General features: G+C 59.8%; 52 protein-coding genes (2 of these 52 cut by a window edge). 28 read left to right on the top strand and 24 right to left on the bottom strand.

Features of this window, described 5'->3' with window-relative positions:
• The 5 genes from HF257_RS01605 to puuE all read right to left on the bottom strand — a co-directional run.
• Positions 1-122, bottom strand: partial view of a urate hydroxylase PuuD gene (locus HF257_RS01605; RefSeq protein WP_185703759.1) — the beginning only. It extends 1,171 nt beyond the left edge of the window; 122 of the gene's 1,293 nt are visible here — the first part of the coding sequence; it begins with the start codon at positions 120-122; the stop codon falls past the left edge of the window.
• Positions 123-173: 51 nt separating this feature from the next.
• The gene (locus HF257_RS01600; RefSeq protein ID WP_185703761.1) at positions 174-677 is read right to left on the bottom strand and encodes an ureidoglycolate lyase; all 504 of its coding nucleotides are present in this window, start codon (positions 675-677) and stop codon (positions 174-176) included.
• A gap of 119 nt (positions 678-796) precedes the next feature.
• On the bottom strand, positions 797-1,792 hold the full coding sequence (alc, locus tag HF257_RS01595; RefSeq protein ID WP_185703763.1) for an allantoicase: 996 nt from the start codon (positions 1,790-1,792) through the stop codon (positions 797-799).
• Positions 1,793-1,872: 80 nt separating this feature from the next.
• A complete protein-coding gene (uraD, locus tag HF257_RS01590; protein ID WP_185703765.1) occupies positions 1,873-2,388 on the bottom strand; it encodes a 2-oxo-4-hydroxy-4-carboxy-5-ureidoimidazoline decarboxylase in 516 nt (171 codons plus the stop codon).
• On the bottom strand, positions 2,385-3,311 hold the full coding sequence (puuE, locus tag HF257_RS01585; RefSeq protein ID WP_185703767.1) for an allantoinase PuuE: 927 nt from the start codon (positions 3,309-3,311) through the stop codon (positions 2,385-2,387). The genes uraD and puuE overlap by 4 nt, the downstream gene beginning before the upstream one ends.
• A 386-nt stretch (positions 3,312-3,697) precedes the next feature.
• Between puuE and uraH the strand changes: the two genes are divergently transcribed.
• Both uraH and HF257_RS01575 read left to right on the top strand, forming a co-directional pair.
• Positions 3,698-4,051, top strand: coding sequence for a hydroxyisourate hydrolase (uraH, locus tag HF257_RS01580; protein WP_185703769.1), 354 nt, complete (start codon positions 3,698-3,700; stop codon positions 4,049-4,051).
• Positions 4,052-4,196: 145 nt separating this feature from the next.
• Positions 4,197-9,440, top strand: a complete 5,244-nt coding sequence (locus tag HF257_RS01575) for a dermonecrotic toxin domain-containing protein (protein WP_185703771.1) — start codon at positions 4,197-4,199, stop codon at positions 9,438-9,440.
• Here the strand turns inward: HF257_RS01575 and HF257_RS01570 are convergent.
• The 3 genes from HF257_RS01570 to HF257_RS01560 form a co-directional block, all read right to left on the bottom strand.
• Entirely contained in the window at positions 9,418-10,056 is a 639-nt protein-coding gene (locus tag HF257_RS01570; RefSeq protein ID WP_185703773.1) for a LysE family translocator, read from the bottom strand. The genes HF257_RS01575 and HF257_RS01570 overlap by 23 nt on opposite strands.
• 11 nt (positions 10,057-10,067) lie before the next feature.
• Positions 10,068-11,414, bottom strand: a complete 1,347-nt coding sequence (locus tag HF257_RS01565) for an NCS2 family permease (RefSeq protein ID WP_185703775.1) — start codon at positions 11,412-11,414, stop codon at positions 10,068-10,070.
• Positions 11,415-11,591: 177 nt separating this feature from the next.
• Entirely contained in the window at positions 11,592-12,026 is a 435-nt protein-coding gene (locus tag HF257_RS01560) for a MarR family winged helix-turn-helix transcriptional regulator (RefSeq protein ID WP_185703777.1), read from the bottom strand.
• Positions 12,027-12,107: 81 nt separating this feature from the next.
• Here HF257_RS01560 and HF257_RS01555 point away from each other — a divergent pair, with 81 nt between their 5' ends.
• Together HF257_RS01555 and HF257_RS01550 are read left to right on the top strand one after the other, a co-directional pair.
• Positions 12,108-13,274: an aminotransferase-like domain-containing protein gene (locus tag HF257_RS01555; RefSeq protein ID WP_185704362.1), complete on the top strand. Its 1,167-nt coding sequence runs from the start codon at positions 12,108-12,110 to the stop codon at positions 13,272-13,274.
• Between the two features lie 10 nt (positions 13,275-13,284).
• Positions 13,285-13,887 (top strand): glutathione S-transferase family protein, encoded by a 603-nt coding sequence (locus HF257_RS01550; RefSeq protein WP_185703779.1) that lies wholly within the window; start codon positions 13,285-13,287, stop codon positions 13,885-13,887.
• 125 nt (positions 13,888-14,012) lie between these two features.
• On the opposite strand, the gene HF257_RS01545 is transcribed toward HF257_RS01550, so the two are convergent.
• Entirely contained in the window at positions 14,013-14,903 is an 891-nt protein-coding gene (locus HF257_RS01545) for a LysR family transcriptional regulator (RefSeq protein ID WP_185703781.1), read from the bottom strand.
• Between the two features lie 111 nt (positions 14,904-15,014).
• Here HF257_RS01545 and HF257_RS01540 point away from each other — a divergent pair, with 111 nt between their 5' ends.
• Genes HF257_RS01540 through HF257_RS01530 form a run of 3 tightly spaced genes read left to right on the top strand, consistent with a single transcriptional unit; the run spans position 15,015 to position 17,951 of the window.
• A complete protein-coding gene (locus HF257_RS01540; protein WP_185703783.1) occupies positions 15,015-16,307 on the top strand; it encodes a CitMHS family transporter in 1,293 nt (430 codons plus the stop codon).
• 1 nt (position 16,308) lies between these two features.
• The gene (locus tag HF257_RS01535; RefSeq protein WP_185703785.1) at positions 16,309-17,634 is read left to right on the top strand and encodes an acyclic terpene utilization AtuA family protein; all 1,326 of its coding nucleotides are present in this window, start codon (positions 16,309-16,311) and stop codon (positions 17,632-17,634) included.
• Positions 17,631-17,951, top strand: a complete 321-nt coding sequence (locus HF257_RS01530; protein ID WP_185703787.1) for an AtuA-related protein — start codon at positions 17,631-17,633, stop codon at positions 17,949-17,951. The genes HF257_RS01535 and HF257_RS01530 overlap by 4 nt, the downstream gene beginning before the upstream one ends.
• 110 nt (positions 17,952-18,061) lie before the next feature.
• On the opposite strand, the gene HF257_RS01525 is transcribed toward HF257_RS01530, so the two are convergent.
• The 5 genes from HF257_RS01525 to HF257_RS01505 all read right to left on the bottom strand — a co-directional run bounded on the left by HF257_RS01525 (position 18,062) and on the right by HF257_RS01505 (position 20,845).
• The gene (locus tag HF257_RS01525) at positions 18,062-18,433 is read right to left on the bottom strand and encodes a glutathione S-transferase N-terminal domain-containing protein (RefSeq protein WP_185703789.1); all 372 of its coding nucleotides are present in this window, start codon (positions 18,431-18,433) and stop codon (positions 18,062-18,064) included.
• A 101-nt stretch (positions 18,434-18,534) separates the two neighbouring features.
• Entirely contained in the window at positions 18,535-19,080 is a 546-nt protein-coding gene (gene folE, locus HF257_RS01520; protein WP_003442011.1) for a GTP cyclohydrolase I FolE, read from the bottom strand.
• Between the two features lie 78 nt (positions 19,081-19,158).
• Complete coding sequence (locus HF257_RS01515) at positions 19,159-19,716, bottom strand: Smr/MutS family protein (protein WP_032888029.1); 558 nt, start codon at positions 19,714-19,716, stop codon at positions 19,159-19,161.
• Between the two features lie 75 nt (positions 19,717-19,791).
• Positions 19,792-20,112 (bottom strand): hypothetical protein, encoded by a 321-nt coding sequence (locus HF257_RS01510; protein WP_185703791.1) that lies wholly within the window; start codon positions 20,110-20,112, stop codon positions 19,792-19,794.
• 142 nt (positions 20,113-20,254) lie between these two features.
• Positions 20,255-20,845, bottom strand: coding sequence for a cysteine hydrolase family protein (locus HF257_RS01505; protein WP_185703793.1), 591 nt, complete (start codon positions 20,843-20,845; stop codon positions 20,255-20,257).
• Positions 20,846-21,084: 239 nt separating this feature from the next.
• On the opposite strand from HF257_RS01505, the gene prmB reads away from it, so the two are divergent.
• Positions 21,085-21,993: a 50S ribosomal protein L3 N(5)-glutamine methyltransferase gene (gene prmB, locus HF257_RS01500; protein WP_185703795.1), complete on the top strand. Its 909-nt coding sequence runs from the start codon at positions 21,085-21,087 to the stop codon at positions 21,991-21,993.
• Between the two features lie 137 nt (positions 21,994-22,130).
• Here prmB and HF257_RS01495 read toward each other — a convergent pair whose 3' ends face one another.
• Both HF257_RS01495 and HF257_RS01490 read right to left on the bottom strand, forming a co-directional pair.
• Complete coding sequence (locus tag HF257_RS01495; protein ID WP_185703797.1) at positions 22,131-22,937, bottom strand: hypothetical protein; 807 nt, start codon at positions 22,935-22,937, stop codon at positions 22,131-22,133.
• Between the two features lie 99 nt (positions 22,938-23,036).
• Entirely contained in the window at positions 23,037-23,999 is a 963-nt protein-coding gene (locus HF257_RS01490; protein ID WP_185703799.1) for an alpha/beta hydrolase, read from the bottom strand.
• A gap of 142 nt (positions 24,000-24,141) precedes the next feature.
• Here HF257_RS01490 and aroC point away from each other — a divergent pair, with 142 nt between their 5' ends.
• The 4 genes from aroC to HF257_RS01470 all read left to right on the top strand — a co-directional run bounded on the left by aroC (position 24,142) and on the right by HF257_RS01470 (position 27,460).
• Complete coding sequence (aroC, locus tag HF257_RS01485) at positions 24,142-25,233, top strand: chorismate synthase (protein WP_185703801.1); 1,092 nt, start codon at positions 24,142-24,144, stop codon at positions 25,231-25,233.
• A gap of 55 nt (positions 25,234-25,288) precedes the next feature.
• Positions 25,289-26,452 carry an MFS transporter gene (locus HF257_RS01480; RefSeq protein ID WP_185703803.1) on the top strand — a complete coding sequence of 388 codons (1,164 nt, stop codon included), beginning with the start codon at positions 25,289-25,291 and terminating at the stop codon, positions 26,450-26,452.
• On the top strand, positions 26,449-26,979 hold the full coding sequence (locus tag HF257_RS01475; protein WP_185703805.1) for a 1,2-dihydroxy-3-keto-5-methylthiopentene dioxygenase: 531 nt from the start codon (positions 26,449-26,451) through the stop codon (positions 26,977-26,979). The genes HF257_RS01480 and HF257_RS01475 overlap by 4 nt, the downstream gene beginning before the upstream one ends.
• A gap of 211 nt (positions 26,980-27,190) precedes the next feature.
• Positions 27,191-27,460, top strand: a complete 270-nt coding sequence (locus HF257_RS01470; protein WP_185703807.1) for a response regulator transcription factor — start codon at positions 27,191-27,193, stop codon at positions 27,458-27,460.
• A 57-nt stretch (positions 27,461-27,517) separates the two neighbouring features.
• Here HF257_RS01470 and HF257_RS01465 read toward each other — a convergent pair whose 3' ends face one another.
• A complete protein-coding gene (locus HF257_RS01465) occupies positions 27,518-27,796 on the bottom strand; it encodes a DUF3509 domain-containing protein (protein ID WP_003172952.1) in 279 nt (92 codons plus the stop codon).
• Positions 27,797-28,149: 353 nt separating this feature from the next.
• Between HF257_RS01465 and HF257_RS01460 the strand changes: the two genes are divergently transcribed.
• The 5 genes from HF257_RS01460 (at position 28,150) to HF257_RS01440 (ending at position 33,939) form a co-directional block, all read left to right on the top strand.
• The gene (locus HF257_RS01460; protein ID WP_185703809.1) at positions 28,150-29,976 is read left to right on the top strand and encodes a long-chain-acyl-CoA synthetase; all 1,827 of its coding nucleotides are present in this window, start codon (positions 28,150-28,152) and stop codon (positions 29,974-29,976) included.
• Positions 29,977-30,088: 112 nt separating this feature from the next.
• Complete coding sequence (locus HF257_RS01455) at positions 30,089-30,604, top strand: ankyrin repeat domain-containing protein (protein ID WP_185703811.1); 516 nt, start codon at positions 30,089-30,091, stop codon at positions 30,602-30,604.
• Positions 30,605-30,645: 41 nt separating this feature from the next.
• On the top strand, positions 30,646-31,176 hold the full coding sequence (locus tag HF257_RS01450) for a hypothetical protein (RefSeq protein ID WP_185703813.1): 531 nt from the start codon (positions 30,646-30,648) through the stop codon (positions 31,174-31,176).
• A gap of 68 nt (positions 31,177-31,244) precedes the next feature.
• On the top strand, positions 31,245-31,436 hold the full coding sequence (locus tag HF257_RS01445; RefSeq protein ID WP_003172956.1) for a PLDc N-terminal domain-containing protein: 192 nt from the start codon (positions 31,245-31,247) through the stop codon (positions 31,434-31,436).
• Between the two features lie 415 nt (positions 31,437-31,851).
• Positions 31,852-33,939, top strand: coding sequence for an LTA synthase family protein (locus tag HF257_RS01440; RefSeq protein WP_185703816.1), 2,088 nt, complete (start codon positions 31,852-31,854; stop codon positions 33,937-33,939).
• 54 nt (positions 33,940-33,993) lie between these two features.
• On the opposite strand, the gene HF257_RS01435 is transcribed toward HF257_RS01440, so the two are convergent.
• Positions 33,994-34,146, bottom strand: a complete 153-nt coding sequence (locus HF257_RS01435) for a DUF3309 family protein (protein ID WP_015885095.1) — start codon at positions 34,144-34,146, stop codon at positions 33,994-33,996.
• A 327-nt stretch (positions 34,147-34,473) separates the two neighbouring features.
• Here HF257_RS01435 and HF257_RS01430 point away from each other — a divergent pair, with 327 nt between their 5' ends.
• A complete protein-coding gene (locus tag HF257_RS01430) occupies positions 34,474-35,289 on the top strand; it encodes an SDR family oxidoreductase (RefSeq protein WP_185703818.1) in 816 nt (271 codons plus the stop codon).
• Between the two features lie 250 nt (positions 35,290-35,539).
• The gene (gene csrA / locus HF257_RS01425) at positions 35,540-35,743 is read left to right on the top strand and encodes a carbon storage regulator CsrA (protein WP_185703820.1); all 204 of its coding nucleotides are present in this window, start codon (positions 35,540-35,542) and stop codon (positions 35,741-35,743) included.
• Positions 35,744-35,746: 3 nt separating this feature from the next.
• Here csrA and HF257_RS01420 read toward each other — a convergent pair whose 3' ends face one another.
• From HF257_RS01420 to HF257_RS01405, 4 genes are all read right to left on the bottom strand, one after another.
• Complete coding sequence (locus tag HF257_RS01420; protein WP_185703822.1) at positions 35,747-35,974, bottom strand: YheU family protein; 228 nt, start codon at positions 35,972-35,974, stop codon at positions 35,747-35,749.
• Between the two features lie 69 nt (positions 35,975-36,043).
• On the bottom strand, positions 36,044-37,228 hold the full coding sequence (locus HF257_RS01415; protein WP_185703824.1) for an osmoprotectant NAGGN system M42 family peptidase: 1,185 nt from the start codon (positions 37,226-37,228) through the stop codon (positions 36,044-36,046).
• A 148-nt stretch (positions 37,229-37,376) separates the two neighbouring features.
• A complete protein-coding gene (ngg, locus tag HF257_RS01410; protein WP_185703826.1) occupies positions 37,377-39,110 on the bottom strand; it encodes an N-acetylglutaminylglutamine synthetase in 1,734 nt (577 codons plus the stop codon).
• A gap of 3 nt (positions 39,111-39,113) precedes the next feature.
• Entirely contained in the window at positions 39,114-40,886 is a 1,773-nt protein-coding gene (locus HF257_RS01405; RefSeq protein ID WP_185703828.1) for an N-acetylglutaminylglutamine amidotransferase, read from the bottom strand.
• 298 nt (positions 40,887-41,184) lie between these two features.
• Between HF257_RS01405 and HF257_RS01400 the strand changes: the two genes are divergently transcribed.
• Positions 41,185-46,005 (top strand): NEL-type E3 ubiquitin ligase domain-containing protein, encoded by a 4,821-nt coding sequence (locus HF257_RS01400; protein WP_185703830.1) that lies wholly within the window; start codon positions 41,185-41,187, stop codon positions 46,003-46,005.
• 15 nt (positions 46,006-46,020) lie between these two features.
• Here the strand turns inward: HF257_RS01400 and mnmC are convergent, their stop codons facing one another.
• Positions 46,021-48,009 (bottom strand): bifunctional tRNA (5-methylaminomethyl-2-thiouridine)(34)-methyltransferase MnmD/FAD-dependent 5-carboxymethylaminomethyl-2-thiouridine(34) oxidoreductase MnmC, encoded by a 1,989-nt coding sequence (gene mnmC / locus HF257_RS01395; protein WP_185703832.1) that lies wholly within the window; start codon positions 48,007-48,009, stop codon positions 46,021-46,023.
• Positions 48,010-48,163: 154 nt separating this feature from the next.
• Here mnmC and pap point away from each other — a divergent pair, with 154 nt between their 5' ends.
• The 3 genes from pap (at position 48,164) to HF257_RS01380 (ending at position 52,110) form a co-directional block, all read left to right on the top strand.
• Positions 48,164-49,681 (top strand): polyphosphate:AMP phosphotransferase, encoded by a 1,518-nt coding sequence (pap, locus tag HF257_RS01390; protein ID WP_185703834.1) that lies wholly within the window; start codon positions 48,164-48,166, stop codon positions 49,679-49,681.
• A 91-nt stretch (positions 49,682-49,772) separates the two neighbouring features.
• On the top strand, positions 49,773-50,957 hold the full coding sequence (locus tag HF257_RS01385) for a thiolase family protein (protein WP_185703836.1): 1,185 nt from the start codon (positions 49,773-49,775) through the stop codon (positions 50,955-50,957).
• A gap of 196 nt (positions 50,958-51,153) precedes the next feature.
• Positions 51,154-52,110, top strand: coding sequence for a DMT family transporter (locus HF257_RS01380; protein ID WP_185703838.1), 957 nt, complete (start codon positions 51,154-51,156; stop codon positions 52,108-52,110).
• On the opposite strand, the gene HF257_RS01375 is transcribed toward HF257_RS01380, so the two are convergent.
• The gene (locus HF257_RS01375) at positions 52,107-53,489 is read right to left on the bottom strand and encodes a class II fumarate hydratase (RefSeq protein ID WP_185703840.1); all 1,383 of its coding nucleotides are present in this window, start codon (positions 53,487-53,489) and stop codon (positions 52,107-52,109) included. The two genes, HF257_RS01380 and HF257_RS01375, sit on opposite strands and share 4 nt — an antisense overlap.
• A 181-nt stretch (positions 53,490-53,670) precedes the next feature.
• Between HF257_RS01375 and HF257_RS01370 the strand changes: the two genes are divergently transcribed.
• The 5 genes from HF257_RS01370 to HF257_RS01350 all read left to right on the top strand — a co-directional run.
• Positions 53,671-54,189, top strand: coding sequence for a DUF2059 domain-containing protein (locus tag HF257_RS01370; protein ID WP_185703842.1), 519 nt, complete (start codon positions 53,671-53,673; stop codon positions 54,187-54,189).
• A 6-nt stretch (positions 54,190-54,195) separates the two neighbouring features.
• Positions 54,196-54,492, top strand: a complete 297-nt coding sequence (locus HF257_RS01365) for a BolA family protein (RefSeq protein ID WP_185703844.1) — start codon at positions 54,196-54,198, stop codon at positions 54,490-54,492.
• Positions 54,493-54,610: 118 nt separating this feature from the next.
• A complete protein-coding gene (gene trhO, locus HF257_RS01360; protein WP_185703846.1) occupies positions 54,611-55,552 on the top strand; it encodes an oxygen-dependent tRNA uridine(34) hydroxylase TrhO in 942 nt (313 codons plus the stop codon).
• Positions 55,553-55,588: 36 nt separating this feature from the next.
• Complete coding sequence (locus tag HF257_RS01355; protein WP_185704364.1) at positions 55,589-56,191, top strand: DsbA family protein; 603 nt, start codon at positions 55,589-55,591, stop codon at positions 56,189-56,191.
• Positions 56,184-56,909, top strand: partial view of an ABC transporter ATP-binding protein gene (locus HF257_RS01350; RefSeq protein WP_185703848.1) — the 5' portion only. 1,077 nt of this gene lie beyond the right edge of the window; the window shows 726 of its 1,803 coding nt (coding positions 1-726); the start codon lies at positions 56,184-56,186; its stop codon lies off the right edge, out of view. Before HF257_RS01355 ends, HF257_RS01350 begins: the two co-directional genes overlap by 8 nt.

The raw sequence follows: 56,909 nt of genomic DNA, 5'->3' as shown, positions 1-56,909 counted from the left end.
ACGCGATTCAGGTTGTTTTCCAGCCAGACGAAGTAGAAAGAAGCGCCGATCCACGCGACGCCCGTGATCATGTGAACCCAGCGCACGCTAAGGTTCAGCCATTCCATCAAATGTGCTTCCACAGTCTTTACCTCTCGCCTGTCACCCTTGTTGTCGGGTGATCAGACCTTCTCTTATTGGTGGGGGGCGAGGATCAACCGCTCATCCTCTTTGAAAAAATGCTCATCGCAGTTATTGCCTGTGCCACTGCGATCAACCACCAGGAAGTCATCCCGCTTTTCGATCGTCAGCACCGGATGGTGCCAAACGCCGCGATGGTAATTAATGCCCTGCCTGCCGTTGGTAACGAAGGCGCGGACCAAGCCCGATACAGGTTCATCGCCAACTGGCGCGACCACGATCAGAAAGGGGTTGCCGAGCAGCGGTATGAACGCCTGGCTGCCCAGCGGGTGTCGTTCCAGCATGCACACGGTCAGCGGCATGTCCTGCGCGTCGGCGCGGAAGATGCTGATGATGGCGTGGTCTTCCGGCTTAGCGGTTTCGACCGTGGCCAGTTTGTGAAAGCGCATGGTCGACCCGTTGTTGATCATGAAGTGATCGCTGCCGTCGGTTTCGATAACGTCTCCGAAAGGGGCGAAGGCTTCTTTGGTCAGGGGTTCGATCACTAGTGTGCGCATGGCTGTCTCTTATCCGAATGTTGTGTTGTTAGTTCTGACGCCTTCGCGAGCAAGCCCGCTCCCACATTTGGAATGCATTCCCCTGTGGGAGCGGGCTTGCTCGCGAATAGGTTCACCGCTTATTTAGCGACTTTGCCCAGAACACGCAGGCGGCTCACACCACCATCCGGGAATACATTCAGACGGATGTGGGTAATCGGGCCCAGCGCCTTGATCTGTTCGGCGAAGGTGTGCTCAGCGTGCATTTCCAGCTTCTGCGCCGGCAGCAGTTCGCGCCAGAACAGCGATTGGGTTTCGATCTGGCTGTCGGTGCCGCCCTTCACGAACGCGCCCTGGATCGAGCAAGTGTCCGGGTAGTTGCCCTTGAAGTGCAGGGTGTCGACGATGACTTTCTCGATCTCGCCCGGGTGGCCCAGTGCGACGATCACCCAGTCATTGCCCGGTGTACGACGACGCGCGGTTTCCCAGCCGTCGCCCATGTTGATGCCTCGGCCTGGGTTGAGGATGTTGCTCATGCGGCCAAAGTGCTCGTCAGAGCAAGCCAGCGCACGACCGCCGTTCAGGGCAGCAGCCAGGTCTACCTGTTCGTTGTCGCCCACCGAGGACCAGTCGCGGAACGGTACGCCGTATACGCGCAGACGCGCCACGCCGCCATCCGGGTAGATGTTGAAACGCAGGTGGCTGAACGCCTTGTCGTTGTTGATCTCGTGGTAGTGGTGGCTGTTGCCTTGCAGCTCGACGGCCGACAGCACTTCCACCCACTGGGTGTTTTCATCAGGGTCACCCGAGGCCAGGAAGCAGGCCTCCAGGGAGGCCGACGGCGGGAAGTTGCCGGTGAAGAATGAAGTGTCGATGTCCACGCCTTTGATCGAGCCAGGCACGCCCAGGCGGATCACTGCGCTGTCGTAGCCTTCGAAGCGTTTGCGGCGCGACTCCCAGCCGTCCATCCACTTGCCGTTGTCATCGAAAACGCCCTCCTTCCACACGGCCGGGGTCGGCTGGAACAGGCGGTTGGCGTCAGCGAACCAGTCATCGGTCACCGAAAGGATCTTGGTGCCCAGACGGGCGTCGGCCAGGTTGACGAACTTCTCGAAAGGTACGGCGTAAGCTTTCATTCTTCTTGTCTGCCTTGAATTGAGTGGCTTGGGATGCTCGCCAGGCCCTGGGCGTCATGAGCGCTCGGGTCAGGGTTGCTTTAAAGGGTCAGTAAACGGAACAACGCGATCTTGTTGATCTCGGCCAGTGCGCATTTGAACTCGGCCTCAACCGAGTTGTGAATGCGCGTTTCGAACGCGGCCAGGATCTGATGCCGGTTGCTGCCTTTTACCGCCATGATGAAGGGAAACTTGAACTTGGCCTTGTAGGCATCGTTCAGCTCGGTGAAGCGAGAAAACTCTTCGGCCGTGCATTGGTGAATCCCCGCGCCAGCTTGCTCATCGGTGCTGGCTTGGGTGAGTTGGCCCTGGACGGCAGCTTTGCCGGCCAGGTCCGGGTGAGCGTTGATCAGGGCCAACTGGCTGGCATGATCGGCGCTCAACAGGATGTCGCTCATGCGCTGGTGCAGGGTTTCGATCTCATCGATCGAAGCGTCCTGGCCCAGGTCGAAGGCCTTTTCGGCCACCCATGGCGAATGTTCGTAGATGTCGGCGAAGGCCTGGACGAATGCGTCGCGGCTCAATGTCGAAGGTTTCAGGGTTTGGAACGCAGTCATTTCGCCGCTCCCTTGAAGGGGTGGGTTTCGTGCCAGTGACGGGCAATGTCGACACGGCGAGTGAACCACACGTGATCGTGACCTTTGACGTACTCGATGAACCGCTTCAAGGAGGCCAGGCGTGCCGGGCGGCCGATCAGGCGGCAATGCAGGCCGATGGAAAGCATTTTCGGCGCCTCGGCGCCTTCGGCGTAGAGCACGTCGAACGCGTCTTTGAGGTATTCGAAGAAGTCATCGCCCTTGTTGAAGCCCTGCACCTGGGTGAAGCGCATGTCGTTGGTGTCCAGGGTGTAGGGGATCACCAAGTGCGGCTTGCCGGTGGGGTTGTTGGGCTCCCAGTAGGGCAGGTCGTCGTCGTAGGTGTCGCAGTCGTAGAGAAAGCCGCCTTCCTCCATCACCAGCCGCCGTGTATTGGGGCCGGTGCGCCCGGTGTACCAGCCCAGTGGGCGTTCGCCGGTCAGTTCGGTGAGGATGCGGATCGCTTCGAGCATATGCTCGCGTTCCTGGGCCTCGTCCATGTATTGGTAGTCGATCCAGCGATAGCCGTGGCTGCAGATCTCGTGGCCGGCCTCGACCATGGCGCGGATCACATCCGGGTGACGCTGGGCAGCCATGGCCACGGCAAAGATAGTCAGCGGAATATCGAATTCTTTAAACAGCTTGAGGATGCGCCACACGCCGGCACGGCTGCCGTATTCGTACAGCGACTCCATGCTCATGTTGCGCGCGCCCTGCAGCGGCTGGGCCGAGACCATTTCCGAGAGGAAGGCTTCGGACTCTTTGTCGCCGTGCAAAATATTGCGCTCACCGCCTTCTTCGTAGTTGAGTACGAAAGACAGCGCAATGCGCGCCTTGCCCCGCCAGTGGGGGTGAGGAGGGTTACTGCCGTAACCGATCAGGTCGCGTGGGTAGTCAGCGCTCACTGCAGTCTTCCTTCTTGTTCGTGATCATTCATGTGGCGGCCGGGCAGTGAAATGACTGGGTGGCGTCACAGCGATGAGTGATTGTATACAACTTATCGTCGACTTTGTAAGCCTACATTTCCGCATTTTTTCTGCAGGGCTCCCTGTGAAGGGTGTAGCAAGAAACTTGCCTGGTTGGTCAGTAAATGGATAAAAGGTCGTTTAAAAGCAAGGATTACTCGCCAATTACTTGTTGAAGCAATGAGGACGGGGTGATGCAAAGGTTTGTGATTTTTATTGTGTACAATTTTTTTAAAAAGTGTCTTAATCAGTCATCGCCGGCTTTTTCATTGCCCTGAAAAGGTGCGGATCTCTTTTCTACTGACTTCGGGAGGCGCGTAGACGCCATGGGACGTTTGACCACACACGTTTTGGACGCCGCGCACGGCTGTCCAGGCAGCGCGATCAAAGTTGAGCTGTACCGCGTCGAGGGCGCGCAGCTTGAGCTGGTCGCCACGGCTATCACCAACAGCGATGGCCGCTGCGATACACCGCTTCTGCAAGGCGACGACTACCGCAGCGGCGTGTACCAACTGCAGTTCAGCGCCGGGGACTACTACCGCGCTCGTGGTGTGCAACTGCCGGAGCCCGCGTTCCTTGACGTGGTCGTGCTGCGCTTCGGCATCAGTGCCGAGCAGGATCACTACCATGTCCCGCTACTGATTTCGCCTTACAGCTACTCCACCTATCGCGGTAGCTAGCGTCACCTCGCTTCACACCCCCAAAGCTCTTCGTTGGTTTTTCGCCCGCCCACACTGCGGGCTTTTTTTCGTTTGCGTCAACTATCTAACAACCCTTGAACATCTGCGTTACCTAGGCTGGTTTTTTCAACGAGAAGAAAAAACCATGACCTCGACCATCGAAACGCCCTTCGTTTCTCTCGCGTCCGACACCGACGATGTTGACGACTTCAACGACGCTGAAGTGGCCGCCGAAGCCAGGTCACGGGCGATTCGTGAGCAGTTGAAGTGGCGGATCAACTCCTGCACTCATCCCAGTCGCCTGATCAATCAGGTTTGCCTTGCCGACATGCGCTGCCGCGAATCGGCGCAGACGCTGACAAAGCTGATAGGGCGCTCGCCCAAAGTCTTGAAGGTGATCCGCGCTGAGCTGTACAAGGCGTTCAATGAGGAGCCGGACAATGTGCTGTTTACCGTACCCGCGCAGGACGGTGAGCCCGAGAAAGTCGATAGCCTGACAGATCGGGCATTTTTGCTGCTCTTCCAGCACCGGGTTGATGCCAGTGTTAGCGCGTCAACCACTCTGAGCATCAAAGGAAAACCAGGCTATCGATTGATGGTCACACCGCTGGAAGCACTGCAACGGGTGAGTGCGCTGAACCTCCTTGAGCGATTGGCCCACGCGGCTAATCAATATTGGGACAGCCTGGCATACGGCTCCTGGCTGACGCGTCGAGAGTCCTGGGTAGGCTTGCACAAGGAACTGTTCGCCGACCGCGCCTTGATCGCACGGCAGTTGGATGAATTGTCGCGTACCGGAATGGAGTTGGTTCAGGCCGTGATCGATGCCCCGAGCGCTGAGGCGCGCCGGTGCGCAGGGGGTGATTGGGCGCATGTTCGAGTGGGCAGCATACTGTGGCCAGGTACGCCTTCGATTGCGATTCCAGGCGCTTTGCATCTCTATCGTCAGGGTGATCCCAGCGGTCTGCCCCATATCATTTACCTGCCTGGTGTGGCCCGTAATTTCCATGAATACCCTTCCTTCGTCGCCCTTCAGTGCGGTGTGTTGGAACTGAGCAAGACACGCTTTGACGAGCTGTGGCAATGCTTGCCTTTGAATCGTCGCCAGGGGTTATGCCGCCCTGCGGACTTGTCCGCCGCGTCGAGCGTTCTACGTGGCTTGGAGATTCAGGGCGACGCGTTGGCGCTGGAGGCGCATGAGCTGTTGAGGCAGCAATGGGATAACGAATTGGCGTGTGCTGTGACGATTTATCACAAGCAGGTATTTGCCCAGGAACGCACGCATCCCGTTGATGCGGGCTCTTTTCTCAAGTTCGTGGAGGGCAACAGGAAGCAATTGGTCGGTGGCGGGCGGCTTGGTGAAGTGTGTGACGAGTTGCTCAAATGGGACCACCAGCGTCGCCACGCAGAAATTATCTTTGCCAGTTCCGCGTCCGGCTTGGCCCTGCGCACGGTAGAACAGCAACTCGAGCGTTACGAAAAAGGCATGGCCGCGTTGCTGGATCCGGATGATCCAGGCGCTGAGACACCTGCGTATCAGGCGTTCGTCGCATGGGTGAACCAACTCAAGGTTCATGCCCAAACCTTGAGTACATTTTCGCAGGGTGCCCGGCAACGGTTGCTCGACGTTGATTTTTGGTCCGAACGCCACGGTGGGGTGGGCACACCCAGGCGGGTTGTGTCGTTTATGCGCGCGCAAACCGAGGCCTTGCGTTGCGAGGTGCAGGTGCAACACAGGCTTAAGCTTCTGAGTACGGCGCATCGGGACCTGATGATCGAAGTGCTGGAGCAGCCTTTGCCCGCACGGCGCCCAAACAGTCAAACCCAGGTGCTGTCTATCGCCATCGGCAGCGAGTCGGATGGTTTTTACCCACTTCATAATATCTGGGTGGTGACGACCGCAGCGGCGGTGCGGGTCCCGCAGCGGCAACTGCCGGTGGTGCTGTACGTTTTCGGGGCGCAGGGTGGGTTGATCGCGTTGGCCGGTTTGGACGCGCTCACCCGAAGCGTCAAGGCCAGTCTCGCCAGCCGCGACGACTCCGTGTTGTGGGGCAATGTCGCGCGTGATAAGCGCAACGGCTTACGCGCACAGGCGGCGCATCAAACCTTGGCGGTGCGCTATGTGCCCATCGCTGGCAAGCCTGCCTTGGTCTCCATCAAGAAACTCCTTGGGTCTTATGATCGGTTGTACAAAAGCAACGATGACATCACGCGCATTTTCAGTGAGGTGAAGGACGCCGAGTTGAGCCGTGCGCTGCTGCTGACTGAGCTGGAAAAACAACTGCAGGTTCCTGGAAATAGTGCGCTTAGCCGCGCCCAGACGAATATCGAGCTACTGCGCAAGGCTGCGCTTGACGCGAAAAAACTGCCCGCGTGGTTAACAGGCTCAACGCATGCGCAGCGTAAACACTTCAGGCGCTTGCAAAAGCGTTACGCGAGCAGCGTCTGGGCCTTTATAGCCCGGGAAGAACAACATCTGCCGGACTTGAATACCTATGCGCGCCAGGCATTGACCGCTCGTTTGTGTCAGGAAGGTATCTCTCTGGGGATAGAAATAGACGAACCCTTTATGGCGATGTCAGGTGATATCCACGGCACGTACTGTGATCATGAAGAGGCTTGCCTCCTGAAAGACCCACAGAAAATATTGCCCCCGTCCTCTTCGTGCCGGGCCTTCAGTCTGTTGGAGTTGGCGCTGCAAAATCTGGATCCGTTGGCACCTTGGACGCAATACAAACTAGACCGTGCCTGCCCTTTGCGCTGGACCTGGCCAGGCAGCCTTTCGACTGGCCACTTGCGGCAAATGATGTCGTCGCTGGATATCGGTGGCCAATACGATGCGTTGATAAAAAAAACGTTTTATCCACCGGCCAATCCCGACCACTCGCTCAGCGAAGGACGTATTCCCGAGTTACTGAATCGCGTGTTGCGCGCGGGCGCTGAGTATCATCTTTTTTCAGCGGTTCAACAGGGGTTGTCGGTGAACGCGCAGAGCGTGTTCAGCACTGCAATGGCCGCAAGAGCGCCGCAGGACTTGTTGAAAAACAGCCATGAGTTACAGCTGCACGTAGTTCATTTGGTGGGGCATACGATGCTGCATGATCGCTATGTCACAGGAATAGTGGTGATGCACGACAAGCGCTCGCAGCTTTGTGTGGTCTATTGGCCCCAGGCTCCCTACGCGTTGGTGCTCACTGAGTACAGCGGCCTTGAAAACGCGAGGGTTGCGTTGAACCGTCTAGGCGCATTGCCAGATAACGCCAAGATGCTGGCACGACAGATCGCACCTGGCTGGGCCTTCCAGGCACCGCTCTCTGCTGTGCTTGACCCCAATACGATCAACATTTTTGACGTGGCCCCTAATACCGCCTTGGTGAAAGGGATTTGGCAGCTGTCGCGCGCGTTCCGCGTAAAGCATCTGGAACCTTCACTGTCGCTTGATGAGACAGAAGAGCTGGTGTTCGAGCAGATTGCCAGTGATCCTCAGGATTGGCTGGCGATCGTCGCCAGTTCCAACTGCAATGCCCAGGCCTTGCTGTACAGAGGCCATGTGCATAAGTTGCAGCGCCAGACACAGGCGGCCAGTTACTCCAATAAGGCGCTGGAAGACTATCGAATCCGCCGTCTTCGCGACGAAAGCGTGGTCAAAACACGGATGGTATTAAGTGCCTTTATTCCGATAATCGGGATCTTCAGTGACATCTATGAGGTGTACGTTGCGGCGCGACGTTATCAACGCTCTGGCGATTCCCGAGATAAAGACGTGCTGGCCAATACGATCAAATTTTTGTTGGTGGGTCTGGTCATGACCTTCATTCCTGGCCCCAAGAGAGCTGGGGCCGCTGTACGTTCGGCTTTTCCGCCGGCTTTGCGGCGGTTGCGTCGCTGGCGTCTAGAGCCAAGCAGTGCTCCCCGGCCGACACCCTCCGTGAGGCTGCTTCCGGTACTGGAGCGCTATAAAGTCAAATCGGTGCCAGAGGGGGCTGTGCCGTTGAAGGGGCCGGGGCGGGAAGGTGTCTACGTCAAAAATGGCGAGTTATTTGTTACGGATGACACCCACCACTATCCGGTGTACCGACGCGCGGACGAGTCGTTGTTTCGCTTGAAAAACCAACAGGTGCCGGGGCAGGACGAACTGATCCTAAATATCAACGAGTCCAGGGAGTGGTTACTCGGCGCGGACGCGCCTCAACCGGTGGCGGGAACGAGTTCAAGCATGCTTAACCCGTGGACCGCCCCGGTCTCTCCGGCACCGGACTGGTGGCCACCCGTCGTGCGCAGTGCTACGGAGAACAGGATCCTTCAGTCCACCACGCCCGCCCTCCATTGGCTCGATTGGCGTATGCAAATTCCGATCAGCTCGCAATTGAGTTCCCCCGCGCCTGGGGTCTTTCATGTCCCTTTGGACGCTCAAGGATTTTCCTACAATGCCCTGCGGGTAGCCCCCGTGTATGCGAGCTTGACGGACCCCTCAAGCGGTTTTTATAGGTTGCTGCCGCAGGGCAATCAAGCACCTTTGAACCGTATTGTGTTTATTACAAAGAATGCCCCCCCAGTCTCATTGGCACGCGTTGATATCGAGCGTTGGGCAAGCACTGATCTCCTTGAACAACCCCTCGCGGCGTCCCGCACGCAATCGCATGGATGGCAACTTCATGCACCGTTGTTCGACAAACCGCTGACAGGTTACGTGGCAGACGCGTTTCCTGGCATGACGGGGAAAAGTCGCGAATTTACAGTCGCAAGAATGGTTGAGTTGGCAGATCCGAACAGGGTTGCGACGGCTACTCATATGCTCAACGTCCGCGCGGCGCTGGACGACTGGTTACCGCCAGCACCCGCAAAATCGGGGCAGACGGACGATTTGTTGAGGATGCTACGACCCATTGAAAGAGGGCGGTCGAGTACATTCATCGGTTACGAAGGCGCAACTCCGGGCTTCACTCGTGTTGACTTCGTGCCGCCGTTCTTATTGGAAAGACGGCTCCAGCACGAAGGTAAAAGGTTCGCGGCGCAACGCGATATCGTGCAGCGCAAAGCCGTCAAGAGAGTGCTGGAGGCGCAAGGATTCACCGTTCGGGAGTTCGACGTAGTACGCGGCCGTAAAATAAGCCATGAAGCCATCGCGACACATGCCAATTCCCCCAGCCAGCTCTACTACGTGTCTTACCACTGGTTTGAAAAGGGTCATGTCACATTAGGCGCCAGATTCACGAACAATTGGTTCGTTGCACGATCCACCCGTTATATGAATATGGCATTGTCGGACGAGATCCACCTCGCGCTGCGTGAGCAACGCGTGGTGCGGATTTTGGCCGGCATCCAATGGCCGAGCCAGGGGCGCGTTTCGGCAAGCGTTTACTTCGTTAAATTGACACCCGCGCCTTGAGCAGCGAGACGATGCCCGCACCACTGAACAGTGCGGCACTGATGCGGTTGAACCAACTCTGCCCCTTGCCGCTGCGCAAATAGCGCGCAGCGCCGTGGGCACCCAAGCCGTAGGTCAGCTTGCACAGCAAATCGAGAGCCGTCCAAGTAGCAATCATCACCAGCAGCTGCGGCAGAAACGCCTGCTGGCTGTTGAGGAATTGCGGCAGGAAGGCGGCAAAAAACAGGATGTCCTTGGGGTTGCTGGCACCCAGTACAAACGCGCGGCCAAACAAGGCGCGAAAGCGAGGCGTGGCTGCCACTTGCGGGACTTCGGCGCCATTGGCCGGTTGCCGCGATTGCTGCCAGCTTTGCCACGCGAGATAGAACAGGTACGCCGCGCCAACCACTTTCAAGGCGCTGAATAGCTGCTCGGAAGCCAGCAGCAGGGCGCCCAAGCCGAGGGCCGAAGCGCTGAGCAGGCAGATCGAGGCAAATACCCCACCCAGAAACGCTGGATACGATCGGCGCAAGCCATAATTCAGGCTGTTGCTGATCATCAACAATGACAGCGGCCCGGGGATCAGAATCACCACCAATGCCGCGCCGCTGAACAGTAGCCAGGTTTCCAGGTTCATCCTTTGCTCCTTTATAGAAATATGAATTTGGCGATAAAAATCGCGCACAGCACCCACAGGCTGACGGAAATCTCGCGGTACTTACCGGTACCGGCCTTGAGCGCCACGTAAGTGATAAAGCCCAGGGCGATCCCGTCAGCGACCGAGAAGGTCAACGGCATCATGATCGCGGTGACAATCGCCGGAATGCTGTCGGTGGCTTCATCCCAGTTGATGTGAGCCATGCTCGCCATCATTAGCATCGCCACGTAGATCAACGCGCCGGCGGTGGCATACGCCGGGATCATGCCGGCCAGCGGTGCGAAAAACATCGCTGCCACAAACAGGATGCCCACGGTCACGGCGGTGAGCCCGGTGCGGCCGCCAGCGGCCACGCCAGCAGCACTTTCAACATAGCTCGTGACCGGTGGCACACCGACCATCGCGCCAAATACGCTGGAAGCGCTGTCAGCCTTCAATGCACGGGACAGGTTATCGATCTTGCCATCGGCATTGACTAGGCCCGCACGCTGCGCGACGCCCATCAGTGTACCTGCGGTGTCGAACATGTGTACAAAAAGAAACGCGAAAACAACGCTAATCATGCTGACATTGAATACACCTTTGATATCCATAGCCATCCAGGTCGGCGCCAGGCTCGGTGGCGTGGAGAGAATACCGTTGTAGTGCACCAGGTCCAGGCCCCAACCCGCGAGGGTCACGGCGATGATGCTGATGAGGATCGCGCCGAATACACGGTGGTAGCTGAGGATGGCGATCAGCAAGAAGCACACCGCCGCCAGCAGGGGTGCCGGTTCGTGCAGTGAACCGAGCTTGATCAGCGTGGCCGGGCTGTCGACGATGATGCCGGCGGTTTTCAAGCCGATCACCCCGAGGAACAGGCCGACGCCCGCGCCCATCGCGTGGCGCAGGCTCACGGGGATGCTGTTGAGCAGCCATTCACGCACACGGGACAGGGTCAGGCCCATGAACAGCACACCGGAAATGAACACCGCACCCAGCGCGGTTTCCCAGTGGTAGCCCATGGTGCCGACCACCGTGTAGGTGAAGAACGCATTCAGCCCCATGCCCGGCGCCAGGCCCACCGGCCAGTTGGCGTACAGGCCCATCAACAGGCAACCCAGTGCGGCGGCGATGCAGGTGGCAACAAACGCCGCGCCGTGATCGATGCCGGCGTCGGCCATGATGTTGGGGTTGACGAAGATGATGTAGGCCATGGTGATGAAGGTGGTGAGGCCGGCGATCAGCTCGGTCTTCACTGTGGTGCCATGCAAGCGCAGTTTGAACAGGCGTTCCAGCCAGCTGTTGCTGGGCGGGGAGAGGTCCAGCGTCGGGGCTTCAGATTTGCGGCTATCCACAGCAAGTACTCCTCAAGAGTTTTATTGTTATTTCCAGCGCCGGTCACAAATGTGGGCAACAGCGCTTTGAGGTACTGGCGGGTTTTGTTGACCAATAGGTCAGGAACTCGCACGAGGCGAATTATGCTTTTGTATACAAAGAAAGCAAATAATGTTTTCGAATAGTTGGATGAAAGGCTAGTTCGCTGCACTCAGGGCCTGATTGACGGCCAGCCATCCCGTCACCGCTTCTTCCCCCGCTTCGCTGAACGCGCGTTGCAGCAGCTTCACTTGTTCGCGGCGCAGTGACTGTTCGAAACGCAGGCCTTCCTCGCTCAATTCCAACAGGCGTTTGCGCTTGTCGGTCTCGGACGCAACGCTGTTTACCAAGTACATTTCCTGTAATTGGCGCAGCGGCATGTTCAGCGCTTGTTTGCTCACGCCGAGCAATTCCAGCAGCTCCTTCACGCTCAAGGCAGGGTAGCGCGCGATAAAAAACACGATGCGCTGGTGCACTCGGCTCAGGCCGCGGCGCTCAAGCATTTCGTCAGCCTTGGCGGTGAACGCCTGGTAACCAAAGAAGAACGCTTCCATGGCTTCTTGCTGAGCGGCTGGGTTTTTAAGGTCAAGCATATTGACGTATCCGTGCAAGTCGTCGTAATTTCGGTCAACCAGTTTGACGTATTTCCTACAGTCTTCGCTACCGGTGACCCTATGGCCTTCTCTGAACGTGTTACGCGCCTCAAAAGCTCCTTGATCCGTGAAATCCTCGCGGCAGCCCAGCGCCCGGAAGTGATGTCGTTCGCCGGTGGCCTGCCGGCCGAAGCCATGCTGCCTGCGCTGAACTGGGATGACATGCCACTGAACATTGGCCAGTACGGCATGAGTGAAGGGGAGCCGCAGTTGCGCGAATTGCTCGCCGCCGAGGCCCGCGCGCTTGGCGTGCCGTGCCAGGCCAGCCAGGTGCTGGTGGTCAGTGGCTCTCAGCAAACCCTGGACCTGGCGGCCAAGCTGTATATCGACAAAGGCACTCAAATCCTGCTGGAAGGCCCGACCTACCTGGCGGCGTTGCAGATCTTCCAACTGTTCGGTGCCGACTGCCTCACCGTCCAGTTGGAAGCCGACGGCCCGGACTTGGCCGCGCTGCGCGCCAGCCTGGAGCGCCATCGCCCGGCGTTCATCTACCTGATCCCGACTTTCCAGAACCCCTCGGCCGTGCGCTACAGCGAGGCCAAGCGCGAAGCCGTCGCCGCACTGCTGGACGAGTTCGGGGTGACGCTGATCGAAGACGAACCCTACCGCGAATTGACCTTCGACGGTGGCAGCGCCAAACCCATCGCGGGGCGCCTGAAAAAGGCCAGCTGGATCTACACCGGTACTGTGTCCAAAACCCTGCTGCCAGGGCTGCGCGTCGGCTATTTGATCGCCAGTCCGGATCTGTTCCCGCACTTGCTCAAGCTCAAGCAGTCGGCCGACTTGCACACCAACCGTGTCGGCCAATGGCAGGCAATGCAGTGGATCGGCACGGAAAAATACCAGCAACACCTGCAGGAATTGCGCAGCTTCTACCGCGAACGCCGCGATGCCTTCCAGTCCGCGCTGGAGCGTCACTTCGCTGACCTGGCCGACTGGCAAGTGCCCCAGGGCGGATTATTCTTCTGGCTGACCTTGAAACAGCCGTTGGACACCCGCACTTTGTTGGCTCCATCGCTCGATCAGGACGTCGCGTTCATGCCCGGTGAACCGTTCTTTTCCGAGCCGGACCAACACCTGGGTTCATTGCGGCTCAATTTCAGCCATATCGACCCGGCCCGCCTGGATGAAGGTCTCAAGCGCCTGGCCACGGTGGTCCGTCAAGCACAGCACGCGCAAGCGGCATAAGGGGAGCCCCATGTACAAGGTTTATGGCGATTACAAGTCGGGCAACTGCTACAAGGTCAAATTGATGCTCAACCTGCTGGGCATTCCCTATCAATGGATCGACGTGGATATCCTCAACGGCGACACCCAGACCGCCGAGTTCCTGGCAAAGAACCCCAACGGCAAGATCCCGGTGCTGGAGCTGGAAGACGGCACCTGTCTGTGGGAGTCCAACGCGATCCTTAACTTCCTGGCCGATGGCAGCGAATTCCTGCCCTCCGAGCCGCGTTTGCGCACCCAGGCGCTGCAATGGCAGTTCTTCGAGCAGTACAGCCATGAGCCGTACATTGCGGTGGCGCGGTTTATCCAGTTTTACCTGAACATGCCCGAAGACCGCCTGGAGGAATACAAGACCTGCCATAAGCGCGGCTACAAAGCGCTGAAGGTGATGGAACGCCAGCTGCAGGCCACGCCGTACCTGGTGGGCGAGCAGTATTCGATTGCCGATATTGCGTTGTATGCCTATACGCATGTGGCGCATGAGGGTGGGTTTGATCTGGCGCCGTACCCGGCGGTGCAGGCGTGGTTGGCGCGGGTGGCCAGCCATCCCAAGCATGTGCCGATGCTGGACTGATTCACTCGGTCAACATGTGGGAGCTGGCTTGCCTGCGATGCGGGCGACTCGGTCTGTCAGTTGTACCGAGGTGATGCCATCGCGGGCAAGCCCGGCTCCCACACAAGCCTGCTCTAACTTTAGCGCTATGTTGTGCCAGGTAATTTTTCACTGAGCAGATCGAAGCAGCGCTGTGCCGCCGGGCTCAGGGCCATCCCGCTACGACTGATCAACCCGATCTCCCGGTTAACGCCGGGGTGATCGATGTTAATCCGCTTCAACCCCTCCAGGCTGTCCGCCGCCGACTCTGGCAACACACTGATCCCCAGCCCCTGGCGCACCAACGCCAACACCGTCGACATGTAGTTGGCCTCCATTCCCGCATTCATCGTCAATCGCGTTTCATCGAACAGCGCATCCACCTGCTCACGCACACTGCTGTCACGGCCGGTCAGGATGATCGGTTGCTCCGCCAGTTGCTCCAGGGTCAATTGACGATGGCGTACGAGGGGATGATCCAATGGCAGAAAAGCACACAAGCGATCATTCAGCACCGGCACAAAGTCCAGCCCATGGCTGAGCCGCGCGCGCACGCCAATGCCGAAGTCCACGTCGCCGGAACGCACTTGAGCGTGAATGCGGTGCGCCACCAGGTCATGCAGGCGTACTTCGATCCCGGCGAAGTGCTCGCGAAACAGGCGCAGCACTGGTGGCAGGGAGCCAGCACATACCGAGGGCAGGGCGGCGATGGTTACCACGCCCCGGCGCAACGCGGCGAGGTCGCGGGAGCCGGTGACGATGTTGTCCAGGTCCAGCAGCAGTTTTTCCATGGGGCCACGGGCATCCAGACCGGCGGCGGTAATACTGACGTGGCGCGGACTGCGGTCGAGCAGGGCGACGCCGAGCCAGTCTTCCAGTTGTTGCACCTGCACCGTCAGCGCCGAGGGCGACAGATGCAGTTCATTGGCCGCCTTGGTGAAACTGCCGGTGCGGGCCACCGCGAGAAACGCCTGAATGTGCTGGATGCTGTTCTTCATTTTGTTTTTCCGAACGTGCTAGGCCGAATATTCCAATTTACAAAGACTACCCTGCTTCCAATACTCCAGGGAAAACAATAACCGGCCACAAAGGCCGCTCTGGAGTAACCCATGCTCGCAACCCTGGGTGTCATCACCATCCTGTGCCTGCTCGCTGCCGTCATGAGCAAACGTCTCTCGCCCCTGGTGGCCCTGATCGCCTTGCCGATCATCGCCGCGCTGCTCGGCGGGTTCGGCCTGCAAACCAGTGCCTTCATCATTACCGGTATCAAGAACGTTGCCCCTGTGGTGGGCATGTTTGTGTTTGCGATTCTGTTTTTCGGGATCATGACCGACGCTGGCATGCTCGACCCCATCATTGATCGTATCCTGCGAACGGTGGGGACGCGCCCTACACGAATTGTTGTCGGCACCGCGACCCTGGCGCTGCTGGTGCACCTGGACGGTTCCGGCGCAGTGACATTTTTGGTGACGGTGCCGGCGATGCTGCCGCTGTACACGCGGCTGGGCATCGACAAACGCATCCTCGCCTGCGTGTGTGCGATGGCCGCTGGGGTCAACTTCCTACCGTGGACCGGCCCGGTATTGCGCTCGTCGGCAGCCCTGCATGTGCCGGTGGCGGACCTGTTCCAGCCCCTGATCCCGGTACAAATCGTCGGCCTGATCTTCGTGTTCGCCTGTGCCTGGTGGCTGGGCCGTCGCGAAGAAAAACGCCTGGGCCTGGGCGCCGGCTCCACGGTCGATGCCATGCCGCAGCGCGTGCTCAGTGACGACGACATCAAGCTGCGCCGTCCACGGTTGTTCTGGGTCAACCTGATCCTCACCGTGCTGGTGATGGTGGTGATGATTGCCGGCTGGGTCGACCCGGTGGTGATGTTCATGCTCGGCACCGTGGTGGCGCTGTGCATCAACTACCCGAACGTCGACGCCCAGCGCGCCCGTATTGACGCCCACGCAAAAACCGCGCTGACCATGGCCAGCATCCTGCTCGCCGCCGGGGTGTTCACCGGGATCATGCAAGGCACCGGCATGCTCAAGGCCATTGCCGAAGTGGCGGTGGCGCAGATTCCAGCGGGCCACGGTAAGTTGATCCCGGCGGTGGTGGGCTTTATTTCCATGCCGTTGAGCATGTTGTTTGACCCCGATTCCTACTATTTCGGCGTGATGCCGGTGATCGCCGAAGTGGGCAAAGCCCTGGGCGTCGACCCGCTGCAAGTGGCCCAGGCCTCATTACTGGGCGTGCACACCACCGGATTCCCGGTCAGCCCGCTGACCCCTGCGACCTTCCTGTTGGTGGGCCTGTGCAAGGTCGAATTGGCCGATCACCAGCGCTTCACCATTCCGTTTCTGTTTGCGGCGTCGGTGTTGATGACCCTGACTGCGTTGCTGCTGGGAGTGATTTGAGATGAAAACCTTGCGTATCGGTTCCGGCGCCGGCTATTCCGGCGACCGTATCGAACCTGCTGTGGAGCTGGCCGAACAGGGCGATTTGGATTACCTGGTGTTCGAATGCCTGGCTGAACGCACGATCGCCTTGGCGCAACAGGCGCGGATCAGCGATCCACAGGGGGGTTATGACCCGCTATTGAGTGAACGCATGCGCCGCGTACTGCCTTTTGTAGGCGCGAAGGGCGGGCGTCGTCGCTTGCGGGTGATCACCAATATGGGCGCGGCCAATCCGGTGTCGGCGGCAGATGAGGTGCGGCGTATTGCACTTGAGCTGGGCCTTGAGCTCAAGGTGATCGCCGTGGTCGGCGATGACGTGCTGAATGTGCTGGCCCCCGAATTTCTGTTGGATAACGGCCAGACTGTCGGGTCGTTGGGCGAACGGCTGATTTCTGCGAATGCCTATTTGGGCGTCGACGGCATCCTGGACGCGTTGCGCGCTGATGCGGACGTGGTGATCACCGGGAGGGTGGCCGACCCGTCGCTATTCCTCGCCCCACAGATGTTTGAGTTCGGCTGGGCGGCGGACGACTGGCAGCGATTGGGGCGCGGTACGTTGGTGGGGCATTTGCTCGAATGCGCCGGGCAGGTCAGCGGCGGGTATTTTGCCGATCCTGGCTTCAAGGATGTGGATGACCTGGCGCGCCTGGGTTTCCCACTGGCCGAGATTGATGTCGACGGCGAAGCGGTGATTACCAAGGTGACGGGGTCGGGTGGACGGGTAAGCCGCGCCACCTGCACAGAGCAGCTGATATACGAAGTGCATGACCCAGCGGCGTATCTGACGCCGGATGTCACGGCGGACTTCTCCCAAGTGGGTTTTGTCGAGGAGGGCATTGACCGCGTTCGCGCCGCAGGTGCCGGCGGCCGTTCCCGCCCCGAACAGCTGAAAGTCAGTGTCGGCTATCTGGACGGTTGGATTGGCGAGGGACAGATGTCCTACGGCGGCCCCGGTGCTGTCGCACGGGCGCAGTTGGCGCGGGATGTCGTCCTCAAACGCTTGGAGTTGATGGGCGTGAAAATGCAGGACGTGCGCGCCGAACTGATCGGCATGGACTCGCTCCACGGCCCACGCAGCACTGTCGAACCCTGGGAAGTGCGCCTGCGCGTGGCGGCCCGCTGTGAAGATCGCAGTGAAGCGGTGCGTGTCGGCAACGAAGTCGAAACCCTTTACACCAACGGCCCATCCGGCGGCGGTGGTGCGAGCAAGAGTGTGCGGCAAGTGGTGGCGGTGGCATCGTTGTTGTTGCCGCGCAACCAGGTCAACCCGAGGATCGAAGCATGAAGCTGCACACGCTGGCCCATTCCCGCACGGGGGATAAGGGCGACACGTCGAACATTTCGATCATTGCGTATCGGGCCGAGGATTACTCGTTGCTGTGTGAACAGCTGACGGCTGAGCGGGTGGCGGAGTACTTTGCTGGCTTGCTAGAGCCAGGCGCTGCGCCGGTTCGTCGTTATGAATTGCAGAATGTGCAGGCGCTGAACTTTGTGTTACCGGGGATCTTGCGCGGCGGGGTCACGCGCTCGCTGGCGCTGGATGCCCATGGCAAGTGCCTGGGTTCGGCGCTGCTCGATCTTGATCTGGTAATACAAAACTAAATGTGGGAGCGGGCTTGCTCGCGAAAGCGGTGGATCAGTTGAGATATCTGTGACTGACACACCGCATTCGCGAGCAAGCCCGCTCCCACATTTGGATTTGCGCCCGTCTGTCAGACCGCAGCAAACCGCTTATCCAGGTAATCAATGATCACTTTGGAGTCGTACATCCAAGTGACCTGGCCATTCTCTTCAATACGCAAGCACGGCACTTTGATCTTGCCACCTTGTTCCAGCAGGGTCTGGCGGTCCTGTTCGTTGTTCTTTGCGTCCTTCAAGGCCACCGGCACATTCAGGCGGTGCAGGGTGCGGCGGGTCTTCACGCAAAACGGGCAGGCGTGGAACTGATACAGCGTCAATTCCTTGGCCGCCGCATTCACCTGTGCCTGTTGCTCGGCAGGGCGCTGCTTTTTGCGTGGGCGGGTCAGGAAATCGCCCGCGATGATGATTTGGCCGAGGCCCACTCGAAGTGCTTTGACGAACATGGCTGAAACCTCTTGCCCATGAAGAAGGGGCCGCAGCTTACAGGAATTCTGCAGGCGAAAAAAAACCGGCGATGAACGCCGGCCTTTTCCTACACAGCCTGTTACTTGATCAGGCTGAGGAATTCGCTGCGGGTTGCCGCGTTTTCGCGGAACTCACCCAGCATCACCGAGGTGATCATCGACGAATTCTGTTTCTCGACACCGCGCATCATCATGCACATGTGCTTGGCCTCGATCACCACCGCCACGCCCAGGGCGCCGGTCACTTGCATCACCGCATCGGCGATCTGACGGCTGAGGTTTTCCTGGATCTGCAGGCGGCGCGCGTACATATCGACAATCCGCGCGACCTTGGACAGGCCCAGCACTTTGCCGCTTGGGATGTACGCGACGTGGGCCTTGCCGATGAACGGCAGCAGGTGGTGTTCGCACAGCGAGTACAACTCGATGTCCTTGACCAGCACCATTTCGCTGTTGTCGGAGCTGAACAAGGCACCGTTGGTGACTTCTTCCAGTGTCTGTTCATAACCGCGGCAGAGGTACTGCATCGCCTTGGCGGCACGTTTTGGCGTGTCTAGCAGACCCTCGCGGGAAACGTCCTCGCCGAGTTGGCCGAGGATCGCGGTGTAATTCTGTTCCAGGGACATGAAACTACCTGTGGGATTTTCGCAAAGCGCAAGGTTACGGTGGCCGGCACATCGCTGCAAGCCTGACGATGGCACTTGTTACTCGTCGCGCCCTTCCATCATGGTGCGCTTGAGCATCACATACACCGCACCCGCGCCGCCGTGGCGGGCCTGGCACGAGGTAAAACCCAGTACCTGGGCATGTTGGCGCAGCCAGGTGTTGACATGACTCTTGATCATTGGGCGTTTGCCGTCCAGCCGCACAGCCTTGCCGTGGGTGACGCGCACGCAGCGGATTTCAAATTTGGTCGCTTCGGCGAGAAAGGCCCACAGGGTTTCGCGGGCTTTTTCCACGGTCATGCCGTGCAGGTCGAGGCTGCCTTCGAACGGGATCTGGCCGACCTTGAGCTTGCGCATCTGGCTTTCCTGCACACCGTCGCGGGCCCACATCAGCTCGTCTTCGGGCCCGACGTCGATCACGAACTGGTCCGACAGGCCATCCACGGTGGTGGCGTCGGTGCGCACGGTAGCAGCCTGGCGCAGCTTGGCGATCTGCGCCCGGTCGGCCTTGGGTTTGCCGGTATCGGCGCGGTCGTGCTTGATCGGCTTGACGCCGCGCAGCTCGTTTTTGAACAGGGAAAAATCGTCGTCTTGCATGTCAGCCTCCGCGAAGGGCGGGCAGTTTACCTAAATCGCGGCGGCCAGGGCGCAGGAAACGCTATCCAAGCGCCATCAGTCGTGCTTTTTCATGAGGTGAGAGGCGATGTTCAGTGACAGGGGTTGGCGCATTTTCCGACGGCTGCGCCGCCACAACCACACGCCCAGCCACAGCACCAGCAGCCCGATCACCAACAGGATAGCCGAGCCGCCAGGGCTGGCATTCAGTTCGCCAAGCGCTGGCGAATGGCCCAGCAAACCGGCACCACCAGCGCCGATCATCAACACGCCAACAATCGCCAGTAGCGCGGCAAAACCGGCTACCAGGCGCAGACGCCAGTTGCTCGGGCCCTTGGGGCGCAAGCGACGAGCATCAAAACCATCGGATATCTTCATTCCGACCTTTCCTCCAGGGTATCGGCCCTTCGACCGGACAATACACAGGTTGTTCCGGGAGCAGAGGTAAATGCGCCAAATGAAAGGGCTTTGCGGATGAGCGGGGCAATAAACACTGCCGCGCCGCTCATCAGAAGGGCGATCAGATCAGATCTTTGGTCAGCGCCAAGGTGGCGAAGTTGTCAGCCATGATGGCCATTTCGGTCTGTTGCACATGTTCGGCGCTGAGGATGCCGCCTTTGTAAGGCAAGTCACGGGTGGCGCAGGCGTCTTCCACCAGGGTGCAGCGAAAGCCCAGGTTCTTGGCGGCACGCACGGTGGTGCTGACGCTGGAGTGGCTCATGAAACCGCAGACGATCAGGTCGAGGGAACCGAGGTCCTGCAAGTGTTTCTCCAGGCCGGTGCCGTGAAAGGCGCTGGGTAGCAGCTTGCCGATGATGGTTTCGTCAGCCATGGGCTCCAGGCCGGGAATGAATTCGCCGCGCTCGCCCTGGGGGTCGAACAGGCCACCGACGGTACCCAAGTGACGCACATGCACAATCGGGCGCCCGGCGTTACGCGCTGATGATACAAGCTGCTTGATATTGCTGACGGCTGCGTCCATGCCCGAAAGGGCGAGCGGGCCGCTGAGGTATTCCTTCTGGGCGTCGATGATCACGAGGGTCGCATGGCTGAGGTTGGCTGCTGCGTAACCGCGACCGCTGAGTTGAAACATCGTCTTTGGAACGGACATTCTGGGGCTCCTGTGAGGGGGGCTTTTGCGACATTGTCCACTGGCTGAGCGGTTCTGTGAATCGCTACCATCGTAAGGTACGCCGTTGTTGACGTGCAGCGATGTCAAGAGGTGGGTCTGTTTGGCGCAATGATGGCAATTTGGATGAAATCCGACAGGTGGTGAAGGCTTTTCGTACATCGTCGGTACAGGCGAAGGCTGTTAGAATCGCCAGTCGTTTTTTCCAGGAGTCTGCCCCCGTGATCACTTCCCGCCTGCGCACCTTGCGCGACCACATCCGTTGGGCTGTCAGCCGTTTCCATGGGGAAGACCTGTTTTTCGGCCATGGTACTGACAATGCCTGGGACGAAGCGCGCCAATTGGTGCTCGGTGCCTTGCATCTGCCGTGGGAAATCGCCGACAGCTACTTGGACTGCAACTTGGAAGAAGAGGAAATCTCTCACGTGCAGCGCTTGTTGCATCGCCGTATTCACGAGCGTGTTCCTACCGCCTATCTATTGAAAGAAGCCTGGTTCTGCGGCATGTCGTTTATCGTAGACGAGCGTGTGTTGATCCCACGTTCACCGATTGGCGAACTGATCGAAAACCGCTTCGAACCCTGGCTGGCCCAACCGCCAGCCCGCATTCTCGACCTGTGCACCGGCTCTGGCTGCATCGGTATTGCCTGCGCCTACGAGTTCCAGGACGCCGAAGTGGTGCTGGGCGACCTTTCGTTCGAAGCGCTGGAAGTGGCCAACCAGAACATCGAGCGCCATGGCGTCGACGAGCGCGTGTACACCGTGCAAGGCGACGGCTTTGACGGCCTGCCGGGCCAGCGCTTTGACCTGATCGTGTCCAACCCACCGTACGTGGATGCCGAAGACTTCGCCGACATGCCCGACGAGTACCAGCACGAACCTGAGCTGGGCCTGGCCTGCGGCGATGACGGCTTGAACCTGGTACGGCGCATGCTGGCCGAGGCTGCGGACCACTTGACCGAGAAGGGCTTGCTGATTGTTGAAGTGGGCAACAGCCAGGTTCACGTCGAGGCGCTGTACCCGGAAGTGGATTTTGCCTGGCTGGACTTCCAGCGGGGTGGGCATGGGGTGTTCATGCTGACAGCGCAACAGTGCCGCCAGCATCAGGCTGTCTTCGCCGCGAGGGTCTAGTCGACCTCACTGACGAAATGCAGTAAATGTGGGAGCGGGCTTGCTCGCGAATGCGGTGGATCAGTTACAGATGGGTTGGCTGACCCACTGCATTCGCGAGCAAGCCCGCTCCCACATTTTGATAGCATTTCAATCCATTAGCGGTGCGTGGCAATCCAGATCAACAACCCCGCCTGAAATACCGTAAACGCCACCAGGCACGTGATGGTGAAGCGTAGCCCGCTGTCCTCACGTTTGAACTTGGTGACCTTTTCCTCTTCCTTGCGCAACTTCACTTCGTGCTCTGCCAAGTTATGCTCGGCCTGTTGCAGCATTTGCGCGGCTTCCAGAATCTCGACGAACTGCACCTTCTCGGTGTTCCAGCTGTCGAGCACATCACTGACCTTGCCTGGTTGCACATTGCCCTTCAGGTGCTGCACGTCAGCGTAGGCAACATCAAAGCCCTGGATGCGTAGGAAGTGGTCACGGCGCAGGCGCGTGGCTTCGTTCAATGCGTCCTTGTTGGCGAGGTCGACGCCGTCGACACGGTAGTGCGACCACTTCTTTTTCGCCCACGCTGCTCCTTGGGCCACCAGGAAGCGCCCGAGGCCTCGGTTGGCCGGTTCGATTTCCAGGCTGATACCGGGCCCAAAATGCACGCGGTGCGCATCATGGTCGACCCAGATATCCAAGTGATTCTGCTCGCGCCGCACCCGTTGGCCCGGCAGCTGAATGACCATGCGCAGCAGGCTGTGGTGCTTGTCGTTGCGCTCGGCATAGCCAAACTGCACGAACCGCAACGGCCGCACGCCGGTGGCACGGTCAGTGGCCAACGGCGCCAGGCGCAGCATCTTGAAATGCTCGGCCTGGACATCCGCCCACGGCAGGGGCGCCGCGTCGACGGCCTCGGTTTTTTCAGCCGGGGTTTCGGCGGTGGGTTCCGGTGTTGCTTCAGTGGTTGTCATGCGGCGCGATCCTGTCCAAGCCCTGCAAGTCGACAGTCTTTTTACTGTCGACTCTGGGCTTATCGGCCGGTTTCTCTAGGACTGGAGCTAAATTGTCGCTTAACGGGGTTGAAGTCCGTCGATAAAACGCACCAGGCGTTCACCCAACTCGGCGGCGAGGGGCAGTTGCGGGTCGTTGTAGGACGCCAACTGTTGTTTCACATCGTTAGGGATGATACGCATCACGTGGTTCATGCCTTCGATCACCGCCAAGTGGGCATCGGGCTTGGCCATTTTCAGTTGGCGAGCATCGCCCACACCGACCTGGATATCATTGGTGCCCTGGACGATCAGCGCGGGCATACGCAGCTTGGCGAAGGCGGCTGACGGATCTGCACGAAACAGGCTGATCAGATACGGCTGCACACTCGGTCGGAAAATGCCCTCCAGCGGGCCAGGCACATCGGCATCCACTTGGCCGGCCTTGAGGCGATCGAGGATTTGATTGCTGCGCAGCAGCAGGGCAGGGGGCAGATGATCAGCCAGTTGCTGGCGGATCACCTCGTCCACCGGGCGGGCACTGCCGGACAGGGAAATCACGCCGGCAGGCTCCAGCTGTGGCGCCGCGAGGGCGGCAACCAAGGCGCCTTCACTGTGACCGAGCACGATCAGCGGCCCCATGCGTTTATCGGATTTGAGCAGCTTGCCCCAAGCCACGGCGTCAGCCACGTAGGCGTCGAGCGTCAGGTTGCGTTCGTCGGGGGTGGCCGCCAGGCTGGCGGCGACGCCGCGCTTGTCGTACCGCACGCTGGCGATGTTATGCCGGGCCAACACCCAGGCAAGTCGCTTGAGGCTGTCGTTGCGCGCACCGTCGGCGCTGTTGCCGTTGCGGTCGGTGGGGCCTGAGCCGGCGATGATCAGCACGACCGGCACCGGTTTGTCGGATTGCGGCAGTAGTAACGAGCCAAACAACGTGCCGCTGCCGGTGTCCAGGCTGATAGGGCGCTGCAGCACGACGGGGGATGCGGCCTGGGCCACAGCGGTAAACAAGGTAAGGGTAAACAGTAAAACTCGCAGCATCATCGCGCCATCATTCGGGAGGTGCCAGTTGGACCAATGTCTACCGGTAAGGTTTCGAGGATGAACTAGTCGGTTGGCCCGCGTATACTGGCGCGCTTGGTTATCACCTCTGAGTGATTACAACTGATTTCACGGAGCGCCCTGCATGTCCGGCAATACCTTCGGCAAGCTGTTCACTGTCACCACCGCGGGCGAAAGCCATGGTCCGGCGTTGGTCGCCATTGTCGACGGCTGCCCGCCTGGCCTCGAGCTGTCCCTGGAAGACCTGCAGCGTGACCTCGACCGCCGCAAGCCCGGCACCAGCCGCCACACTACCCAGCGCCAGGAGCCCGACGAAGTCGAGATCCTCTCCGGCGTATTCGAAGGCCGCACCACCGGTTGCGCCATCGGCCTGTTGATCCGCAACACCGACCAGAAGTCCAAGGACTACTCGGCGATCAAGGATCTGTTCCGACCGGCCCATGCCGACTACACCTACCACCACAAATACGGTGAACGCGACTACCGTGGCGGTGGCCGCAGCTCGGCCCGCGAAACCGCAATGCGCGTAGCCGCCGGTGCCATCGCCAAGAAATACCTGGCGACCCAAGGCATCGTGATCCGTGGCTACATGAGCCAATTGGGTCCCATCGAAATCCCGTTCAAGACCTGGGACAGCGTGGAAGACAATGCCTTTTTCAGCCCTGACCCGGACAAAGTGCCTGAACTGGAAGCCTACATGGACCAGTTGCGCCGTGACCAAGACTCTGTCGGCGCCAAGATCACCGTGGTCGCCGAAGGCGTGAAACCGGGCCTGGGCGAGCCGATCTTCGACCGCCTGGACGCCGAATTGGCCCACGCCTTGATGAGCATCAACGCGGTCAAAGGCGTTGAGATCGGCGCCGGTTTTGCCTGCGTGTCCCAGCGTGGCACTGAGCACCGTGACGAGTTGACCCCGCAAGGTTTCCTCAGCAACAACGCGGGTGGCATCCTCGGCGGGATTTCTTCCGGTCAGCCGATTGTTGCGCACCTGGCGCTCAAGGCCACGTCCAGCATCACCACGCCGGGCCGTTCGATCGATGTGCACGGCAACCCGGTGGACGTGATCACCAAGGGCCGCCACGACCCTTGCGTCGGCATCCGAGCCACGCCGATTGCCGAGGCAATGATGGCCATCGTGTTGATGGACCACCTGCTGCGCAACCGCGGGCAAAACGCCGACGTTCGCGTGACGACCCCGGTACTGGGCCAATTGTGATTTTCTGGGGCGGGCGGGTTTGTTGCTCGCGCTGGGCTGCGAAGCAGCCCCCCGCATGACCCCCGATCTCCCCTACTGGCGCCTCTCCAGCTTCTACCTCTTCTACTTCGCCCTGCTCGGGGCGACAGCGCCGTTCCTGGCGCTGTACTTCGACCACTTGGGGTTCTCCAGTGCGCGCATTGGCGAGCTGGTGGCCATCCCCATGCTGATGCGTTGCGTGGCCCCCAACCTGTGGGGCTGGCTAGGCGATTACACCGGCCGCCGCCTGGCCATCGTGCGGTTTGGCGCGGTGTGCACCCTGATGAGTTTTGCGCTGATCTTCGTCAGCAAGACCTACGCCTGGCTGGCATTGGTGATGGCCTTGCATGCGTTCTTCTGGCATGCGGTGCTGCCGCAATTTGAAGTGATCACCCTGGCGCACCTGCAAAAGCAGACATCGCGCTACAGCCAGATCCGCCTATGGGGCTCCATCGGCTTTATCCTCACGGTAGTGATCATGGGCCGCCTGTTCGATTGGCTGAGCCTGGACATTTACCCGGTGGTGGTCGTGGTGATCATGGCGGGCATCATCGGTGCCAGCCTGTGGGTGCCGAACGCGCAGCCCGCTAGCCATGGCAATCGCCTGGCCGGTGGAGGCTTTCTCAAGCAACTACGCAGCCCCGGTGTCTTGGCGTTTTACGCCTGCGTGGCGTTGATGCAAATGAGCCATGGCCCGTATTACACCTTCCTGACGTTGCACCTCGAGCATTTGGGCTACAGCCGTGGCGTGATCGGCATGCTGTGGGCCTTGGGCGTGGTGGCCGAAGTGCTGATGTTCCTGGGCATGAGCCGCATCCTCACGCGCTTTTCGGTGCGCCGGGTGCTGCTGGCCAGTTTTCTGTTGGCGGCGTTGCGTTGGCTGTTGCTGGGTGCATTCGCAGATTTACTCTGGGTGCTGTTGCTGGCGCAAGTGCTGCACGCGGCAACCTTCGCCAGCTTTCATGCCGCAGCGATTGCCTTTGTGCAACGCAGTTTTGGCGCGAAACAACAAGGCCAGGGCCAGGCGCTCTACGCTGCCCTGGCCGGTACCGGCGGCGCGTTGGGCGCGCTGTATTCGGGTTACAGCTGGAACCTGTTGGGGCCAACCCTGACATTCAGCATCGCCAGCGTCGCGGCCCTGGCCGCCGCCGTTATCATCGGTTTTCGATTGCACGAGCAGAACCAAGGAACCCCTCAATGAGTTATGTCGCCGTCTACTCCGTCGCTACACCGGATACCCCGAACAAGGTCCTGACCCATTTCGACGATATCGTTTCGACTCTGGCCGAGCACGGCGTACGTTTTGAACGCTGGCAGCCGAGTCCGATCGAGAAGGGCGCCAGCGATGAACAAATGATTGCCGCTTACCAGACGCAGATTGACGCTCTTGGCTATAAAACCGTGGACGTGCTCCGTGTCACCAGTGATCAGTCTCAGCATGCTGAACTGCGCGAGCAATACTTGGATGAGCGTCGCTACAGTGCGGATGAAGTCCGGTTTTTCATTGCGGGCCAAGGCCTTTTCAGCCTGCATATCGGCGACTACGTGTATGCCGTGCGGTGTGAAAAAAATGACCTGTTGGTAGTCCCGGCAGGTATCGCACATTGGTTTGATATGGGCGAGAACCCACATTTCGTCGCATTGCGTCTATTCAATACGGCGCAAGAGCAGGTGCCAGTGTTTACGGAAGACGATATTGCTCGGCGTTTTCCGGGATTGGACGACTAATCGCGAAGTATCCAAAACTTCAATCCCTGCATGTTTGAAGATGCTGTGGGAAGAAACCTAAAAGTCCGTAGGGTGCGGATGTTTATGATCTGCCCTGCGCCTTAGCTCCATTCGTTATGTAACTCTCTGCGGCATCAACGTTTATATCACCTGTCAATAGGAGGAATCCGAAGGGTGATAAAGCGCTAGCTAATAAAAAGGAGAGAACCTAATGAAAGGCCCCAAGGACTCGTTTCTTCCGCATTATTCCGTGCCCAATGCGGTCAGGCGACGCCTGAGCCTGTCGGGTAAGCCCTTGACCCCTGCGGAGCTGGAAATATTGCGTTGGGCTGTAGAGGGCAAGACTGTCTGGGAAATTAGCCAGATTCGCGCGACCTCAGAAGCCACGGTTAAATTCCATCTGCGTAATATCTACGGAAAACTAGAAGTCTCCAACCGCGTGCAGGCGATGAACGAAGCGGCGCGACGGGGCCTGTGCTGAACCACAAAAAAGGGCCGCGACGCTTAAAGCGTCGCGGCCCTTTTTAACGTCTTGTGTTTAAGCCGAATGATAGGTCGGCAGCGCAAAGCGATTCTGGCTTTGCAGCATCGAAATCTGCGGCAACTCGCTGGCTTGTTCGGCCAAGTCACGGCGAATGGCGCTGATGACCCAAGTCAGTTGGTCAGCGGTATGCAGCTGTTGATACGAGATTGAGCGCTTGACCTGCTTGCCTTCGCTGTTGCGCAGGGTCAACAGAATCCCACCGTCTGGACGTGGTTGGGTGGTGACGTCGTAGTTGGAAAATACAGAAGCGAATTTATCTTGGATCAGGCTCATGTCTATCAGCTCCGTTGGCTCAAGTTGGCAAGCATGGAGTGATAGGTGCAGTGATTGTGCCAGCTATTGGTTTCTATAAAAATCGTTATAAATCAGCAGCTTGAAAAAATAACGAATTTTCGGTTTCGTGCATTTTGCATGAGTGGCCATCATGCATCCTGCATTTTGCGCTACTCGACCCAAGTGGTTTGGCGTGCCGATATCCATAAAGACTTCCTTTAGGCGGCTTAATTCCTTTTTTCAGCGGTCGTCCTTCGGGATACAAAACATTTCAAATCCTGCGTGTACAGCCGAAGAGGGGCTGACGTATTTTCCTGCAAGACATATCGAACAATAAGAAAAAGGATGTTCCCATGAGCCACCCACAAAACGACATGATCACCTGGGGCATGATGCTGCGTAAGGTGCCCACCATTGTTCGCGCGCTGCCACGGGTTGTGCGCGGCATGCGCGCCGCCAACGTCACTGACCCTGCGCAGTCTTGTGGCCTGGGCTGGCACTTTGAGCAGGCCACCCAGCGCAACCCCGACGGTGCCGCATTGCTGTATGGCGATCGCGTGCTCAGCTACCGCGAAGCCAACCAGCAGGCCAACCGCATTGCCCACCACCTGCAAGCCCAAGGCATCGCCAAGGGCGACGTGGTGGCGCTGTTTATCGAAAACCGCCCGGAACTGCTGCTCAATGTATTGGCCGTGGCCAAGCTGGGTGGCATCTGCGCCATGCTCAACACCGCGCAAACTCAAGGCGCGCTGGTGCACAGTCTGAACCTGGTGAGTCCGGTGGCAATTGTGGTCGGCGCAGAATTGGTGGCGGCCTATGCCGCGGTGCGTGATCAAGTGAGCATTCGCGCAGAGCGCACCTGGTTCGTCGCCGATCAACAGGCCGGCGCAGTGCCCGAAGGGTATAGCGACCTGCTGGCTGACAGCGCCGAGTGCCCGGTGGAAAACCCGGCCAGCACCGCGCAGATCTTCTTCAACGACCCTTGCTTCTATATCTACACCTCCGGCACCACCGGCCTGCCCAAGGCCGGCATCATGAAACATGGCCGTTGGACCAAGACGGCGGTGAGCTTCGGCAGCATCGCTCTGGACATGGGCCCGGAAGATGTCCTGTATTGCACGTTGCCGCTGTATCACGCCACGGGCCTTTGCGTGTGCTGGGGCTCGGCGATTGTTGGTGCATCGGGGTTCGCTATTCGGCGCAAGTTCAGCGCCAGCCAGTTTTGGGACGATGCGCGCAAGTTCAAGGCGACCACCTTGGGTTATGTCGGCGAACTGTGCCGCTACCTGCTCGACCAGCCGCCGAGTGCAAGCGACCGCGACAATCGAGTGACCAAGATGGTCGGCAACGGCCTGCGCCCTGGAGTGTGGGCGCAGTTCAAGGCGCGTTACGGTGTCGAGCATATCTGTGAGCTGTACGCCGCCAGCGATGGCAATATCGGCTTCACCAACATATTGAATTTCGACAATACCGTAGGCTTCTGCCTGCAGCATTGGGCGTTGGTGGACTACGCCCACGACAACGGCGAGCCGCTGCGTGGCAGTGATGGTTTCATGCGCAAGGTGCAGACGGGCGGGCAGGGCCTGCTGCTCGCCAGGATCGATGAGAAATCGCCCTTCGACGGCTACACCGACCCGGAAAAGAACCGCAAGGTGATCCTCACTGACGTGTTCGAGAAGGGCGACCGCTACTTCAATACCGGTGACCTGGTGCGCAGTATCGGTTTCGGCCATGCGCAATTTGTTGATCGCTTGGGGGATACCTATCGCTGGAAAGGTGAAAACGTCTCCACCACCGAAGTGGAAAACGTCCTGCTGCAACACCCGCAAATTGCCGAAGTCGTGGCCTATGGCGTGGAAATCGAAAACACCAACGGCCGCGCCGGTATGGTCGCCATCACCCCAAGCGAATCCCTGGCCGCCCTGGATATGCGCGAGCTGCTGCAATTTGCGCACGGCCAGTTGCCGCACTATGCGGTGCCGCTGTTCCTGCGCATCAAGGTGAAGATGGAAACCACGGGCACGTTCAAGTACCAGAAAGTGCGGCTCAAGGAAGAGGCGTTCGATCCGGAAAAAGCCGGTAACGATCCGGTGTACGCCTGGTTGCCGGGGTCGGACTGCTATGTGCCGGTGACCGATGAATTGATGGCGCAGATCCAGGGCGGTCACTTTCGTTATTAACTGCAGCGTTATTGATTCTGCCTATGGGCACTTTTGACAAAAAAGCCATGACATGTGGGAACTCCCTCGCGACACTGGGCGCCATATAAAGGACCAGACAAGGAGCCCCCACATGTCAGACCAAGCCAAACAAATGACCGAAGACGAAGCCGCCGAATTTGCCGAGCAGGTTTTCGACGTGGCCCGCCGAGGCGACGCAGCCATGCTTGCAGCGCTGTTGGCCAAAGGCCTGCCGGCGAACTTTCGCAATCACAATGGCGACACCTTGCTGATGCTCGCGGCCTACCATGGCCACGCCGAAGCGGTAAAAGTGTTGCTGGAATTCAAGGCCGACCCTCTGATCGCTAACGACAAGAACCAGTTGCCGATTGCCGGCGCAGCGTTCAAGGGCAACCTCGACGTGGTCACGGCGCTGATCGAAGGCGGGGCGCCGGTGGATGCAGCGTCGTCCGATGGCCGTACGGCGTTGATGATGGCAGCAATGTTCAACCGCGTGGAAATGCTCGATTACCTGCTCGGCCAGGGCGCCAACCCCAAGGCTGTTGATGCCCAGGGCGCAACCGCATTGGCGGCGGCGCAGACCATGGGCGCAGTGGATACGGCGGCGAAGTTGCAGAAACTGGTGTAGGCTTTGCGCCCTCAAAAACCAGCCCGCCACAGGATCGCCCCATGAAAACCGCCCTCGTCGAACTCATCAGCAAAATCAGCGCCGGCGTCATGGGCGAAGACGAAGTGGCGCGCATCGCCACTGAGGCGGCCCAGGCCTACGCGGACCCTGTGGCGTTTCTGGCGGCCAATCCGGATATCAACTACGACGACACATTCCCGATCCCACTGGGTGAGTGGGTGGTGGTTGGCAGCCTGCCGGACACGGTACTGTTCCAGGCCGATACCTATGGCGACCTGTTTGCGCAGATCGTGGCGTCGTTCGGTCCCGGCGTCGCGTTCAATCTCAAACCCAAGCAACTGGCCAAGACCGAAGACCTCACTGCGCTGAACCGCATCCAGATCCAGATGAGCGCCCTCAGCCCGGAAGATGGCGGTTATGTGCTGCTGGACTTCAGCCAATTGCTGGATGACGAGATTCAGGCCGTGCTGGTGTACGGCAATGACCTGCCGCGCGTATTGGAGCTGTGCGCCGAAGTGGGCATCAAGGGCGAGCCATCGCTGGAAGCGCTGCGAATCGCCCTACACGTTTGAAATAAAACGGAACCCACGCCAGGGCTGACTATCCTACAAGTGCATGCCCTCACTTTAGGAGCGACACCATGGGTTCCACCTTTAATGGCTTGATCGGGCTGATCATCCTGGCGCTGGATATCTGGGCCATCATCAATGTGTTTAAAAGCGGCGCGAGCACGGGCGCCAAAGTCTTGTGGATCCTCTTGATCCTGCTGTTGCCGGTGCTGGGCCTGATTATCTGGGCAATTGCCGGGCCGCGAGGCAACGTGCGGATCTGAGTGTTTCATTGATTCCAATGTGAACGCATTCCCAATGTGGGAGCGGGCTTGCTCGCGAATTCGGTGTATCAGTCACAGAGGTGTTGGCTGACCCACTGCATTCGCGAGCAAGCCCGCTCCCACATTCACTTTCGGTGAGCCTTGAAGATTTGTGTGTCGAAATATTCGCTGCACAGAATTTTCACAACTCGTTTCGGATAATTCCCACGCTTCGTTTCCTGGTCGGAAAAGTCTTTTTTTCGCTATGGAATACATCATCAAGCGCCTCTAACCCTCAGTAATCAATAGCGTTGCTGACAGTGATGGGGCACCATTCGCGCCAAAGCGCTGCCTCTCTGTTCCTACACGCTTAAGTGTGGGTAGGATGCCGCTGCAATATTTCGATACTTAAACTTCCAATGGGTCCTGAAACGACATGGCAAACCCGGACGCCCTGAATCAGCAGCGAGCTTCTAATCGCCTGCTGCAACCGACCGTCAAATCCCATCTGGCATACACGCTGCTCTGCGCGCTGGTCATGATGGTGATGTTCTCCCTGCTGCGCCTGGCGCTGCTGGTCTACAACCGCGAGATGATCCTCGACACGCCGGCCTCGACCTTCCTTGAAGCGTTTGCCAACGGCACGCGCTTTGACATCCGCTTTGTGATGTACGCGCTGGTTCCGCTGCTGCTGGCACTGTTCAGCGTTCGGGCCATGGCGGCACGTGGCTTCTTTCGTTTCTGGTTGACCATTGCCTCCAGCATTGCCCTGTTCCTGGGCCTGATGGAAATGGACTTCTACCGTGAGTTTCACCAGCGCCTCAACGGCCTGGTGTTCCAGTACGTAAAGGAAGACCCGAAAACCGTGATGAGCATGCTCTGGTACGGTTTCCCGGTGGTGCGCTACCTGCTGGCCTGGGCCGTAGGTACGCTGATCCTGAGCATTGCGTTCAAAGGCGCCGACCGCGCCACGCGGCCGCGTGGCCCGTTCAGCGGTGGCAGCATCGGCACCCGCCAGGTTGCGCCGTGGTACATGCGCAGCGCGGTGTTCGTGGTCTGCTTGCTGGTTGCCGTGGTTGCCATCCGTGGCACCCTGCGCCAAGGCCCGCCATTGCGTTGGGGTGATGTCTACACCACCGACTCGAACTTCGCCAACCAGTTGGGCCTCAATGGCACTTTGTCGTTGATCGCGGCGGCCAAGTCGCGTTTCTCCGAGGACCGTTCCAACGTCTGGAAAGCCACCCTGGATCAACCGCTGGCCACCCAGACCGTGCGTGACATGCTGGTGCTGCCGCAAGAGAAACTGGTGGATGCCGATATCGCCGCCGTGCGCCGTGACTACACGCCACCGGCCGAGAAGACCCTGCCGATCAAGAACGTGGTCGTGATCCTGATGGAGAGCTTTGCAGGTCACTCGGTAGGCGCCTTGGGTCGTCCGGGCAACATCACGCCGTACTTCGACAAACTGTCCAAGGAAGGCCTGCTGTTCGACCGCTTCTTCTCTAACGGCACCCATACCCACCAGGGTATGTTCGCCACCATGGCGTGCTTCCCGAACCTGCCGGGCTTCGAATACCTGATGCAGACCCCGGAAGGCAGCCACAAGCTGTCGGGCCTGCCGCAGTTGCTCAGCACGCGCAAGTTTGACGACGTGTATGTCTACAACGGCGACTTCGCCTGGGACAACCAGTCGGGCTTCTTCAGCAACCAGGGCATGACCAACTTCATTGGTCGAAATGACTTCGTCAACCCGGTGTTCTCCGACCCGACGTGGGGTGTGTCCGACCAGGACATGTTCAACCGTGGCCTGGAAGAGTTGAAGGCGCGTGAAGGCGGCAAGCCGTTCTACGCGCTGCTGCAAACCCTGTCCAACCACACGCCGTACGCCTTGCCGACCCCATTGCCGGTCGAGAAAGTCACCGACCGTGGCAGCCTCAACGAGCATTTGACGGCGATGCGCTACTCCGACTGGGCCCTGGGCCAGTTCTTTGAAAAGGCCCGCAAGGAGCCGTACTTCAAGGAAACCTTGTTCGTGATCGTGGGTGACCACGGCTTCGGCAACGAGCAACAAATCACCGAGATGGACCTGGGGCGCTTCAACGTGCCGATGCTGATGATTGCACCGGGCATGCAGGAGAAGTTCGGCGAGCGTGACCACACCGTGGGTACGCAGATCGACATCGTGCCGACCATCATGGGCCGCCTCGGTGGCGACACCCTGCACCAGTGCTGGGGCCGTGACTTGCTGAACCTGCCGGAAGGCGACAAGGGCTTTGGCGTGATCAAGCCGTCGGGCAGCGATCAGACCGTGGCGCTGGTGACAGCAGACCGCATTCTGGTACTGCCCAAGGAAATGCCGCCGAAACTGTGGGAATACGAACTGGGCGCCAACCCTACCGGCAAGGTGATTCCTGATTCGCCGGACGAGGCGGCGCTGAAGCAGAAGCTTGAGTCGTTCTTGCAAACAGCTACCAAGAGCCTGTTGGACAACACCGCTGGTGTGGTTAATGGCAAGCCGGACTAACTAACCGGCAATAAAAAAGAGGCCTTTATAGGCCTCTTTTTTTTGCGCTGTCTTTTATATCCGACCGAGCAACAACAGCACCAACAGAACAACCAGTACAACCCCGAGGATACCTGACGGGCCATAACCCCAGTTACGGGAGTGCGGGAATACCGGCAGGCCACCGACCAGCAGGAGGATCAGGATAATGATCAGAATGAGGCTCATGGTTTTTTTCCTTATAGGCCTTCTGCAAGACCGGTTATTCAACGATAGGCCCGTAAGATAATTACGGACGCCTTACCAACTCCGACTGTGCGCACTCGTGGAAAATTCCAAGTTTTTTTAAAGCATTTTGCAAACATGCTTATTTCTTTTAATTCGCTCGCATTACGGACGGCCTAGTTGCAAAAGATTGAACTTAGGTCATAGGAGAGCATCCGACCCGCCCGCGGGTTTGCCTGGGGCATTCATCACCCTGATGGTGCGTGGGTGCAGGAAAAACCTTCGCTACACTGCCGATCACTTCTACCGTGAACCACAAGGCTACTTCCTATGCAAAATCGCATGATGATCACTGGCGCCGGGTCCGGCCTGGGTCGTGAAATCGCCCTGCGCTGGGCCCGCGAGGGTTGGCAGTTGGCGTTGTCTGACGTCAGTGAGGCAGGCCTGCAGGAAACCCTCAAATTGGTTCGCGAAGCAGGTGGCGATGGTTTTACCCAGCGCTGTGATGTGCGCGATTACAGCCAGCTCACTGCGTTTGCCCAAGCCTGTGAGGTCAAGCTCGGTGGCATCGATGTGATCGTCAACAATGCCGGCGTGGCTTCGGGCGGGTTCTTCGCCGAGCTGTCCCTGGAGGATTGGGACTGGCAGATCGCGATCAACCTGATGGGCGTGGTCAAGGGCTGCAAGGCGTTCCTGCCGCTGCTGGAAAAGAGCAAGGGGCGCATCATCAACATCGCGTCCATGGCGGCACTGATGCAAGGCCCGGCCATGAGCAACTACAACGTGGCCAAGGCTGGCGTGGTGGCGCTGTCGGAAAGTTTGCTGGTGGAGCTCAAGCAACAGGAAGTCGGTGTGCACGTGGTATGCCCATCGTTCTTTCAAACCAACCTGTTGGATTCGTTCCGTGGCCCAACGCCGGCAATGAAAGCCCAGGTCGGCAAGTTGCTGGAAAGCTCGCCGATTTCGGCAGCCGACATCGCTGACTATATTTATCAGCGCGTTGCAGAAGGCGAGTTCATGATCCTGCCTCACGAACAGGGGCGGATGGCCTGGGCATTGAAGCAGAAAAACCCGCAGTTGCTGTATGACGAAATGACCAGCATGGCTGACAAGATGCGGGCGAAGGCTCAGGCGGCCAAAGGCTGAACACAATCTCCGGTTGTACACCGAACAAATGTGGGAGCGGGCTTGCTCGCGAAAGCGATAGTTCAGCCACTTCATGTATGGGCTGACACACCGCATTCGCGAGCAAGCCCGCTCCCACATTTTGATATGCGGTCTGTCAGGGAAGTTACCTATGTGTGTAGGGTTCGTCTGATTTCACCGCAAGCCATTGATGCCTCACACCCCCGGCGCGCATGGTCGAGGTCCTTTCACTGTTAAAAGGACAACCGCCATGCTGGTCTTAAGCCGCGCCGTAGGCGAAGTCATCTCCATTGGCGATGACATCGCCGTGCACATCCTTGAGTTGAACGGTACCCACGTGAAGTTCGGCGTCGAAGCGCCGGTCGGGGTGCACGTCCATCGCGCCGAGGTCTACCAGAAGATCCTCGATCGCCAGGGCGCCACCACCCACCCGGTGCAAGTGCCCAACCTCTAGGCGTCAGTCGAACAGATGCTTGGGCACATCGTGCTTGAGCATCAACTGGCATTGCTCACTTTCCGGGTCGAACACAATCAGTGCCTGGCCTTTGGTCAACGCCTGGCGAACCCGCAGCACGCGGGTTTCCAGGAGCGTGTCATCGCCGTTGTCGGTGCCGTCACGGGTGACGAAGTCTTCGATGAGGCGCGTCAGGGTGTCGACTTCAAGTGCGTCGTAGGGAATCAGCATACAAGCCTCAGGTGTTGGGTCCCGGCGATGCTACTGCGCCGGGGCCCTTGTTACCAGCAGTTGCCAGCGTCAGGACTTCTGGCCGACTAGGCTGTCCACCGACGGCACCCGTGTATCGCTCTCCATCTGCGTCTCATGCTCCAGTTGATGACTGAAACGGTCCAGTGAGCCTTGGGCCGGCTGCGCATCGCTGGCGAACACCGGCGGGCTGAGAATATACGCGCCCAGCAAACGGCTCAGCGCCGCGAGGCTGTCGATGTGAGTGCGTTCGTAGCCATGGGTGGCATCGCATCCGAATGCCAGCAGCGCGGTGCGGATATCGTGGCCCGCGGTCACGGCCGAATGGGCATCGCTGAAGTAGTAACGGAACAGGTCGCGGCGTACCGGCAAGTCGTTATCCGACGCCAGGCGCAGCAAATGCCGGGACAGATGATAGTCATAAGGCCCGCCGGAATCCTGCATGGCCACGCTCACCGCATGCTCGCTGGAATGTTGGCCTGGGGCGACTGGGGCAATGTCGATCCCCACGAACTCACTGACATCCCAAGGCAAGGCGGCGGCAGCGCCACTGCCGGTTTCTTCGGTGATGGTGAACAGCGGATGGCAGTCGATCAGCAGCGGCTCGCCGCTGTCGATGATTGCCTTGAGCGCGGCGAGGAGGGCGGCGACACCGGCTTTGTCATCCAGGTGACGGGCGCTGATATGCCCGCTTTCGGTGAACTCGGGCAGGGGGTCGAAGGCCACATAGTCACCGACGCTGATTCCCAGCGAATCGCAGTCTGCGCGGGTTGCGCAGTAGGCGTCGAGGCGCAGCTCCACGTGGTCCCAGCTCACCGGCATTTCATCCACGGCGGTATTGAAGGCGTGCCCGGACGCCATCAATGGCAACACGCTGCCACGGATCACGCCGTTGTCGGTAAACAGACTGACCCGGCTGCCTTCGGCAAAGCGGCTAGACCAGCAGCCCACGGGCGCCAGGGTCAGGCGGCCGTTGTCCTTGATCGCTCGCACGGCGGCGCCGATGGTGTCCAAGTGCGCGGACACCGCACGGTCCGGGCTGTTTTTCTGGCCCTTGAGGGTAGCGCGGATGGTGCCGCGCCGGGTCATTTCAAACGGGATGCCGAGTTCTTCCAGGCGCTCGGCGACATAGCGCACGATGGTGTCGGTAAACCCGGTGGGGCTGGGAATGGCGAGCATTTCCAGCAGTACTTTTTGCAGGTAGTTCAGGTCGGGTTCGGGAATGGTTCGGCTCATAAAGACTCCTGTTGGCTTGTAAGGATGTAGTGCCTCTAAAGGCCTCATCGCGGGCAAGCCCGGCTCCCACAGTTAATCGCATTCCAATGTGGGAGCGGGCTTGCCCGCGATGAGGGCAGATCAGGCAACCCACCTCTCAAGCACTTGGCTAACTGTGGGGAAACAACAAATCCACAAACCGCTCAGCCGTCGGCTGCGGTTCATGATTGGCCAATCCGGCCCGTTCGTTGGCTTCGATAAACACATACTCGGGTTGGTCGGCGGCGGGTACCATCAGGTCCAGGCCCACCATCGGGATATCCAGGGCACGGGCGGCGCGTATGGCGGCGTCCACCAGCGTGGGGTGCAAGATCGCGGTGACGTCTTCCAGGCAACCGCCGGTGTGCAGGTTGGCCGTGCGGCGCACAGCCAGGGTTTGGCCACGCGCCAAGATGCTGCTGTAGTCGTAGCCAGCCGCGTGAAGGGTGCGTTGGGTTTCGGCATCGAGGGGGATTTTGCTCTCGCCATCAGTGGCCGCCTGACGGCGACGACTCTGGGCTTCGATCAAGGCGCCGATGGAGTGATGCCCATCGCCGGTGACTTCTGCCGGGCGACGAATCGCAGCCGCGACCACCTCAAAGCCGATCACCAGGATGCGCAGGTCCAACCCTTCGTGAAAGCTCTCCAGCAGCACCCGGCTGTCGAACTGACGAGCCGCCTCAATGGCATGCTGCACCTCTTCAATCGTCTGCAGGTCTACGGCCACGCCCTGGCCTTGCTCACCGTCCAGCGGCTTGACCACGATGCGCTGGTGCTCGTCGAGAAACTCCAGGTTGTCGTCGGCGCTGCCGGCCAATTGCTGCGAGGGCAGTTGCAAACCGGCGGCTTTGAGCACCTTGTGGGTCAGGCTTTTGTCCTGGCACAGGGTCATGCTGATGGCGCTGGTCAAGTCGCTCAAGGACTCACGACAACGCACGCGGCGGCCACCGTGACTCAAGGTGAATAACCCGGCATCCGCGTCATCGACCTGCACATCGATCCCGCGCCGATGGGCTTCCTCGACGATGATCCGTGCATAAGGATTGAACCCTGCCTGTGGGCCGGGGCCGAGAAACAGCGGTTGGTTGATACCGTTTTTGCGCTTGATCGCAAACGTGGTCAGTGCGCGAAAACCGAGCTTGGCATAGAGGTTCTTGGCCTGGCGGTTATCGTGCAGCACCGACAGGTCCAGGTAACTCAGGCCTCGGCTCATGAAGTGCTCCACCAAGTGGCGCACTAGCACTTCACCCACACCGGGGCGGGTGCATTGTGGGTCCACCGCCAGGCACCACAGGCTGCAACCGTTTTCCGGATCGTGAAAGGCTTTCTGATGATTGAGGCCCATCACGCTGCCGATCACCGCGCCGCTGTCCTCGTCTTCCGCCAGCCAATACACCGGACCGCCTTGATGGCGGGGCGTGAGTCGCTCGGCATCGACCGGCAACATGCCGCGTCCTTGATAAAGCTGGTTCACCGCCAGCCAATCCGCCTCGCTTTGGACCCGGCGAATCCGAAAGCCGCGAAATACACGGGTGGCGGGGCGATAGTCGGTGAACCACAAGCGCAGGGTGTCGGACGGATCGAGGAACAACTGCTGCGGGTCGATCCCCAGGATCTGCTGGGGCGCGGCCACATACAACGCGATGTCCCGCTCGCCAGCCTGCTCGTTGAGCAACTCCTGAGCGAGGCTGGCGGGGTCGGGAAATGTATGGCCGATCAACAATCGGCCCCAACCGCAATGCACGGCAATAGGTTCTGCGCCCAGCGGGCTGCCATCTTCGGCCAGGCGAGCTTGCAGGCGTTCGTAGGTCGGCGCTTGGCCCTTGAGCAAACGTTGGCTGTAAGCCGCCGCGAGAGGTTTCATCAATCAGATTCCTTGTTCGCTGAGCCACAGGTTCAGCGCCGCCAGTTGCCACAGCTTGGAGCCGCGCAGTGGGGTCAGTTGGCCCTGCGGGTCGGTGAGCAGGCGGTCAAGCATGGCAGGGTTGAACAGGCCGCGATCCTGGCTGGGGTCCAGCAGCAGTTCGCGCACCCAGTTCAGGGTGTCGCCCTGTAAATGCTTGAGGCCGGGGACCGGAAAGTAGCCTTTCTTGCGGTCGATGACTTCGCTGGGGATCACGCGACGTGCGGCTTCTTTGAGCACTTGCTTACCGCCGTCGGGCAGCTTGAATTTGCCGGGTACGCGGGCCGACAGTTCCACCAGGCGGTAATCCAGGAACGGCGTACGCGCTTCCAGGCCCCAGGCCATGGTCATGTTGTCGACGCGTTTGACCGGGTCGTCCACCAGCATCACCGTGCTGTCCAGGCGCAAGGCTTTGTCCACCGCGGCATCGGCGCCGGGCATGGCGAAATGTTCGCGGACGAAGTCGCCAGCGGCGTCATTGGTCGTCAGCCATTTCGGCGCGACAGTGGCGGCGTAGTCATCGTAGCTGCGGTCGAAAAACGCCTCGCGATAGGCCGCATAAGAGTCGCTGGCGCCGTCCACCTGCGGGTACCAGTGGTAACCGGCGAACAGCTCGTCGGCACCCTGGCCGCTTTGCACCACCTTGCAATGCTTGGCCACTTCCCGCGACAGCAGGTAGAAGGCAATGCAGTCATGGCTGACCATCGGCTCGCTCATGGCGCGGAACGCCGCCGGCAATTGCTCGATGATCTCGCTCTCGGCGATGCGCAATTGGTGGTGACGTGTGCCGTAGTGCTTGGCAATCAGGTCCGAATACTGAAACTCGTTGCCAGCCTCGCCACCGGCGTCTTCGAAACCGATCGAGAAGGTCGACAGATCCTGCACGCCGACTTCACGCAGCAAGCCAACGAGCATGCTCGAATCGACTCCGCCGGAGAGCAGCACGCCCACATCCACCGCCGCACGTTGGCGAATCGCCACGGCTTCGCGGGTGCTGTCGAGAACGCGGTCGGTCCAGTCTTCCAACGTCAGGTTTTTCTCATCCTCATGTGGGCCGTAGGGCAGGGTCCACCACACTTTCTGCTCGGTCTTGCCGCTGGCGTCGATGCGCATCCAGCTGGCTGGCGGCAGTTTTTCGATGCCCGCCAGCAAGGTGCGCGGTGCGGGCACTACGGCGTGGAAGTTCAGGTAGTGGTTGAGCGCCACCGGATCAAGGATCGGGTTGATATCGCCGCCCTTGAGCAGCGCCGGCAGCGCCGAGGCGAAACGCAACCGTTGGCCAGTACGCGACAGGTACAGCGGCTTCACACCGAGACGGTCACGGGCGATAAACAGACGCTGGGCGTCGCGCTCCCAGATGGCAAACGCAAACATGCCGTTGAGCTTGGGCAGCAAGGCTTCGCCCCAGGCGTGGTAGCCCTTGAGCAGCACTTCGGTGTCGCCACCGGAATAGAAGGCGTAGCCCAGGGCTTCCAGCTCTTCTCTCAATTCCGGGAAGTTGTAGATAGCGCCATTGAAGGCCAGGGACAGGCCCAGGTGGGCGTCGACCATCGGTTGGGCCGAGCCGTCCGACAGGTCCATGATTTTCAGGCGTCGGTGGCCCAGGGCAATCGGCCCTTGGGCGTGAAAGCCCCAGGCATCGGGGCCACGAGGGGCCAAGTGGTGGGTGATGCGCTCAATCGCAGCCAGGTCGGCAGGTTGGGCATCGAAACGTAATTCGCCAGCTAATCCGCACATAAATTCCTTACCGGTTTTTCCGTTGGGGAGGGGAAACACTCAATACGCCCCGCAGGGCGCGTACCCAGAAACTGACACGGGGCTATAGCGGGAGTTTTAGATCGATAAGTTATAAGACGAATGACCGCATGCCACGCAGACGTGGCACGGGTTGTATAAACGTGGTGGTAATCGAGTGTCGGTTCAATGCAAATTTCGCGGTCTGGACGGGGCTGAATGCCCCGGTATTTGAATCTGAGTTCAGCGCAGGTGCGCTTATCGTAGCGAGTCATCAATCAATGATTTAAGGATGGCTACGATGACCGAAGCTACTGATTTATATACGCTCACCGAGCCGGTGACCAAGGATGAACTGGACGCTGCTCTACTGGAAATGACCGGCGATCTGGGCAAAGCCCGGGTGCTGCACAACACCTTGCCCGGCTGGATGCTCAACGCGCCCTTACCTGCGTTGACGGCTCTCGAAGACACGTACCGGCGTAGCAATGTCGAACGCCAGAACCTTCAACAACGTTTGAATCGCTTGCAGCCCCTGGACCAGTTCTGTATCGACAAGCTAAGTCGCTACTTGGCCGAAAAGGGGCATCCTGAGCTGGATGTGCGCTGCGACTATTTTGAGCGCCCGCGACGTGACCCGGTGGGCGTGACCTACATCACTGGCCTTTCGATTGAAACGCCGGCCTTGGAAGAACACAGCCTGGTGCTGTCAGCCATGCAAAATTTCTCCGAGGCCGAAGCAAAGCCTGGCGGCTTGCCAGACAAAACCCTGATTCGCGAGGGCGTGCACGATGCCCAGGTCACCGGCATCACCGCGCAGCAATTTGTCGGTTACTGCCGGGCATTAGACCTAGGCAATGCCTATCAGGAGCACGTGCGCGAGGTCTTTGACCTACCGGCTCCAGGTGAGTCGCCGTCGGGGCCCCACTATGCCCAGGCCTTAAGCGACGTGGGGTTCAGCAAGAAAGCCGATATGTTGATCGACCTGCATATGGCCCTGGCCAAGCAGCACATTAGCCAAGCGAACCACACTCGGCTGCTCAATCTGATCAACACCAACATGACGGTGGATTGGGTCGTCAAATCCAAGCCCGACGGCAAGCCCTTGATCTGGCAAGGCTTGAAAATCGCCAAGGCGTGTCTGTGGAGCGTGCTGGTGTTTTCCGAGGACACCTTGGGCGAGTTGGCCGCCAATAAGTTCATCATTTATATGCCCAACGACCCGGCGCGGCCTTGGTTCGAGTACGCGTCGATGGAGAGCTTCAAGCAGTACCTGACCTCCAAATTGAAGGAAAAACCTTACCTGGAGTTTTTTGAGCGTTACCTGGATGAGTTGGAGCGTCTCCAGTTCTTGAGCGACTTTAAAAGTAACCCGGCGTTGGGGGCGTTCGAGAGCATCAGTTCGAAGGGCAACCTCAGTGATTTTTTCTTTCGAAGTTGCGTTGGCAAAATCCAATTGGACGCGCGGGTGCTGGCCGTGCCGACGGCTGATGTGGATGAAGAAGCCCGGCGGAAACGCCTGATGGATTACCTCGACTACGGACTGGACATCTTGAACGTTGCGGGGTTTTTCGTGCCCGTGCTGGGCCAGTTGATGATGGGCGTTGCCATCGGCCAGATGCTCGGGGAGGTGTTCGAGGGTGTGGAAGACTGGAGTCATGGCGACAACGCGGGCGCGGTCAAGCATTTGATCTCAGTGGTGGAGAACATCCTCGCCATGATGGCGTTTGCGGCGGGAGGGCGTGTGGTCGGGGCGCTCAAGCGAAGTCAGACAACGCTGTCGAAGTTTTTTGACGAGTTTGAGGCGGTGCAACTGCCCGATAACAGTGCTCGTCTATGGCGGCCTCGCTTCGAGCATTACCGTCAACCGCAGGGGCTACCGCAGCCTTGGGTGCCCAATAAGCACGGGGTGCATCAGGCGAATGGTCGTTCGTATATTCAGATCAATCGCGCCGCCTATTCCGTCAGCTTTGACTGGGATCTGCGTAAGTGGCGCCTCAACCATCCCAGGCGTTCGACGGCCTATCAGCTGCCGTTGAAACACAACTTGGGCGGTGGCTGGCAGCATATCTTTGAGCGCCCGCATGAGTGGACGGACCCGATCTATAGCCTGCACCGCATTGACCCTACCTTGGCGCAAATACCGTCCGAGGCCCTGCAAAGCATCGCAGCGATCAGCCACATCGACCTAGCCGACCTGCAGCGCTTGGCAATCGATAACAAACCGTTGCCGGAACGGTTTCAGGACACCGTGGCACGGTTCAGGCAGCACGAAAAGGTCCTTGATCTGATTGACGCCCTGGGGCAGGAAGGTCCGCTCAACCCGCATACTGCCCGCACCCAGATGCTGGCCTTGCCGTTGATGCCCGGCTGGCCCAAAGGGCGCTTCTTTGAGCTGCTGGACAGCACGGGCAACCTGTTGGAAAGCCATCCGGACCTGGCGCCCTTCGATTATGAAGACCACAGCATCCATATTACTGAGCAGCAACTCAAGGATGGGCAGGTGCTGGAAACCTTACTCACCGTTTTATCCAAAGCGCAGCGCAATACCTTGCTTGGTGAGACGGTGACGTTGGCAAAGGCCAAGGCGTTGCTCAGAAAGCGGTTGCTGGACACTGTCCGCGGCCAGCACGGCGCGTTGTATCGCAAGCTGTATGAGGATTACAAAAGCGTGCGCTGCGACGAGATGGAGCCACTGTGCACGCGGTTTACCCAATTGCCACGCAACGTAGCCTGGGAGCTGGGCACCAAAGCCTCGTCCCTTGACCGTCGGTATCTGCGTCAGACCCGGCGTATACCGCTGACGTTGGAGCAGCATATCCGTGAGGCGCTGGATCAAATGGCTGAGGATCAGGCCTTGATGGGGTTGTATTGGCCGCCCCTTGCGGATGCCGCGACCCATCGCCTGACGTTTGGGATGCTGGGTCGGTTGGCCCATTGGCCAAAAGACTTATCACTGCAACTGCGTGAAAACAGCCTTACCGGCAAGCTGTTGGAGCAGGCCGGGCCTGATACTGCGTTGGTGCGCCGCACGATCGTACACAATGACCAGGGGGTCCAAGCGTTCAATGAGCAAGGCGCTAGCCTGAACACCCTGGTGAGCGGGCCGGACGCGTTGTTGCAGTCGGTGGTGGATTGCCTGTCGCCGTGGCAGCGCAAAGTGATGAACTTGGTGGGACCGGACCCCGCACAGCGTTTGCGTAGTCAGTTGCGCTTCAAGTCCCAGGATGAGCGCGAGCGCGTGGCGCGGTACCTATGGCCTGAACGGGCCGTTCCTGAAGAGGTTTCGAGCTGTGGTGTGGCGCAGATGGAGCAGGACAAGCCTCCATCCATCGAGTTTGCCCCAGCGCTGGTAAACAAGATGAGGGCGCTGTACCCCTTAGTGAGCGAAGCCGAACGATTAAAGATATTGCGTGACGCGGGCACGGATCACCTTAGTCGGGCCAAAGCGGTTAAAGCATTGGAAGAGCAGTTCGCGCAGCTGCACAAAACGTTGGTGCGCTGGACCAGGGAGCGCCCCGAGTTTACACATGGAGAGGCGCCACCACGGGACCGGCGGTTGAGTCGTTACCAGGTGCGCCAATCCATTGAGCGGTGCTGGAGTCGGGCGTCTTTCGTGGAGGATAGCGATTTTCAAAAGGTGCCGGGTCTTGAGCTTGACCGCATGCACGTAGGCGAGCTGCCAACATTGCCTGATGGGGTTAATTTTGACCATGTGCAGCAGTTGTCTTTACGCAGTATGAGCCTCAGCGAAGACATATCCGCGTTTCTTAAACACTTTAAAAACCTGCGCGGGCTTGAACTGGCCGACAACAAACTTGCACAAGTCCCTGAAGCGCTGTCTTCGATGCCCATGCTGGAACACCTGAACCTGGCCCGCAACAAACTGAACATGACCGAAGGTACGCGACGCAGGCTCGCCAGTCTGAGTCGGTTGAAGGTCCTCAACCTGGCTGGCAATCCGTTGCGCGATGGCCTTGATGTCTCGGCGCAATCCTCGCTGCGCGAGTTGATTCTGCGTGATTGCCGTTTGACTGAATTTCCTTCGGGTGTCCGGCGTTTACCGCACATGGAGCACCTTGATTTGCGCAGTAATGAGATCAAGGATTTGCCAGCGTGGCTATTTGAGCTGCCTCATCGCTACGCGCGAACGGTCAACTTGCGTGATAACCCAATATCGACCAACAGCCAAATCGCGCTGAGTGCCTATCGCATGCGCTCGGGCGTTGGCATGGGTTACGTTGAAGATAACAACACCCGGATGGATGAGCAGACGGCGCGCCAAGCGTGGCTGGCAGATGAGCGGACCAGCGAGTATGCAGAAAGGGACCTTGCCTGGAGAGCACTGAAAAACGAACCGCGCAGCGACGCGTTATTCAATTTAATGGCCCGCCTGGTTAATACGGCCGATGCGACCAAGGTGCGTGACGATTTGGAGCGGCGTATTTGGCGGGTGTTGGATGCCACCGCTGCGGATGCCAAGTTGCGCGAACGCGTGTTCAACCGAGCAGCAACGCCGATCAACTGTGATGACGCAGCTGCGGCGAGTTTCAGTGACCTTGAGGTGCTGGTCGATATCCACGAAGCCTCGCGCTCAGCGGCGGGCGGGCAGGCGAGTGCAAAATCGCTGCTTGACCTTGCCAAGCGGCTATTTCGCCTGAGCCAAGTGGAAAGCTTTGCCCTTGCCTACAGCAAGAAACACCCCGAGACCGATGGAGTGGAAGTCAGCCTGTTTTTCCGCACACGGTTGGCGCAAAAACTGGAATTGCCAGGGCAGCCCAAACACTTGATCCACGAAGACTTGGCCGGTGTGGCGCCGTCGGACCTGGCCGAGGCGGAAACCGCCGTGAAGAGCGCCGAACTCTCTGCGGCGCTGTTGCAGTACATCGTCAAGGTGCGTTTTTGGATCAACTATTTAAAGCGGACTTCTTCCGATAGGTTTGCCACCGTGTTCAACCCTTTTTTCGAACAGTTGGCGGCGCTCGAAACTAAAGTCCCTGCCATTACCGAGGGGGACTACCTGACACAGTCAAACCTGATCATGGAGGAGAAAGACAAAGCCGAAGCCACAGAAATCGAGCGCCTGACGAAAGAAGAAATGCGCCGGGGCGACACATGCTGAAGCCTCGTCAGCGGCTCACCTTGCAGGCGCCTTGGCTCGAATCAGCGTACGCAGCGCAAACCGATTGGGGTGGCAGGCCTCAGCCACGCTGCGCGGCAGCGGCAATGGCTCGTTATCCAGCCAGGCCGCCAGCAGTTCGCCGCACAACGGTGCGGTGATCAACCCGCGCGAACCGTGGCCGCTGTTGATATACAGGCCGGGCAACCAGGGGCAGGGGGTTTGCGGGACTTGTCGGGCGTCCTTGCCCAGCACGGCGTAGGCCTGATTGAACGTCGCAAGATCGGCCAACGGCCCGACGATGGGCAGGTAGTCGGGGCTGGTGCAGCGGAATGCGGCGCGGCCTTTCAGTTGCTCCGGCGCCAGGCGGTCGGCGCCCAGGCGGTGCAGCAAGTCTTCGGAGATCTCCCGCAGCATCTCCAGGTTGCCGGCGTGTTCGGCGGCGGTGGGCGTGAGGTCGTCGCTTTTGAAGTCGAAACTGGCGCCGAGGGTGTGCTCGCCCAGGCGTGCCGGGGCAACGTAGCCTTCAGCGCAGACCACCGTGGCCAAGGCTTCGCTCGCTTGGGTTTGTGTCAGCCGAGTGATTTGACCGCGAATGCGTTTGAGGGGCAGCTCGGCACTGTCTGGGAAGTGCTTGATGTCGGCGGCGCCTGCCAGTACGACCACACTGGCGCTGGCCAGCAGGGTGTCGCCGTCACGGGCTTGCCACTGCTGGTCGCCCCATTGCAGCTCAACGGCGTTGTGGTGTGTGAGCACCTCGATCAACGGGTGTGCCACGTGCCATTGGCACAGGGCTGGCGGGTGGACCCAACCGCCCTCAGGGAAAAACAACCCGCCTTGTTCCAGCTGGATGCCGGCTTGTAGCTGGGCCTGGTCGCGGTCCAGCAGGTGTAACAGTTCGGGCGCAAAAGCCTCGGCCAACTGCGCCTGACGCTCGGCTTCCTTTGCATTGAAGGCCAGTTGCAGTACGCCGCAATCGTCCCAGTCAACGCCACGGTGCAGGTGCTCCAGCAGCCGGCGGGTGTGGCCGAACCCGCTGAGAATCAACTGGGACAACGCGGTGCCGTGGGCTGACAGCTTAAGGTACAACACGCCCTGGGGATTGCCCGAGGCTTCCTGGGCCAGCGCGGCGTGGCGCTCCAGCAGGCTGACGCGCCAGCCCCGCGCGGCGAGGCTGGCGGCCGTGGCGCAACCGGCCAGACCGCCGCCGATGACCATGGCGTGGCGCTCACCCTTGGTCGTCAGTGGCCGAGCAAACCAGGGTTTAGTCGCAGGCGGTGCAGGTGTTTCGGTTGGCCAGCCAAGGAATTCACCGCGCAGGATCTCCCACTTGTGACCGATACCCGGCGTGCGCTTCATCTTGAAGCCCGCCGCGTTGATCAACCGCCGCACCCAGCCAGTGCTGGTAAAGGTGCTGATGGTCGAACCGGGCGCGGCCAGGCGCGCCAGTTCGGCGAACAGCTCGGCCGTCCACATGTCCGGGTTTTTCGCCGGGGCAAAACCGTCGAGAAACCACGCATCGATCTGCGCATCCAGTTGCGGTAACTGTTCCAGGGCATCGCCGATCAACAGGGTCAGGGTTACGCGGCCGTTGTCCAGCACGAGGCGTTGGAAGCCTTGGTGGATGGCGATGTACTGCTTGAGTAGCTGCTCGGCGAACGGTTGTAATTCGGGCCAGAGGGCGAGGGCGCGTTGCAGGTCGGCGGGGCTCAGTGGGTACTTTTCCACGCTGACAAAATGCAGGCGCGCACCGGCCACGGCGTGTTGCTCGAACAGTTGCCAGGCGCAGAGAAAATTCAAGCCCGTGCCAAACCCTGTTTCACCAATCACCAGGCGCCCACCCGCCGGCAGCGCGGCAAAACGCTCCTGCAAACGGTTCTGTTCAAGGAACACATAGCGGGTTTCTTCAAGGCCCGACTGGTCGGAGAAGTACACATCGTCGAACACCCGCGAGTGCGGGCGGCCTTGGTCGTCCCAGTCGAGCTGGGCGTGGGATACGGGGTTCATGGGCGGCTCATAATATGAAGCAGGTAAAGGCAAGGCCGCCATTCTAGCCGATCAACAGGCGTTGAATTGACCCACGGCAAGCGCGAGTGGAATTTCCTCCCGCGTGTTGCTGCCCAATCCGCTAGTCTTGAGCCATCTTGAAACGGAGCTGCCCATGTTCGAATCCGCCGAAATCGGTCACGCCATCGACAAAGACACCTACGACGCCGAAGTGCCGGCCCTGCGCGAAGCCCTGCTGGAAGTGCAGTACGAGCTGCAACAGCAGAAGCGCTTCCCGGTGATTGTCCTGATCAACGGCATTGAAGGTGCCGGCAAGGGCGAGACCGTCAAGCTACTCAGCGAATGGATGGACCCGCGCCTGATCGAGGTGCGCACCTTCGACCAGCAGACCGACGAAGAACTGGCTCGCCCGCCAGCCTGGCGCTACTGGCGCCAACTGCCTGCCAAGGGCCGCATGGGGATATTTTTCGGCAACTGGTACAGCCAGATGTTGCAGGGCCGCGTGCATGGGCAGATCAAGGACGCCCGTCTCGACCAGGCCATTGCCGGTGCCGAGCGTCTGGAAAAGATGCTCTGCGATGAAGGCGCGCTGATCTTCAAGTTCTGGTTCCACCTCTCCAAGAAGCAGATGAAGGCGCGACTCAAGGCCCTGGCCGACGACCCGCTGCACAGCTGGCGCATCAGCCCGCTGGACTGGCAACAGTCCGAGACCTACGACAAGTTCGTGCACTTTGGCGAACGTGTGCTGCGTCGCACCAGCCGTGACTACGCACCGTGGCATGTGATTGAAGGGGTCGATGCGCATTACCGCAGCCTCACGGTGGGCAAGCTGCTGCTGGAAGGCATGCAGAATGCGCTGAAGCTGCCTAAGGGCAAAGCCAGCGGCATGAACCCCGCGCCGTTGATTCCATCGGTGGACCAGAAGAGCCTGCTCGATAGCCTCGACCTGAACCAGCGCCTGGAAAAGGACGATTACGAAGAACAGCTGATCACCGAACAGGCGCGCCTGTCTGGCCTGATGCGCGACAAGCGCATGCGCAAGCACGCACTGGTCACGGTGTTCGAGGGCAACGACGCAGCGGGCAAAGGCGGGGCGATCCGCCGTGTCGCCGCCGCGCTCGACCCGCGCCAATACCACATCGTGCCGATTGCCGCGCCGAGTGAAGACGAACGCGCGCAGCCGTACCTGTGGCGGTTCTGGCAGAAGATCCCGGCGCGAGGCATGTTCACCGTGTTCGACCGCTCGTGGTATGGACGCGTGCTGGTGGAGCGTATCGAAGGCTTCTGCACCCCGGCGGACTGGATGCGCGCCTATGGCGAAATCAACGACTTTGAAGAGCAACTGCGCGATGCGGGCGTGATCGTGGTCAAGTTCTGGCTGGCCATCGACAAGGACACCCAGCTGGAGCGCTTCCAGGCCCGCGAGGAAATCCCCTTCAAGCGCTTCAAGATCACCGAGGACGACTGGCGCAACCGCGACAAGTGGGACGACTACCGCGCCGCCGTGGGCGATATGGTCGACCGTACCAGCACCGAGATCGCCCCGTGGACGCTGGTGGAAGCCAACGACAAGCGCTGGGCGCGGGTCAAGGTGCTGCGCACCATCAACCTGGCGCTGGAGGAGGCGTTTGCCAAGTCCGACAAGCACGACAAGAAAGGCAAGAAGAAGTAGGCCTATATGCGGGGTGAATGATCGTCGCGGTTGGAATCAGCTGGATCTATTCTCGATCCATCTCCCAACAACGACAAGATCGAGGTAGCCCATGCGTGAAGTAGTGATCGTCGACAGCGTGCGAACCGGCCTGGCCAAATCCTTTCGCGGCAAGTTCAACCAGACCCGTCCGGATGATATGGCGGCCCATTGCGTCAACGCGCTGCTGACCCGCAACGGTATCGACCCGGCGACGGTGGAAGACTGCATCGTCGGCGCGGGCTCCAACGAAGGCGCCCAGGGCTACAACATTGGGCGCAATGTGGCGGTTCTCTCCCAGTTAGGCACTGGCACGGCGGGCATGACCCTCAACCGTTTCTGCTCGTCGGGCTTGCAGGCGATTGCCATCGCGGCCAACCAGATCGCGTCGGGGTGCAGCGATATCATCGTCGCGGGCGGCGTGGAGTCCATCAGCCTGACCATGAAAAGCGTCAACACCGACAACCTGATCAACCCGCTGCTCAAGGAGCAGGTGCCGGGCATCTATTTCCCCATGGGCCAGACCGCCGAGATCGTCGCGCGTCGCTACAACGTCAGCCGCGAAGCGCAAGACCTGTATGCGTTGCAAAGCCAGCAACGCACTGCCCAGGCCCAGGCCGACGGCTTGTTTGACGATGAAATCGTACCGATGGCGGTCAAGTACAAGGTCGAGGACAAGAACACCGGCGCGGTGCAGATCCTCGACGGTGTGGTTGACCGCGATGACTGCAACCGCCCCGACACCACCCTGGCCAGTCTGCAAGGCTTGAAGCCGGTATTTGCCGAAGACGGCTCGGTGACGGCGGGTAACTCTTCGCAGCTCTCCGACGGCGCCTCGATGACACTGGTGATGAGCCTGGAAAAAGCCCTGGCGCTGGGGCTCAAGCCGAAGGCATTTTTCCGTGGGTTTACCGTGGCCGGTTGCGAACCGGACGAAATGGGCATTGGTCCGGTGTTCTCGGTGCCCAAGTTGCTCAAGGCCAAGGGCTTGCAGGTGGCGGACATTGACCTGTGGGAGTTGAATGAGGCGTTTGCGTCGCAGTGCCTGTATGCACGCAATCGCCTGGAGATTGATAACGCGAAGTACAACGTCAACGGTGGCTCGATTTCCATCGGGCATCCGTTCGGTATGACGGGTTCGCGGCAGGTGGGGCATCTGGTGCGTGAACTGCAACGGCGCAACCTGCGCTACGGCATCGTCACCATGTGTGTGGGCGGCGGCATGGGCGCCACGGGGTTGTTCGAAGCCGTGCGCTAAATCCCACTGGAGAAACCGGATCAAAAAGGTGGGAGCGGGCTTGCTCGCGAATGCTGGGTGTCAGTCGCTACATGTATTGGCTGACACACCGCATTCGCGAGCAAGCCCGCTCCCACATTTTGATGTGTGGCGTATCAAGAGTCGGGCTATTGCCCCTAGAATGCAGGCTCCTCCACCTCTGGCTCCTGGGGCACTCATGCACATCTCTTCCGGCCGCTGGGTCTACGGTTTTCTCCTGACCCTGCTGACCGCGCTGCTCTGGGGCATCCTGCCGATCAAGCTCAAGCAGGTGCTGCAGGTGATGGACCCGATCACCGTCACCTGGTTTCGCCTGACCGTCGCTGGCGGTTGTCTGTTCATCTATCTCGCCCTGACCAAGCGCTTGCCCAGTCCCAAGGTGCTCGGCCCCAAGGGGAAATGGCTGGTAGGCATGGCCGTGTGCGGCTTGGTCGGCAACTACGTGCTGTACCTGGTGGGCCTGCAAATGCTCAGCCCCGGCACGGCACAGTTGGTGGTGCAGATGGGACCGATCTTCCTGATGATTGCCAGTGTGTTCGTGTTCAAGGAGCGTTTCAGCGTGGGCCAGGTAGTGGGACTGGTGGTGCTGATCTGTGGCTTCGGCCTGTTCTTCAACCAGCGCCTGACGGAGCTGCTCACCTCCCTTGGCACCTATACCGCTGGCGTACTGACGATTTTGCTGGCGACGACCATCTGGGTGTTCTACGCCCTGGGCCAGAAGCAATTGCTGACGGCGTGGAATTCGTTGCAGGTGATGATGGTGATCTACCTGTGCTGCGCCGTATTGCTCACGCCTTGGGCGCATCCGCTGGAAGCACTGGACTTGAGCCCGCTGCAAGGCTGGCTGTTGCTGGCATGCTGCATGAATACCCTGGTGGCCTATGGCGCGTTTGCCGAGGCACTGGCCCATTGGGAAGCCTCGCGGGTGAGCGCGACCCTGGCGCTCACGCCGTTGGTGACGTTTGTGGCGGTGGCTTTGTCGGCGTGGCTATGGCCGGACTATGTGCATGCCGAAGAGATCAACGCCCTGGGCTATGCCGGGGCGTTGGTGGTGGTGCTGGGGTCGGCAACCGTGGCCTTGGCGCCGTCGCTGATTGCCGGGCTCAAGGCCCGGCGAGTGCGCATGGCCTCTTAATTGCCCAGCATGTTTTCCGGGCGTACCCACTGGTCGAACTCGGCGTCAGTGAGGTAGCCCAGGTCGAGTGCCGCTTCGCGTAGCGTTAGCCCTTCGGCATAGGCCTTCTTGGCGATTTCTGCCGACTTGTCATAGCCGATATACGGATTGAGGGCGGTCACCAGCATCAATCCGCGCTCCAGGTGGTCAGCCATTTGCACGGCGTCCGGCTCTAGCCCGGCCACGCAGTGCTCCTGGAAGTTGTTGCAGCCATCGGCCAGCAGGCGGATCGATTCCAGCAGGTTGTGGATGATCACCGGCTTGTACACGTTCAACTGCAAGTGACCTTGGCTGGAAGCGATGCCAATGGTCACGTCATTGCCCAGTACCTGGCAAGCCAGCATCGATAACGCTTCGCACTGAGTGGGGTTGACCTTGCCCGGCATGATCGAGCTGCCGGGTTCATTGGCCGGCAGCTTGACCTCGGCCAGGCCCGCGCGGGGGCCAGAGCCGAGCAGGCGCAGGTCATTGGCGATTTTCATCAGGGCCACGGCCAGGGTTTTCAGCGCGCCGTGCAGCGTGACCAAGGGCTCATGGCCGGAGAGGGCGGCGAATTTGTTCGGTGCGGTCACGAACGGCAACCCCGACAACGCCGCCAGCTCGGAGGCAATCGCCTCGCCAAAGCCGTGGGGGGCATTGAGCCCGGTGCCGACGGCCGTGCCGCCTTGAGCCAGTTCGCACACGGCGGGCAGGGCGCTGCGCACCGCGCGTTCGGCGTAGTCGAGCTGGGCAATGAAGGCCGAGAGTTCCTGGCCGAATGTGATCGGCGTGGCGTCCATCATGTGGGTGCGCCCGGTCTTCACCAGCTTCATATGCCGAGCAGCCAGTTCGGCCAAACCACCGGAAAGCGTGGCGATGGCTGGCAACAGGCGCTGGTGCACCGCTTGGACGGCCGCAATGCTCATGGCCGTGGGGAAGCAGTCGTTGGAGCTTTGGGAGCGGTTCACGTGATCGTTGGGGTGCACCGGGCTTTTGCCGCCCCGGGTCTTGCCCGACAGCTCGTTGGCGCGGCCGGCGATCACTTCATTGGCGTTCATGTTGCTTTGGGTGCCGCTGCCGGTCTGCCAGACCACCAAGGGGAACTGGTCGTCGTGTTGGCCGGCGAGCACTTCGTCGGCGGCCTGTTCGATCAGGCGGGCGATGTCAGCGGGCAAGTCGCCGTTGCGGTCGTTGACCCGTGCCGCAGCCTTTTTGATCAGGGCCAGGGCGTGCAGTACCGCCAGGGGCATGCGTTGCTCACCAATGGCGAAATTCACCAGCGAACGTTGGGTCTGGGCGCCCCAGTAAGCGTCATCCGGGACATGGACGTCTCCCAGGCTGTCGGTTTCGATACGGCTCATCGGGCACACTCCTTCAGGTTCGTTTGCGCAGTTTAGGCCCTGATCGGGCAGGTGGGTTCCCTAAAAGACTTTTCATCGGGCAATCCAGGCCCGACAAGGCCTGGGGTTGAGCCGCGAGGTTTTTTAGGCGCAGAATGGGCGCCCTTGGGGTCTTACCTCGCCTGCTAGAAAAGGAAACTCGATGACTCGTCTTCGTGCCATCTGTACCGCGGTTGCTCTGGTGTGCGCCAGCGGCCAGGTTCTTGCCGATACCGCCAGCCACAACGCCAGTGCCGAAGCCTTCCTTACCCTGGCCCACGCTGACAAGCTGGGTACCCCGGTGTACATGCAAGTGCAGCAAATGTTCGCCCAGCGTTTCGAACAGACCCAAGCGCCTGCCGCCAAGCAGTCCGTACTGGACAGCTACCAGGCCAAGGCCAACGCCGCTTTGGACCAGGCCATTGGCTGGCCGAAGCTGAAACCGGACATGGTCAAGCTCTACACCACAAACTTCAGTGAATCCGAGCTCAAGGACCTGGTTGCTTTCTACCAGTCGCCACTGGGCAAGAAAGTCCTGGAAAAAATGCCGCAACTGACCCAGCAATCGGCCCAGATGACCCAGGCCAAGCTGGAAAGCGCCGTGCCTGTGGTGAACAAGCTGTTGGAAGACATGACCAACGAGCTGGCGCCTAAAGCCGCTGCCCCGGCCAAGAAGAAGTAAGCAGGAATGACCATGCAACAGCGTATCGAAACGGCGCTTGCCGCCCTGGGCACCGACCACCTGAGCGTGCTGGATGAAAGCCATATGCACAGCCGTGGGTTGCAGACCCACTTCAAGGCCGTGCTGGTCAGCCCGCAGTTCGAGGGGCTCAACCGCGTCAAGCGTCACCAGAAGGTCTACGCCACCCTGGGTGACCTGATGAGCGAGTTTCATGCACTGGCGCTGCATACCTATACGCCCGATGAGTGGGCGAAAATCGACGCAGCCCCGGCCTCGCCGACCTGCGCCGGCGGGCATGACTGATGATCAGGTGTCTCTGACACCCGGCATTTGTTAGAATCCGCAACGCGCCGCTTAGCCGGCGCGTTTTTTTTGCATCCGGTTCACCCTTTACGAGGGTAGCCACCTGGAGAGAACACCCATGACTCAACCGATTGTCGTGGCGGCACTGTATAAGTTCGTCACCCTCGAAGACTACGTCGCCCTGCGCGAGCCACTGCTGCAGGCGATGGTCGACAACGGCATCAAAGGCACCTTGCTGATCGCCGAAGAAGGCATCAACGGCACCGTTTCCGGCAGCCGCGAAGGTATTGATGGCTTGATCGCGTGGTTGAAGACCGACCCGCGCATGGTCGATATCGACCACAAAGAATCCTACTGCGACGACCAACCGTTCTACCGCACCAAGGTCAAGCTCAAGAAAGAGATCGTGACCCTGGGCGTCGAAGGCGTCGATCCCAATAAAAAAGTCGGCACCTATGTCGAACCGCAAGACTGGAACGCGCTGATCAGCGACCCGGAAGTGCTGTTGATCGACACCCGTAACGACTACGAAGTGTCCATCGGCACTTTTGAGGGCGCGATCGACCCGAAAACCACCAGTTTTCGCGAATTTCCCGACTATATCAAAGCCAACTTCGATCCGGCCAAGCACAAGAAAGTCGCCATGTTCTGCACCGGCGGCATTCGTTGCGAGAAAGCGTCGAGCTACATGCTGAGCGAAGGTTTCGACGAGGTGTATCACCTCAAGGGCGGCATCCTGAAGTACCTCGAAGAGGTGCCGCAGGCAGAAACCAAGTGGCAGGGCGACTGCTTTGTTTTCGACAATCGCGTGACCGTGCGCCACGACTTGAGCGAAGGCGACTACGATCAATGTCATGCCTGCCGCACGCCGGTGAGCGTCGAAGACCGCGCGTCCGAGCACTATGTGGCCGGCATCAGTTGCCCGCATTGCTGGGACAAACTGCCGGAGAAGACTCGCCGCAGCGCCATCGACCGGCAGAAGCAGATCGAGCTGGCCAAGGCGCGCAACATGCCGCACCCGATAGGCTTCAACTACAAGCAATCACCTTCCGAGGCCTGAACCATGTCCGCGCGCCTGCTCTATGTAATGGACCCGATGTGTTCCTGGTGCTGGGGTTTTGCCCCGGTGGCCGAAGCGTTGGTTGAGCAGGCCCACGCGGCCGGCGTGGAGCTGCACCTGGTGGTGGGCGGCTTGCGCACCGGCAGCGGCGCGGCATTGGAGCCGACCACTCGACGCTACATCCTTGAGCACTGGCAGGCGGTCACCGAGGCTACCGGCCAGCCGTTCAAGCGCGAAGGCGCGTTGCCCGACGGTTTTGTGTATGACACCGAGCCTGCCTGCCGCGCCATTGTGACGGCGCGCAGCCTGGCACCCGATTGTGCATGGACGCTGTTGGGGCTGATCCAGCGCGCGTTTTATGTCGAGGGCCGCGACGTGACCCTCGCCAGCGTGCTGGTGGAGCTGGCCGAGGAGGCGGGCATCCCGCGTATCGAGTTTGCTGGCGCATTCGATCGTGCGGAGCAACACGCGGCAACCGCTGCCGATTTTACCTGGGTGCAGGATCTCGGCATCGCCGGTTTCCCGACGTTGTTGGCCGAGCGCAATGGTCAGTTGGCGTTGTTGACTAACGGCTATCAACCGCTGTCCGAGCTGTCGCCACTGCTCGCTCGATGGCTGGAGCGAGCAAGCTGTGCATGAACCCGGCAAGCGTGCTGATCGACTGACCTGGGCGGAAATTCGCCGCCTGGCCCTGCGTCACAAAAAATCCTTGTGGATCGCCAATGGCGTCGCCGTATTGGCGACCCTGTGCAGCGTGCCCATCCCTTTGCTGTTGCCGTTACTGGTCGACGAAGTACTGCTGGGCCATGGCGATGCAGCCCTTAAAGTGATGAATCATGCACTGCCGCTGGGCTGGCAGAAAGCTGCCGGTTACATCGGCCTGATGCTGCTGGTGACCCTGCTTTTGCGTTGCGGTGCGCTGGTGTTCAACGTGGTGCAGGCGCGGCTGTTTGCGCGCCTGGCCAAGGATATCGTGTACCGCATCCGCGTGCGCCTGATCGAACGGCTCAAGCGCATCTCGCTGGGCGAATACGAAAGCCTGGGCAGCGGTACGGTCACCACGCACCTGGTTACCGACCTGGACACCTTGGACAAATTCGTCGGCGAAACCCTCAGCCGCTTCCTGGTGGCGATGCTCACCCTGGTGGGGACGTCGGCGATCCTGGTGTGGATGCATTGGCAACTGGCACTGCTGATCCTGCTCTTCAACCCGCTGGTGATCTATGCCACGGTGCAGTTGGGCAAACGCGTCAAGCACCTGAAAAAGTTGGAGAACGACAGCACTTCACGCTTCACCCAAGCGCTCACTGAAACCCTCGACGCGATCCAGGAAGTGCGTGCCGGCAACCGCCAGGGC

This window comes from Pseudomonas cremoris (genome assembly GCF_014230465.1).
The sequence above is the reverse complement of the archived record's forward strand: the minus strand, read 5'-3'. Positions and strand labels throughout refer to the sequence as shown.

Excerpts from the sequence above, each read along its gene's own strand:
- HF257_RS01600 (WP_185703761.1), bottom strand. The coding sequence starts at position 677 with ATGCGCACACTAGTGATCGAACCCCTGACCAAAGAAGCCTTCGCCCCT.
- alc (WP_185703763.1), bottom strand. The coding sequence starts at position 1,792 with ATGAAAGCTTACGCCGTACCTTTCGAGAAGTTCGTCAACCTGGCCGAC.
- uraD (WP_185703765.1), bottom strand. The coding sequence starts at position 2,388 with ATGACTGCGTTCCAAACCCTGAAACCTTCGACATTGAGCCGCGACGCA.
- uraH (WP_185703769.1), top strand. The coding sequence starts at position 3,698 with ATGGGACGTTTGACCACACACGTTTTGGACGCCGCGCACGGCTGTCCA.
- HF257_RS01575 (WP_185703771.1), top strand. The coding sequence starts at position 4,197 with ATGACCTCGACCATCGAAACGCCCTTCGTTTCTCTCGCGTCCGACACC.
- HF257_RS01570 (WP_185703773.1), bottom strand. The coding sequence starts at position 10,056 with ATGAACCTGGAAACCTGGCTACTGTTCAGCGGCGCGGCATTGGTGGTG.
- HF257_RS01560 (WP_185703777.1), bottom strand. The coding sequence starts at position 12,026 with ATGCTTGACCTTAAAAACCCAGCCGCTCAGCAAGAAGCCATGGAAGCG.
- HF257_RS01555 (WP_185704362.1), top strand. The coding sequence starts at position 12,108 with ATGGCCTTCTCTGAACGTGTTACGCGCCTCAAAAGCTCCTTGATCCGT.
- HF257_RS01550 (WP_185703779.1), top strand. The coding sequence starts at position 13,285 with ATGTACAAGGTTTATGGCGATTACAAGTCGGGCAACTGCTACAAGGTC.
- HF257_RS01545 (WP_185703781.1), bottom strand. The coding sequence starts at position 14,903 with ATGAAGAACAGCATCCAGCACATTCAGGCGTTTCTCGCGGTGGCCCGC.
- HF257_RS01540 (WP_185703783.1), top strand. The coding sequence starts at position 15,015 with ATGCTCGCAACCCTGGGTGTCATCACCATCCTGTGCCTGCTCGCTGCC.
- HF257_RS01535 (WP_185703785.1), top strand. The coding sequence starts at position 16,309 with ATGAAAACCTTGCGTATCGGTTCCGGCGCCGGCTATTCCGGCGACCGT.
- HF257_RS01530 (WP_185703787.1), top strand. The coding sequence starts at position 17,631 with ATGAAGCTGCACACGCTGGCCCATTCCCGCACGGGGGATAAGGGCGAC.
- HF257_RS01525 (WP_185703789.1), bottom strand. The coding sequence starts at position 18,433 with ATGTTCGTCAAAGCACTTCGAGTGGGCCTCGGCCAAATCATCATCGCG.
- folE (WP_003442011.1), bottom strand. The coding sequence starts at position 19,080 with ATGTCCCTGGAACAGAATTACACCGCGATCCTCGGCCAACTCGGCGAG.
- HF257_RS01515 (WP_032888029.1), bottom strand. The coding sequence starts at position 19,716 with ATGCAAGACGACGATTTTTCCCTGTTCAAAAACGAGCTGCGCGGCGTC.
- HF257_RS01510 (WP_185703791.1), bottom strand. The coding sequence starts at position 20,112 with ATGAAGATATCCGATGGTTTTGATGCTCGTCGCTTGCGCCCCAAGGGC.
- HF257_RS01505 (WP_185703793.1), bottom strand. The coding sequence starts at position 20,845 with ATGTCCGTTCCAAAGACGATGTTTCAACTCAGCGGTCGCGGTTACGCA.
- HF257_RS01495 (WP_185703797.1), bottom strand. The coding sequence starts at position 22,937 with ATGACAACCACTGAAGCAACACCGGAACCCACCGCCGAAACCCCGGCT.
- HF257_RS01490 (WP_185703799.1), bottom strand. The coding sequence starts at position 23,999 with ATGATGCTGCGAGTTTTACTGTTTACCCTTACCTTGTTTACCGCTGTG.
- aroC (WP_185703801.1), top strand. The coding sequence starts at position 24,142 with ATGTCCGGCAATACCTTCGGCAAGCTGTTCACTGTCACCACCGCGGGC.
- HF257_RS01480 (WP_185703803.1), top strand. The coding sequence starts at position 25,289 with ATGACCCCCGATCTCCCCTACTGGCGCCTCTCCAGCTTCTACCTCTTC.
- HF257_RS01475 (WP_185703805.1), top strand. The coding sequence starts at position 26,449 with ATGAGTTATGTCGCCGTCTACTCCGTCGCTACACCGGATACCCCGAAC.
- HF257_RS01470 (WP_185703807.1), top strand. The coding sequence starts at position 27,191 with ATGAAAGGCCCCAAGGACTCGTTTCTTCCGCATTATTCCGTGCCCAAT.
- HF257_RS01465 (WP_003172952.1), bottom strand. The coding sequence starts at position 27,796 with ATGAGCCTGATCCAAGATAAATTCGCTTCTGTATTTTCCAACTACGAC.
- HF257_RS01460 (WP_185703809.1), top strand. The coding sequence starts at position 28,150 with ATGAGCCACCCACAAAACGACATGATCACCTGGGGCATGATGCTGCGT.
- HF257_RS01455 (WP_185703811.1), top strand. The coding sequence starts at position 30,089 with ATGTCAGACCAAGCCAAACAAATGACCGAAGACGAAGCCGCCGAATTT.
- HF257_RS01450 (WP_185703813.1), top strand. The coding sequence starts at position 30,646 with ATGAAAACCGCCCTCGTCGAACTCATCAGCAAAATCAGCGCCGGCGTC.
- HF257_RS01445 (WP_003172956.1), top strand. The coding sequence starts at position 31,245 with ATGGGTTCCACCTTTAATGGCTTGATCGGGCTGATCATCCTGGCGCTG.
- HF257_RS01440 (WP_185703816.1), top strand. The coding sequence starts at position 31,852 with ATGGCAAACCCGGACGCCCTGAATCAGCAGCGAGCTTCTAATCGCCTG.
- HF257_RS01435 (WP_015885095.1), bottom strand. The coding sequence starts at position 34,146 with ATGAGCCTCATTCTGATCATTATCCTGATCCTCCTGCTGGTCGGTGGC.
- HF257_RS01430 (WP_185703818.1), top strand. The coding sequence starts at position 34,474 with ATGCAAAATCGCATGATGATCACTGGCGCCGGGTCCGGCCTGGGTCGT.
- csrA (WP_185703820.1), top strand. The coding sequence starts at position 35,540 with ATGCTGGTCTTAAGCCGCGCCGTAGGCGAAGTCATCTCCATTGGCGAT.
- HF257_RS01420 (WP_185703822.1), bottom strand. The coding sequence starts at position 35,974 with ATGCTGATTCCCTACGACGCACTTGAAGTCGACACCCTGACGCGCCTC.
- HF257_RS01415 (WP_185703824.1), bottom strand. The coding sequence starts at position 37,228 with ATGAGCCGAACCATTCCCGAACCCGACCTGAACTACCTGCAAAAAGTA.
- ngg (WP_185703826.1), bottom strand. The coding sequence starts at position 39,110 with ATGAAACCTCTCGCGGCGGCTTACAGCCAACGTTTGCTCAAGGGCCAA.
- HF257_RS01405 (WP_185703828.1), bottom strand. The coding sequence starts at position 40,886 with ATGTGCGGATTAGCTGGCGAATTACGTTTCGATGCCCAACCTGCCGAC.
- HF257_RS01400 (WP_185703830.1), top strand. The coding sequence starts at position 41,185 with ATGACCGAAGCTACTGATTTATATACGCTCACCGAGCCGGTGACCAAG.
- mnmC (WP_185703832.1), bottom strand. The coding sequence starts at position 48,009 with ATGAACCCCGTATCCCACGCCCAGCTCGACTGGGACGACCAAGGCCGC.
- pap (WP_185703834.1), top strand. The coding sequence starts at position 48,164 with ATGTTCGAATCCGCCGAAATCGGTCACGCCATCGACAAAGACACCTAC.
- HF257_RS01385 (WP_185703836.1), top strand. The coding sequence starts at position 49,773 with ATGCGTGAAGTAGTGATCGTCGACAGCGTGCGAACCGGCCTGGCCAAA.
- HF257_RS01380 (WP_185703838.1), top strand. The coding sequence starts at position 51,154 with ATGCACATCTCTTCCGGCCGCTGGGTCTACGGTTTTCTCCTGACCCTG.
- HF257_RS01375 (WP_185703840.1), bottom strand. The coding sequence starts at position 53,489 with ATGAGCCGTATCGAAACCGACAGCCTGGGAGACGTCCATGTCCCGGAT.
- HF257_RS01370 (WP_185703842.1), top strand. The coding sequence starts at position 53,671 with ATGACTCGTCTTCGTGCCATCTGTACCGCGGTTGCTCTGGTGTGCGCC.
- HF257_RS01365 (WP_185703844.1), top strand. The coding sequence starts at position 54,196 with ATGACCATGCAACAGCGTATCGAAACGGCGCTTGCCGCCCTGGGCACC.
- trhO (WP_185703846.1), top strand. The coding sequence starts at position 54,611 with ATGACTCAACCGATTGTCGTGGCGGCACTGTATAAGTTCGTCACCCTC.
- HF257_RS01355 (WP_185704364.1), top strand. The coding sequence starts at position 55,589 with ATGTGTTCCTGGTGCTGGGGTTTTGCCCCGGTGGCCGAAGCGTTGGTT.